Source organism: Microbulbifer jejuensis (assembly GCF_047289955.1).
Lineage (GTDB): Bacteria > Pseudomonadota > Gammaproteobacteria > Pseudomonadales > Cellvibrionaceae > Microbulbifer.
This window is the reverse complement of record NZ_JBLBUB010000027.1, coordinates 1-56,115: the sequence shown is the minus strand read 5'-3', so window position 1 is coordinate 56,115 and position 56,115 is coordinate 1. Positions and strand designations below refer to the sequence as shown.

Here is a 56,115-nt window from a genome sequence, read left to right as displayed (position 1 = left end):
CACTAGTGGGTACTTTTAGGTGCAGTCCACTCAGTTTTTGCCGATACAATCAGCCGAAGGATGCACAGCAAGACTGCCGGTACGGTGCCTCTGGCGTGTGTATCTCCCGCTGCCGCACATGAGCGGTGACTCCCTAGCAGGTTGTTGAAAAAGTAATTTGCAGCAGTCTGCTAACCTGAACAGGGATGTTCGGGCTGCAAATCAAGCATTTAAGTGCTTGATTTGTCGTGGAGGGTTTGCGGACATGCGCTGCAAACCCGGGTTGAGAGAGGCCATAGAAGGCCTTTCTCAACAGCTTGCTAGATGGCTGAGGAACACTGATGCTCGACCACCTGCTTATTCTCACCGCGGTCATGCTGGTTTCGGGTATTCTCGGTGGACTGGTGAATTACTATCAGATGTTGTTTACCGAAGAGGACCCCGCCGGCCTTGCCCGCTGCCTGATTTTAGGCCTTTGTGGCGCGCTCTTAGTGCCTATTTTCCTCAAGTTTACCCAGAGTGATCTGCTCATTGAGATTCAGGGCGATCCGTCGCGCCTATTGCTCTTTACCGGCTACTGTCTGCTGGCCGCTATTGCCTCGCGCATGTTTGTATTTAATGCTGCGCGCCGGCAATTACGCGATGCCAGTATCGCGCGGGCACGGGTGGAACATCTGGAGCAGGAGTTGCGCACCATGCAACTGGAGATGATGCCGCTGCTGGAGTATGAGATAGAGGGGGACCCGGAGCGGGGCCCGGCACTCGACTTCAATCAGATTCGCAAGCTGGACGATAATGCCCTGCAGGTACTCAGCCAGCTCAACGGAGGCGAATGTGTATTCCGTTCACTGTCCGGCATGGTAAAAGACAGTGGCATGGAGACCAATTCCATTGCCCGCGCCCTGAATAGTTTGTTGGTTCTGGAAATGGTGGGTAAGATCCACAGTCACCTGGGCATCCGCTGGTATATCACCGGCAAGGGGCGCCAGGTGGTACACCGCCGCCGCACCCAGACGGCCTGATCCCAGCCGTATCCTCCCTTTTTCAATCCCGCCGACTCGGACTAGTCATTCAATTTGATCGTTCCCGCCTCGCTTCCCGGCCTGTTGATCAATTATCATTCGCTAAATTAGGCAGACAGTGGCGAATACAGGATTGGAGTTGCGATGAAATTTACCGGTACTGACAGCTATGTAGCTACCGAAGACCTGCAGATGGCAGTCAATGCGGCAGTCACCCTTCAGCGTCCTCTGTTGATCAAGGGAGAGCCGGGCACTGGCAAGACACTGCTGGCAGAGCAGGTAGCCCAGAGCCTCGGACTGAGGCTGATCCAGTGGCATATTAAGTCCACTACCAAGGCGCAGCAGGGGCTGTATGAATACGATGCCGTGTCGCGCCTGCGCGATTCCCAATTGGGGGTGGACAAGGTTCACGATATCGGCAACTACATCAAGCGTGGCAAGTTGTGGGAGGCCTTTGCCGCTAAAGAGCGCGTGGTACTACTGATTGATGAGATCGACAAGGCGGATATTGAATTCCCCAACGACCTGTTGGTGGAGCTGGATCGTATGGAGTTCTTTGTCTATGAAACCGGCGAAACCATCAAGGCCGAGCAGCGACCCATCGTAATGATCACTTCCAACAATGAAAAAGAACTGCCGGATGCCTTCCTGCGCCGCTGTTTTTTCCACTACATCAGCTTTCCCGATCGCGACACCATGCACAGAATTGTCGATGTGCACTATCCGGAAATCAAAGGTCGGTTGGTGGCAGAGGCCATGGATATTTTCTTTCAGTTGCGCGATGTGCCGGGTCTGAAGAAAAAGCCCTCCACTTCAGAATTGATTGACTGGCTCAAGTTGCTGATGGCAGATGAGATTCCCGAGGAAGTGTTGAAAAGCTGCGACAGTAGCCATGCGATTCCGCCACTCTATGGTGCCCTGCTGAAAAATGAGCAGGATGTCCATATGCTTGAGCGCCTGGCGTTTATGGCGCGTCGAGAAAACCGATGATGGTGCAATGCCCTGAGATGAAACCGAAAAAAGATAAATTGCCATCACCGACCCCATCCAAAAGGGGAGATCAGATTCAAAATGTTAACCGTGCTGATTGCGAATTATTATGCTGATTGGCTTTTTCCTGAATTTGCGCCGCTATAAACTGGCCGTATCCATCACTGAACTGCTGACACTGCTGGAGGCACTCCAGCAGCGCCTGGTGTTTGCGAACATGGACGATTTTTATTACCTCGCCCGTGTCTGCCTGGTGAAAGATGAAAAGTACTTCGATAAGTTTGATCGCGCTTTTGAGTCTTATTTCAAGGGCCTGGAAACCCTTGATGATATCGTCGAGCAAATGATCCCTGAGGATTGGCTACGGGCTGAATTCCTCAAGCAGCTCACGGAAGAGGAAAAAGAAAAAGTCCAGAGCCTGGGCGGGTTGGAAAAATTGCTGGAAGAATTCAAAAAGCGCCTGCAAGAGCAGCAGAAGCGTCACAGTGGTGGCAGCCGCTGGATTGGCACCGGCGGTACCAGCCCCTTCGGCAATAGTGGTTACCACCCCGGCGGAATCCGGGTCGGCGGTACAGGGCGCAACCGCTCGGCATCCAAAGTGTGGCAGAAGCGCCAGTTCAAGAACCTGGATGACAGCATTGGTCTGGGCACCCGCAATATCCAGGTGGCCCTGCGCAGGCTGCGCAAATTTGCCCGTACCGGTGCCGCCGAGGAACTGGATCTGGACAACACCATCTCCTCTACCGCGCGCAATGCGGGCCTGCTGGATATTAAGATGGTAGCCGAGCGCCACAACGCGATAAAGGTGCTGATCTTTTTCGATGTGGGCGGCTCCATGGACCCCTATGTACAGGTATGTGAATCGCTGTTCTCCGCCTGTCGCTCCGAGTTCAAGCACCTGGAGTATTTTTACTTCCACAATTTTGTCTATGAGCATGTGTGGAAAGAAAACCAGCGCCGCTTCAGTGAAAATACCTCATTGCTTGAAGTACTGCGCACCTACGGCAAGGATTACAAGGTTATTTTTGTCGGGGATGCGTCCATGGCACCCTACGAAATTACCGGCCGCTATGGCAGTGTCGAGCATATGAACGAGGAACCCGGTGCGAACTGGATGGAACGCATTACCGATACCTACAGTAATTTAATCTGGCTAAATCCGGTGGACGAGGCGTACTGGCACTACACGCCCAGTATCGGCATAACACAGCGCCTGGTGGATGGACATATGTACCCGATGACCCTGGAGGGGCTGGATAGGGCGATTGCCTGCCTGGTGAAAGGGCGCTAAGCTTCCGGATATTCTTCCTTTATTAATGCGGGCCAGACAGCAGTAGTTGACCACTGAAAATATCTAATCTCCCTATTTATCATTGCCACTAAAATGTTTTGGCGGCACGCCGTCGTGATCGGCGGTGATACTCAGTTCCCCCTTGGTGGTTTCCCCCACTGTGACGCGGACCTCTTCCGCACCGTGCATCCAATCCACCAGTTTCTCGCGGATGAAATACAGGATAACCCCCGCAATCATTGCGGCTAGAGCCACGCCGCCAAAGGTAGCGAGAGAACCGGAAACCCCGACCAGTTTTCCGATTTCTGCAGCGCCTTTGTTGGCAATGCCGATAAATGCAAACCAGAGGCCCATCATCAGGGATAAATAGCGTAGCGGTGCCAGTTTGGTGACCACTGAAAGCCCAATTGGTGACAGGCACAGCTCGCCGATGGTGTGGAATATATAGGCAAAGACCAGCCACCAGATACTGGCTTTGACAGTCTCGGAATCGCCGATTTGCAGCGCTGCACCGCACATGGACAAAAAGCCAATACTGAGAAAGACCAGGCCCAGGCTGAATTTCGCCGGTGAGCTGGGTTCCCGATCTCCCATACCCACCCAGATACTGGCCATCAAAGGCGCCAGGATAATAATAAACAGGGGGTTGACCATCTGTAGCCAACTGGCGGGGATTTCCCAGCCAAACACGTTCAGATTGGTGCGGTATTTGGCAAATAGATTCATGGAACCGGCAGCCTGTTCAAAGCCGGCCCAGAAAATGATGATAAAAACCCCCAGCACCAGAATCACCTTGATACGGTCTCGCTCCTCCTGGGTGAGAGGGCGGCGTCGATCAACTCTCTCCTCTTGTTTCTGGCCGAGATGGGCGGAGGGTTCGATGCCGATTGCTCCTAGATAGCGTTTGGCCTGAGTCAATTGCAGTATCAGTCCCGCCAGCATGCCGAGGCCCGCAACGAAAAAGGCCAACTGGTAATCCACTTTCTCTCCGATCCAGCCCACGACGAGATAACCGAGAATGGAGCCCAGGTTGATGCCCATATAGAAAATGGTAAAGGCGGTGTCGCGGCGGTGGTCTCCCTCTTCGTAGAGATCCCCGACCATGGTGGAGATATTTGGCTTGAAGAAACCATTGCCGATAATCAGCAGGGCCAGTCCCAGCCAAAGCATATAAATCTCGCTGCCTTTCGGCAGCCAAGCGTGGGGAAAGCCCAGGGAGAATTGCCCTAGCATCATCAGAGTGCCGCCAAACATAATGCAGCGACGCTGGCCCCAGCGGTTGTCCGCCATCCAACCGCCGATAACGGGTGTCAGGTACACCAGCATCGCATACCAGCCCAGGTAACTGAGCGCCCTGGATTGCAGTTCGGCATCTGTGAGCTGTTCCCAGCCGAATACTGCGGCGGTGGCAGTGGAGGTCAGGTAAAAGACGAAAATACCGCGCATGCCGTAGTAGCTGAGTCGTTCCCACATTTCGGTGCCAAATAGCAGGAACAGGCCCTTGGGGTGACCAAACAGCCGGCCGGCGCTGACGGGGGGCTTGGGTTTGAACTCTTGCATAGTACCGCTCGCAAGGTGTGACCCGAAGGCGCGATGCTGCCTTTGGAAATAGCCTGTATCCGCTCCAGTATAGTTAAGCGCCACCAGGGGGTTTTTAATCCTGCCTGAAAGTGGGGGTATAATCCCGCGTTTGCCAATGCTGTATGAATCATGAGTCACACCGAAGCGGAAAAAACACTGGGGGCACTGCAGGCCCGCATCTCCGTCTGTATGGGGCGAGACCGCCACTCACTGCGTCGGGCTGTTAAGAATGTGCGCCGGCATCAGAAGGAGGGCAAGCCGGTGGACCGCTTACTGGTCCAACTGGAGCAACAGTTGCAGGCGTCCGAGGCGCTGGCAGAGGTGCGCCGGCGCAAACTGCCCGAGGTGCAGTGGCCGGAAGCATTGCCAGTGGTGGCGCGGCGCGAGGAAATTGCCGAGCTGATCGAAAAGCATCCGGTCGTGGTGGTCGCCGGTGAGACGGGTTCTGGTAAAACCACTCAGTTGCCAAAAATCTGTCTGTCCCTGGGGCGCGGTATATACGGCCAGATTGGCCACACCCAACCGCGCAGGATTGCCGCGCGCACCGTGGCCAATCGTATTGCCGAAGAACTGCAGCAACCGCTGGGGGAGTCTGTTGGCTACCAGGTGCGCTTTACCGATCACAGCACTGAGCATACCCATGTAAAGCTGATGACCGACGGTATTTTGCTGGCGGAAATCCAGCGCGACCCCTTGCTGAGTCAATACGATACGCTGATTATCGATGAAGCCCACGAGCGCAGCCTGAATATCGACTTCCTGCTGGGTTATTTGAAAACGATTCTGCCCAAACGCCCGGACCTCAAATTGATTATTACCTCTGCTACCATCGACCTGGAAAAATTCTCCCGACATTTTGATGGTGCACCGATTATTGAAGTTTCCGGGCGTACCTATCCGGTGGAAATGCACTATCGCCCCGCGACCGACAGCGATGTGGATCTTAACGAGCAAGTGGTTGCCGTGGTGGAGGCGCTGCTGCACGAGGAGAAATCCAGCCATCGGCGCGGCGGCGACTTTCTGGTATTTATGAGTGGCGAGCGGGAAATCCGCGAGTGTGCCAAAGCCCTGCGGGATGCACAGATCGCGCAGCTGGAGGTACTGCCCCTATACGCCCGCCTGAGCCTGGCTGAGCAGGCCAGGGTTTTTCACGGGCACAAAGGCCGCCGGGTGGTGCTTGCCACCAATGTGGCGGAGACCTCTATTACCGTGCCGGGCATTCGCTATGTAATCGACCCGGGCACTGCGCGTATCAGTCGCTACAGCTATCGCAGCAAGATCCAGCGCCTGCCGGTGGAGGCAGTTTCCCAGGCCAGTGCCAACCAGCGCGCCGGTCGCTGTGGCCGTGTGAGCGCCGGTGTCTGTGTGCGCCTGTATGAGGCGCGTGATTTCGAACAGCGCCCGGAATTTACCGACGCGGAAATCCTGCGCACCAATCTGGCCGCAGTGATCTTACAGATGCTGCAACTGCGCATCGGGGATATCCGCGAGTTCCCCTTTGTCGATCCGCCGGACCCGCGTCTGATCAACGACGGCTACAAGCTGCTGCAGGAGTTACAGGCGGTGGATGCCCAGGGCAGGGTGACCAGGCTTGGTCGCATCCTGTCACGACTGCCGCTGGACCCGCGCCTGAGTCGTATACTGTTGGCCGGGGTGGAAAATGGCAGCGCGCGCGAAGTGCTGATTATTGTCGCCGCCCTGGCCGTGCAGGACCCGCGCGAACGCCCGGCGGAGAAGCGCCAGGCCGCCGATGAGAAGCACCGACAGTGGCAACATGCGCAATCAGACTTTCTCTCTTTCGTGCAACTGTGGGATGCGTTTGAGGCCCAGCGCCAGGCACTCAGCCAGAATCAGCTGCGCAAGTGGTCCCAGAAGAATTTCCTGTCCTGGCTGCGCATGCGCGAGTGGAGGGACATCCATCACCAGTTGCGGGTGGCTTGCCGGGAACTGGAAGTGAAAGAAAATAAAGAACCGGCGGAGTATGAGGCGGTGCACCGGGCCATAGTGACGGGCCTGCTTGGCAATATTGGTGTGCGGGATGAAAACAAAGAATTCAACGGCTGTCGCAATCGCCGCTACCATATTTTCCCCGGCTCCGGCCAATTCAAAAAACCACCGCGCTGGATAGTGGCCGCCCAGCTGTTGGAGACCAGCCGCCTGTTTGCTCATACGGTGGCGAAAATAGAGCCGGACTGGGTGTTGGCTGCAGCGCAGTATCTGGTTAAGCGCACGTATTTCGAGCCCCATTACGATGCCCGCTCCGGCCAGGTGATGGCCTTTGAAAAGGTCTCCCTTTACGGCTTGGTCCTGGTGGAAAAGCGCCGTATCCCCTACGCCAAGCTGGACCCAAAAACGGCCCGTGCAGTCTTTATTCGCCAGGCATTGGTGGAGCAGCGCTACCGCGGCAAGGGTCGCTTCTACGCGCACTACACCGATCTGCTGCAAGCCCTGGAGGGGCTGGAAGCCAAATCCCGCCGCCGGGATATTTTGGTGGATGATACGGTGATCTACCGCTTTTTCGATGAGCGTATACCGGCAGATATTGTCAACCTGGCCGGATTCGAACACTGGCGTAAGAAGGTCGAATCCAGTGACCCACAGTTGCTGCTGATTCCCCGCGGCCTCCTGATGCAGCAGAGTGCAGAGCATGTGGGCGAGGCGCAATTCCCCGATGAACTGCAGGCAGGCGGTATTGTATATCCGCTCAGCTATCACTTCGAGCCGGGCAGTGTGGATGACGGTGTGAGTATCCAGGTACCGGTGGCCGCTCTGCACCAAGTGCCGGCAGCGCGCCTGACCTGGCTGGTGCCCGGTATCCTGCGTGACAAATGCATCGCTTTGGTGAAAGCCCTGCCCAAACAGTGGCGCAAGTCATTTGTACCGGTACCGGCGGCCGTAGACCAAGCGTTGCCGAGACTGCGTGCGGATAACACACCCCTGTGGCAGGCGCTGGCGCTGGCGCTGCAGCGGCAGACCGCCCGGCAACTGCCCGACAGCGCCTGGGAGTCGGCCGAATACGCCCTGGAGGATTATTACCGCTTCAATATTCAGGTTCTGGATGAGTCGGGCAAACTGCTCGATCAGGATCGCGATCTCCTGGTGCTGCAGGCGCGCTATCGCGATCGGGTACAGCGGGGGCTGGCGAGTGCGGGTGATCGCTTTGAGCGCGATGGACTCACCCGCTGGGATTTCGGCGAGCTGCCGGAAACCCATATCCTCAATCAGGGCGGTCTCAAAGTGCGCGCTTACCCGGCCTTACAGGAGGCGGGAGACAGTGTGTCCCTGAAGCTACTGGATAACCCCGATGAAGCGCGGCGGGTGAGCCGCGCGGGTATCTGCCGCTTAGCCCTGTTGCACCTGCCCGAAAAGGTGAAATACCTGCGTAAGGAGCTACTGCGTGGCCAGGAGTTGGGGCTTTCGAGCGCCGACCTGGGTCGGCGCGAGGAGGTGGCGGACGATATTCTTATAGCCGCTGTGCGTGAAGTCTTTTGGCCCAAGGAGCAGTGGCCGCGCACCCAGGCCGAATTCCTGTCCGCCCTGCAGGAAGATGGTGATCTGGTTGGAGTGGCGCGGGAGTTCGGAGACCTGCTGGTCAAGGCCCTGGCCCTGCTGGTGCCGCTGCGCAAGCAGATCAAGCAGCAGAAAAATCTGGCGGTGGCCATGGCGGTGGGTGATATCCAGCAGCAACTGGCGGGCCTCTTCTACCGCGGTTTCCTGTTTGATACCCCCCGGGCATGGTTGCGCCAGTATGGCCGCTATCTGAAAGCCGTTGGTCTGCGCCTGGAGAAGGCCGGTCTGGACCCCAATCGTGATCGCAAGTTGCAGGTTGAGTACCACCGGGCCGCCGAGCCCTATGGCAATCAGGAGGAAAAGCATTCGAGAAGAGCATTGGCGGCCGTGGCCCCATTGGTAGAATACCGCTGGATGTTGGAGGAGTTTCGGGTTTCCCTGTTTGCCCAAAGCCTGAAAACACTGATGCCCGTGTCAGCAAAGCGTCTTCACAGGGCCTGGATGGAAATTGAGCGAAGTGGCTTGGCTGATGCCGACTATTGGTAAACGGTCACGAAAAAAAGCGGCCAATCGTGTAATATTCTGCCGACCGGCCCGACAGAAACACTGAAAACAGACGAAGCGCTTGGCAGGGCGAAGTAAATTGGCGGTTTTCGGGCTGGCCTTGTCGCCTAACTTTTTTCTTCACAGCACTATACTAACGCGGGAGAAAAGAGAGTCTTAAGTGCTTTTTTATTACTCTGGGTATTAGCTAGGAGATTCGTTATGAACAAGAAGCATCTTTCCCCGGTAGCGGCTGCCGTTGGCGCGGCGTTTATTGCCTCGGCAGCGATGAGTGTCTCTGCTGCCAGCAGTACTGCCAATCCGTTTGCCGCCCAGGATCTGACCTCCGGTTACAATCTGGCTCTCGCTGACCAACACGGCGATAAAAAGAAGGAAGGCAAGTGCGGCGAAGGCAAGTGCGGCGAAGGTAAAAAGAAGGAAGGTAAGTGCGGCGAGGGCAAGTGCGGCGAAGGTAAAAAGAAGGAAGGTAAGTGCGGCGAAGGCAAGTGCGGCGAAGGTAAAAAGAAGAAGGAAGGGAAGTGTGGTGAGGGTAAGTGTGGCGGCTAATTAGACTTCCTGTCTGTCCTGGGTAGAACCGCGGTTGCGTTTTACCCCGGCATTCATTCCCTTGATCCGGCAATCAAAGCGGTTTCCCATGCGCTATTTGATTGTCGGCCCTGAAATACGGGTGCTATTTTTTGGCACAGTGTGTATTTCAGGGGCTCGCCGCCGCTCCTGGCCGATGGTGGCACCACTCTGTGCCGCATTGACCCCGCAGGGTATTGAGTGGTTGGGTTAACAAGCAAACATCAATGCGAGGCAAAACGTGGTGCCCAAGTATCCAGTTGAAGGAGCCGGTCTCGGATTGCGTCGCTCGATGATGGGCGAGAAATTGCAATCCGATGCGGTAGATTTCCTTGAAGTGGCGCCGGAGAATTGGATTGGTGTCGGTGGGCGCTACGGCCGGTGGTTTCGTGAATACACCGAACGCTTTCCTTTTATGCTGCATGGCCTGTCTCTGTCGATTGGGGCATCTGAGCCTCTGGATATGGAGCTGGTTGGATCAGTCAAGCAATTTATCCGTGAACACGATATCCGCTGTTACAGCGAGCATCTCAGCTATTGTTCCGATCAGGGCCACCTTTACGACCTGCTGCCGATACCTTTTACCTCGGAAGCGGTGATGCACGTCGCCGAGCGCATTCGTATCGTGCAGGATGTGCTGGGGGAGCGGATCGCGATGGAAAACGTTTCCTATTATGCAGCCCCTGGACAGGAGATGAGCGAACTGGCTTTTCTCAAGGCAGTACTGGCAGAGGCAGACTGCGATCTTCTGCTGGATGTAAACAATATCTACGTTAACGCCATCAACCACCGTTACGATTCCTTGGAGTTTCTGCGGGGACTTCCCACAAAAAGAGTGCGTTATATCCATGTTGCAGGTCACTATGATGAGGCGGACGATCTAAAAGTGGATACCCACGGTGCTCCGGTGATTGACCCCGTATGGCAACTGCTGGACAAGGCCTATGAGATCCACGGTGTGATGCCAACTCTGCTGGAGCGCGATTTCAATATTCCGCCCCTGCCGGAATTGCTTGAAGAAGTCGGACAGATCAAGGCGATTCAGGCCAGTCACCTGGTAGAAGAAAATTATGTCCTCAGTAGCCGATAAGCCCTGTGGGTTCCAGAGTCTGCAGAGGGATTTTGCCGCTCATTTGCGCGCCCCGGATGTAAATACCCCGCCCGCGAACATTGAGGCGCGGAGGCTGGCTATTTACCGGGACCTGATTTACAGCAACATCGAATCCTTTATTTCGAGTGGTTTCCCGATACTGCGCAGTTTGTACAGTGATACCCACTGGCACAACATGGTGCGCGATTTTATTCGCCAGCATGCGGCAACCAGCCCCTACTTTCTGCAGATTAGTGAAGAGTTCCTCTCCTACCTGCAACATGAACGGGGCCAGCGGGAAGAAGACCCGCCTTTTTTGTTGGAGCTGGCCCACTACGAGTGGGTGGAGTTGGCACTTGATGTCAGTGTCGCAGAAATACCGACCGGCTTGCGCCAAGCCGGCGATGTGCTCGAATCTGTGCTGGTGGTATCGCCACTGGTGTGGAGTCTCAGCTATCGATATCCCGTACACCGTATCGGGCCGGACTTTCAGCCCCAGGAGCCTTCGGAAACCCCGACCTTTTTGTTGGTGTATCGCGGGCGCGATGATGAAGTCCATTTTATGGAGGTCAATGCAGTAACGGCACGCCTGTTGCAGCTGGCCTCTGAGGAAGATGCCATGGGCGCACAACTGCTCACGCAGATTGCCGGAGAATTGCCCCAAGTGGACAGTGGCTCCCTACGCACGTTTGGTGTCGCGCTATTGCAGAAACTGCTGGACAATGGTGTTATCGCCGGCTTGAGAGCCTAGTGCTTGCCTGAAACTGGGTTATCTTTGATGAATCCCGGCAGCTGTGCCCCCGAGGGTGGCTTATGCTGCGCGGGGGCATTAGAATTCCTGGCCTGCGTGTTTGATAGAAGAGGAGCGAGGTTTTGCTGGGACGTACAGCATTTTCGGCCTGGTTGATCGCTGCATTCCTGTCGATTTCTCCAGTGGCCGTATTGGCACAAAAAGATCCATTTGGAGCCGTATCAGCGGAAACCGGTACCGATGAACAGCCGGGATCTACCGGGCAGACTAACGCCGGCGACAACAGTGGATCACTGGAAGAAGAATACGGTTTTGATCCCGCGGATGAGTATGGCGATGCGGATGGTGCGGACTTTTCCCTGCGCGATCCCTGGGAGGGATTCAACCGTGCCATATTTGTTTTCAATGATGGGGCTGATCGCTACGTGTTGAAGCCCGCTGCGGTAAGTTATCGACAGATAACCCCGATATTTATGCAACACGGCATCAGCAATTTCTTCAGCAATCTGAGAGAGGTGACCAATACCTTCAATGGTTTGCTTCAGGGCAAGTTGGGCCAGGCAGGTAACGATGCGGGTCGTTTCCTGGTTAACAGCACGGTCGGTATTGTCGGTATCCTGGACGTAGCACAGTATATGGGGCTGGAAGAGGGCGATGGTGAAGACTTCGGTCAGACACTGGCGGTGTGGGGCGTGCCCTCGGGGCCCTACCTGGTCTTGCCGCTACTGGGGCCTTCCACGGTGAGGGATACACCGGCCAGGGTGGTGGATCACTATACTAATCCTATTACGTACGTGGATCACGACCCCACCCGTTACACACTCAGGGCGACTGATATCATCCAGGATCGTGCCAGTCTGCTGGAAGCGGAATCCCTGCTACAGGGCGATCGCTATGTCTTACTGCGCGACGCCTATCTACAGCGCCGGGATTTCCTGATCGTGGATGGCGAGATCGACGTGGACAGCGAAGCCGAAGCTGCCGAAGCGATTGACCAGGCTGAAGTCGAGGAGTCCAGTGACTACTGATCACCCCGTAGTGACACCTGCCCCCCCCAGGGCCACTTATGGCCAGCCCAAATAGCCTGTTAATGACTGAAGACGAGCACGCCCGCGATTTTTTGCGCGGGGTGCTCTCCAAGCATGGGTTTCACGTTACCCTGGCCTCCACCGGACACGGGGGTATGGAGCAGTTTTCCCCGGGCCTTTTTCAGCTGGTAGTGGTGGATCTCCAATTAACGGATGTCAGTGGGCTGGAGATACTGCGTAAGGTCAAGCGACAATCGCCGGAAACGGCGGTTATCATGATCTCCGACAGCTTAGAAGTAAACGAAGTGTTGCACACCATTCGCCTCGGCGCCTGTGACTACTTCCTGAAACCTATTGAGCAGGAAACCCTGATGGACCGGGCTATCTGCCGCATCTCCGAGGCAGAAAATCTCGCCCAGCAGAACCGGGAGTACCGGCAGGCGCTGGAGTGTCGCAATCGGGAGTTGTCTGATCATATTGAGTTGCTGAGGCGCGACCAGGAAGCGGGACGCCTGTTGCAGCAACACCTGCTACCACGCACGCCCTATCGCTACCCTGGTGGCGTTGAGGCTGCCTATTTTCTGGTTCCCTCCCTGTACCTCAGTGGCGACTTTGTCGATTACGGTCTTTTTGGTGAACGCTTTGTGGCCTTCTATTTGGTGGACGTCTCCGGGCATGGTGTCTCATCGGCACTGGTCACCGCGCTGATCAAGCACAGCATTATGCACTGCCTGCGGGAGCGGCCGCTGTTTACCCATCCCGAATTCCTCAATGCGGACTTGCTTGAAATGCTTGACCTGATAAACCGTGAGCTTTTATCCACACCCATGGATAAGCATGCCAGCATGTTTGTCGGCGTGATTGATACGGCGGAAAATCAGTTGCTCTATTCTGTAGCGGGACAAATCCCCATGCCAGCCCTTGTCACTGCCGGTGATGCCGAATGGCTGGCCGGAAAGGGGCGGCCTTTGGGAATCTTCGAACGGGGTGACTGGCAGGTAATGTGCGTTGAACTCCCGTCCAACTGGCAACTGGTAGCCTGTTCCGATGGAGTGCTGGAGCTGCTCCAGGGAAACCTGTTGGAAAAAGAGGCGCGGCTTTTGCAGCTGATTGCGGAAAGTGGGGGCGAACTGGAACAATTGCGCAAAAGCCTGAAAGTGGATACTTATGGTGCCCTGCCAGACGATATGACTATCCTCACGATGGGGCACAAATAGGAACAGTATTTAATCTGACCAATCAGTCAAGATTCATACCCTGATGCTCTTGTCAGTGCGCGCGGTCGGGAGTAAGCTCTGCTCACTTTATACACAAATTGGCGTGAAGTGGCAGAACCGCCGAGGGCGATTGTGTTCTCTGCCAGGGAATTTTTGCTATCCGCCTGCACATCGGCTTTATTGTGCTTGCGGGTGAACCGGGGGTTGTTATGCAGTCCGGGCAAATTATGGTTGGAACCCACGAGGGTGTTTACATTATCAAGCTGGTCGGCGATGTTCGGCTCGACCTCTGTACCACCTTCGATAGTTTTACCGAAGACATGATCGGGCAGGATGATTTTGCCGGAGTTGCTTTTGACCTACACGAAGCACAGGGAATCGACAGCACCACCCTGGGTTTGATCGCCAAGATTGCGATGCATGTGCTGGAACACGGCTGCAAGAAGCCCCTGGTGTTTTGTTCGGACCAGGGTATCCGGCATCTGTTTGATGCAATGGGATTCGATGCGCTGGTAGAAATCAGTGATGAGCGGCAAAAATTCCCCGGACAAACCACACTCTTGGTGCCCAAGGCGCCGGATGAGTGCGGAGCACGGGAGAAGGTATTGGAGGCTCATCGTATATTGATGAGTATGAACGAAAAAAATGCGGAGACATTTCGCGATCTGGTACACACCCTCGAATGGGAGTGTGAGCTACCGGGAAAGTCTTCTTCGCAACCGTAGTGATCACTCGGCGGCAGAGCGAATCTTGCCGGTGCCTACTTTCCAATCAGGCTTCCTTCATATCCCGCGCTTCGGCTCGGGCTTTGGTAAACAGCCCGTGGGGCAAATAGATCAGCTCGGACACCCGGCGAATCAGGTACTCTTCGAAGGCTTCGATCACATTGTCGGAAAAGGCCACCTGCCACATTTGAAGCACCAGAAGATACTTGTCCTGCACGCTGAACTGATCGTTTACCGCCTGGGTGAATTCAAATAGCGAGGTAGCCTGATCTCTCTGTGCTATGGCTTCATCGATGATTACGCTCGCGCTGTCGGCATCCAGTGCGTAATGCTGGCGCAACAGCTGGGTGAGGGTGTCGCGCTCACGTTGTTCCAGCTCTTGATCAACAGTGGCCACCTCAACCAGAAGTGCGGCACTGATCATGCGCATGTCGATTGCACTGCGCGTTTCTACATCGGCACTGCTGCCAATCTGTTTAAACAACTTACGGATTTGTTGCAGCATCGGTTTTCTGGTGTCCTATTACTTGGCTCTGCAACAGCATTTCAAGGCGCTGCTGATCTTTGGCAAAATTGCGGATACCTTCGGCGAGCTTCTCTGTCGCCATGGCGTCACTGTTTAGCTGGTAGCGGAATTCCGCCTCGCTCAGTCTCCGGGCGGGGCGCGATTGGGGCTTGATATTGGTGGGCAGCCCGCTTTCAAGCTTCTCTGTATTTTCCTCCAGTGCCTGCAGCAACTGGGGACTGATGGTCAGGCGGTCGCAACCGGCCAGGGCTTCAATCTCCCCGCTATTGCGGAAGCTGGCGCCCATCACGATGGTATCGTAGTCGCGGGACTTGTAGTAGTGGTAAATATTGCGCACTGAGACAACTCCGGGGTCCTCTTCCCCACAGTATGCCTTGGGTTCCCCGTTGGCCAGATGCCAGTCGAGTATGCGGCCGACAAAGGGGGATATCAGGCTGATATCTGCCTCGGCGCAGGCGATAGCCTGGCACAGGCTAAACAACAGCGTCAGGTTGCAGCGGATATCCTCGCGTTCCAGTATTTCCGCTGCGGTTATACCCTCCCAGGTGGCGGCGACTTTTATCAATACCCGTTCTCGCGGCACACCCACACGTTCGTAAAGGGCGACCAGGTGGCGCGCGTAGTCGATGGTGGCGCGGCTATCAAAGGAGAGGCGCGCATCCACTTCTGTCGAAACCACGCCCGGAACCAACTGTAAGATCTCCGCTCCGATATCGACGGCCAGCTTAATGGCGGCCAGCCGTGCAGTTTCAGCCGGGTTTTTGTATCCCTGGTGGCGTTGCACCCAGTCCAGAGACTCACCGATAAGCCCCTTGTACTGCGGAAGCTGGGCAGCCTTGTACAGCAGGGAGGGATTGGTGGTGGCGTCATGGGGCCGATACCGACGAATGGCCTCAATGTCGCCGGTATCGGCCACAACCTGACTGCGCTTTTTGAGCTGTTCCAGTTTATTCATCGCATTTCCCTTGTTTGTTGGCCGGCTTGCTCCTGCAAAAGTGCCGGCTGTTGGCCGCAAAGACTATATGGCATGAGTGACCAGTGCCAAAGCTTCAGACACGATTTCCGGTCCAGCTCCTTTCCTGTGGGCATTTTCGCTGATGTGGCGCCGAAAGCGTTTTGCGCCCGGCAGGCCCTGAAAGAGTCCGAGCATATGGCGGGTAATATAGTTGAGTCGCTGGCCGCGGCCGAGTTCCCGTTCGATATAGGGCAGAATCTGCTCGACGACTTGGGTTGCATCCGGCCCCTCTTTTTCGCCAAACAGCTGATTGTCTACTTGCGCCAATAGGGAGGGATTTTGGTAGGCGGCGCGCCCCAGCATCACACCATCAACGTGTTGTAAATGGTGCTGGCATGCTTCCAGAGAATGGATACCACCGTTGATGACAACCTGCAAATCCGGGTAGTCCTTTTTCAGTTGGTAGACTAAATCGTAATTGAGTGGGGGTATTTCCCGGTTCTCCTTGGGGCTGAGACCTTGTAGCCAGGCTTTGCGGGCATGCACGATAAAGGTGTTGATGCCCACCGCTGCCTGGGCTTCCACAAAGCGGGCCAGGCCCGCGTAGTCTTCCATGTCGTCTATCCCGATACGGTGCTTTACTGTCACGGGAATTGTGACGGCTGCGCGCATGGCGGCGAGCCCGGCCGCAACCGTATCCGGGTCTGCCATAAGGCAGGCGCCAAACCGGCCAGACTGGACCCGGTTGCTGGGACAACCACAATTGAGATTGATTTCGGAATAACCCCACCCCTCGGCGATACGGGCACATTCCGCCAGTGCCTGTGGGTCGCTGCCACCCAGTTGCAGGGCCAGGGGCTGTTCGACGGCATCAAACTGTAGATGTCGCTCCCGGTCACCGTGCAGTATTGCACCGGTGGTGACCATTTCGGTATAGAGACGCGCGTGTTTGCTCAGGAGGCGCCACAGATAGCGGCAATGGCGGTCACTCCAGTCCAAAAGTGGCGCAGTACAAAAGCGGTGCGAGTTGTATTCAGGCATAACTAATTGATTTTAAAGGGGTATATCAAATTCTAAGCCGATGTTTCAAAGTTGCAAAAGGCGCCTAAAAACCCCATTTTAACCTGTTTTTACACCCACAGTGGTACAATAATGGTACAAGAAAAAGCTTGTACCAGTGAGAAATCAATGGCCACGATTCGGGCACGCAAGAATGCGAAAGGGGAAGTGCGTTATACGGCGCAAATCCGCATTTTTAAGAACTCTAAGTTAGTTTACACAGAGGCGGAAACATTCGGCAAAAAGGCACTGGCAAAGGCGTGGGTTGATAGACGAGAACTGGAACTTAGCGACCCGGACCAGTGGCGCAAACATCAGCAGCGCGGCATCACGGTAGGCCATGTACTGCAAACCTACCTGGATGACTTTATTGAGGTTGGTAGTTTTGGGCGCAGCAAATTGGCCACGATAAAAATGCTGATACGGCGCCCGGATATTGCCGACTTGGATGCCGTACATTTACGCCGTAAAGAGGTTTTGGAATATTTGCGCAGACGATTAAAAGAAGCGAAACCTCAAACGGTTAAAAACGACATTATGTGGTTGTCGGTTGCTTTTCGTACCATCGCCGCAAGTCGGGAGTGGCCCATTGCTGCTGATGAAGTGGCTACTGCGTTTGATGTGGCTGTGCGCACACGCATGGTGACCCGTGCAGAGAAACGTGACCGCAGGCCGACGCTGGCAGAGTTGGAGACGATAATCGATTATTGCCGTTCCAGCCGAAAATTGACAATTCCCATAGATGAGTTGGTACTGTTTGCTATTTTCTCTGCGCGAAGGATGGAAGAGATTACTGGGCTGCTTTGGGATGATCTGGATGATGAGCGTCGGCAGATTCTGGTGCGAGATGCCAAAGATCCTGTTCGCCCGGTGTCATTCTGGGCACACTTGCCGGATGAAGCGCTAGCCGTGATTCAGCGCCAGCCACGTGTTGATAAATGTATATTCCCCTATCAATCGAAATCAATTGGCGGTCGGTTTGGGGTAATTAACAAAGTGCTGGAAATCAAAGATTTGCGCTTTCACGATTTGCGCCATGAAGCAGCGAGCTATTGGTTTGAGCGCGGCTTTCCGATCCAGCGGGTAGCACAGATCACTGGCCATCGTTCCTGGTCTACACTTCAGCGTTATACGCACCTCTATGAATTTGGTGAGGTGGATAAGTACGCTGGCTGGAGATACCGGCCCACTCTCAAGAGTTGTTTAAACGCTGCCAGTCATTCATAGCTTGCTTGCGGCAACCATCAATATGTTGTGCTAAGTCATTAGCACTGATCAACCATTCACTTTTCTGCGATCCTCCACGATAAGCGGGCACGGGGAGTTGGTGTAAACGTGCGCGTTCCATTGCTTTGCGTGGCAACATTCCGAAATATTTCTCACAGCATTTCTTAAGAGGGATATCCACACTACCGAACTCAGCCATTAGTAAAAATACTGTATTCACTTTTTGGTTTCCTCTCCGTTGAGAGCTTCCAGTCTGAACTTCTTTAGCGCTGTCTTAGGTTCTGTCATGTCGGCTCTCCTATCCTTTGGTCTTCAGCCAAACAAAATCCATGGCCGTCACGAGTGATTTCTCCTGCCTGCTCCAGGGCATCGAAAACGGGTTTTACGAATCTATTACCGCCGCGCACGGCGTTGTTGATGCGCCTCAGCACGGGGCGGGTGCCGAATTCACCGGCGCAAATACGGTCGGCTAGCTCAATCTGTTCCTGGCTGAGATCGGCGTTTACAAGCCGTTTACCGACCGTTGACAAGCGTTTAGCTGGCATTGAGGGCCGTTTACAAACCGTTGACAACTGTTGGGGGTGTGTTGAGGAATCTTGCTCTTCCGTTGACAACCGTTTACCTACTGTTAACAGCTGTTTAGCGTCAGATGGCAACCGTTTCGGCTCCATTGGCGACCGTTTACCGACCGTTAACAAATGTGTTAACAGCCGTTTACAAGTTGTTAACGGCCGTTTACAAGCCGTTGACAACGGTTGAGCATCCGTTGACAGCCGTTTACAAACCGTTGAGGCAGCGTTAAACGCTAGTAACGCTACCAGCCCTACCACATCTGTGATGATTGCCAGGGCGAGGAATCCGGCGTGCTGTAATCGCACGGGGTCTGTATTGAGCATGCTGGCCAGGCTGTTAAATGCACCGTGTGTGCTGGCGCCTGGTTGGGCTTTGGATAAGTTTTCGATCAACTGGCTGCGCTGGCCTTCCAAGGCGCGCAATTGGGCGGCGGTATCAATGGCGCGCTGGCGGTAACCGTTGGCGGCGTCTGTGGCGATCAGGCCGTTGAGGCTGTTGATCTGCTCTTTAATACTGTTGAGCTGCTGTTCAAGCGCTTGGTATTCGAGGCTGCCCTGGGTGCTGCGTTGCTGCTGTTCTTCACTGTGTGTGGCGAGAAAACCAACGGTGGCGACAATACTGATCACCACCAGTAATGGCCAGAGTACGAGGAGGACATGGCCACTGAGCTGTCCCTGGGAGCGCAGCCAGAGGCCCAGAGGCGCAAAACTAAACTTACACAGCTCCAGAGCAACGGCGGTAAGTCCGGCCACTACCTGGCTGCCGGTAGTGCTGGGTATAGCGATCCACAGCTGCACAGTAAAGGCGAGGCTGGTGCCGCAGAAAATGAGTGCGGCGATGCCGGTGAGGGATTGCCAAAGCCTCACAACTCAGCCCTCACCCCTGACCGCAGCTTCTGTCATAGCCTTGTAAATCTCTTTGGCGGTAGTCCAGGGTACGGTGATTTCCTGTAGATATTCGCCGGAGCCCTGGCAGTATTCACAGTCATCGCGATGGCCTTCAAGTAAGCACTGGCCGCAAGCTTCCTCTCGGAAGAAGGTGTGCTCACCAATGCATTGCGATTTCATCGTATTGGTGATCAGTGGGCGACCGTTGCGAATATCTATGGGCACGGTTAAATGTTTCATGCGAATTCCTTTTATTGGGTGCCGGCCTTCCACCGGACTCGAGATCACCAATCCTAGTTGGGGAAGAAAAATAGACTGTCAATCAAGAGAAGAAAAAACAGTCTAATTTTCGCCAGTGATTCTAAAATCAAATTTCATTCATTTTCTTGTACCAAGTTGATTAAAATATTAAATACTGTCACCCACAAAGCCCACACTAGGCGGGCTGAGGGAGTTATTTAGGGGTGTGATTATTCGTCTTTCCTTTCCTTTAACTTGCCGTCAACGATGGTATAAACGGTTACCTCTTCGGTTTCTTTGTCGAAGATTTGTACCCAGTTAGCAAAGGAATTTTCTTTGGGAATTTGCTCAACTTTTTCTTTTGCTTTCTCGAGGGTTTCGAATGACTCCAATAAATCTTTTGCGCCACCTATCATCAGGTTGTAGCTACCGCAAAAAACTGCGTATCGCCTCATTGAATATTGCTCCTTTTAAAAAGGGGCCCAGTACCTGCGACCCAAGCAGTGGGGTACAGCCATCAGCTAATTACGCAGCAAAACTGCCGATATAGGTGTTGATTTTGGCGGGCTTGAATACATTGGCCAATTTTTCCTGTAACTCCTTGCCCATATCCTCTTGGGTCGCTTCCAGGCGCTTAATGCGGGCAGTGAGTGTGGGTGCGTCACCACCTGTAAGAATGGACAGGCGTAGGTCGAAGCTGCGAGAGTCCAGGCCGTTGTAGGGGGTGCATTCAAATCTAAAGCCCGCTGGTAAGCCTTCATCACTGCGGGCTTCGATTTTTTCCAAAGCACTACGGCTTGTATTGAAGTCCTGAGTCTCGTGCTCTTCTTTTCTGGAGGATTCGATGGTAAGGCGGCGTATTGCAGCAACGGCTTTACTGTTCGGGATTGTCTCGCCGTCACTGGAATAGCAGGTAATGTTGTCCGTATGGTCCTCCATAAACTCTGCCATGTACTTCTGTTTGCAGCGGTCGCCGTTCAGTTGCAGCAAGGCTTTAAGCTCTGCGGTTTGGATAAGGCTGAGTTTTGCGATGAAGTCAGCATGGCCGGGCTCTAATACGCTGCCCAGGTTGAAAACAGATCGTGCTGTCATACGCTGTGGGTCGACGAAACAAGCAGATTCAGCTCCGCCGAACTCCAGACAATAAGAAGTGAAATCCTCTAGTGCGACAGTTTCCATCAGGCCACGGTAGCGGTTGCGGCCTGGGAGATACTTTTCCAGGCTGTGAATTTTGAATCCTTCTGGAGCGGCCATGATTGGCATATCCAAGTTAGCGCTGCCGATGGTGGCTGCCAACTCTGCGGTGGTTTGAGATTCCTTGATCTCCTTGATTGCGCTTTGATCCATGAGCATTTGCAATTTTCCTTTAGTGGTCTTGGTAAGTGATTACTGAAAGCCGATTGCCTTCCGGGTTACGACTTTCGGATCTGGGTTACATCGTTATTAATGCCTCCTTTTGTGTCGAACATCTGGTTCTGTTTTTCAGGAAAGAAAGACAAGGCGCCTTTGGTGCCAACGTACATAGGAGTAGAGGTGGCGTTGTCCTCGGAGATAGAGCCGTGGTTGGTTGGCTTTTTGTATTTCAGGGTGTGCTCGATTTGCACTTGGTGGCTGTTCTTGATTTTTCCCACCTTGAGGGTGATTTGAACTTCGCCCTTGCGGTCATAATCCGTGACCGCAGAGGCAACATCGCTCAGGATATGGGCGAGTTTTTCCTCAAAGACGCCGCCATCAAGTTCTGAAATAAACCGGTTTACATTAGTAGCCATGGGATGCTCCAAGTATTTAAAAGAGGGCCCCATACAGGCAGCCCATACGGTTACAGCTGACTGAATGCGCCAGGGGCGCGGTGGAAATTCTTTAGCTCCTGTTCTTTGCTGCGGCTTCACCGGCCAGGGCAAAATAGGCAGCGCCGTCTTCATAGTCGTCTGGTACAAACACCCCACAGCTTGCACGGGATTGCTTCAGTAGCACCATAAACTGCCATCCCTGCTCTTCCGTGAGATCAAACCCGTAGAGGGCATTAAAAGCGGCAACGGTTTTGGCCATGGAGCGCTCGCCGTCTTCGCTATCTCGCTGCACGGCACGGTCGCGCATATGCTGAGCGGCTTTTTCCAGAAAGGCTGGGGCGCTGTAGATGGCGCTCACAGGAATCCCTCCTGGTTGCGTATGCGAGTGGTTTTAACGGTTGGGCGGCGCTGGAAGCGGGTACGCAGTTGTTCCTGGGCCTCAGGGCCAACGCCGCTAATGATTGAGGCGACCAGAGTGAACTGAATCAGGCCGTGTTTAATGGCTTTAGCGACGGCATCGGTACTGTTACGGGCGTGCAATTTAAAGAAGCATTCAGTCAACAGGTTGGCGACATTGGCGATAGAGCAGTGCATAGCGGCGGCGGTTTCAGCATTGCTAAGGCCGCGAGCGCGGTGTGTAAGGGCTTCAGCCTGGCGGGGGGCCAGCTTCCTGTACTTGCTGCTAGGAGTGGTTGAGCTGGTGCCGTGCATGGCAGTTCTCCAAAAGGGTCTAATCAACTCTACACACAGTGTTTATATAAGTAAACACTAAATGTTTAGTTAATTTTCAAAACCGGCGGCTATTTCTTTGAGAAACTTAACAAGGTGATGTTTGGCTGGGGAGGGCAACAGCTCTATCTGGTGCTGTAAAGAGCCTGGGCGAGGAGGGAGTGACAGCAAGGTATTGCCGTCTAGTGCGAGGACTAGAGCAATTTTCCTCAATAAAACAGGAGAAATGGTTTTAGCTTTCCCTTGCTCAATTCGTTGCAGCTGGGTCAGCGGAATATAAAGCTTAGTAGACAGCTCTTGTTGAGTCAGCCCGAGAAGTTCACGGTGTTGCTTAATTATCGAGCCAAGCTGGTGCATCGGAGAACTCGGCAAAATATAAGGAGTTTTGGCACTAAATCTTTCAAAAGTGTATAAATTTTACTCTTCCTTAACCTGGATTAAACCCGTATGGTGATGAGGTTCACGACATGAATGTTGTGTACTACACATGATGTGTTTTGGGAGGGCATGATGCTTATCGAGTTGCTGGACGAGGAACAAAAGATAATAAGTGCTGAAGCGAGAGATATTGCGCGAGCGAGTTTGATAGCAGTCATTCCAGAACAATGTCGGCACTGTATCAAACGGCCTTGCTCAGGAATATGGGCTAATGATGACAACTCTTGTTGGTATCAAGTAAATCTGGCTGAGTCTGGAAGGTAGACAATATGTATAGGGATGTACGTGAGTTTAGCGGGCAAGGGTTCGCACTATAAAATCCACTGATACAACCTGGGTTTTACCGCTGGCCATGGTTGCAGAATAAGCAAGCGCAATCGCCTGAGCTTTTCTGGCTGCGGGAATGCCTTCAAGCTTTTGAGCGTCTATTTCCCCTTCGACAGCAACAATACAGTCCTGCAGCACCTCTAAGTTCACACCATCGGATGCAGTGGCTGGGGTTTTTGTCGATTCCTCCAAAAGATCCAGTTTACCGCGGGGTAGGTCGAGCTGGTTCTCAATATCTCGGGCAATGCGGTCGCCTATAGGTTTGCTTGCCGCGCGTCCAATCAGATAGTAAAGCTGTTGCTCAGAGCGCTCTAATACTCTTGCAAACTCTGCTCGACTTTTATAGTTGGAGGCTATCCGGCGCAAATTTGCCCGTCGAATATCGTTAATGTCCATCTTTGTACAAATCTCTGGCTCTCCTCTAACTCTATCAAACCTTTAGCAGGCAAAAATTATCCCTGTATGTTTTGCCGTGCGCCAAGAAATCATTAAAAAATAAATAATATTTGCCATAAACTAAACATTGAATGTATAGTTTTGTCATGAGCATACATCACTACCTTCGTTCTCTGTCCTTGGTCGAGCGTGAAGCTTTAGCGGCTCAAGTGGGGACTACTGGCGCCTACCTAAACCGCATTGCGTATGGGAACGGCAAACAGCCACCTGGTCCCAAGCTGGCCCGTAAGTTGGCTGTAGTCCTCAAGGGAAAGCTAACTCTGGAAGAAATCCGCCCGGACATCTGGGGCGAAGGCCCCTTACCTGTCACCAATAGCAGTATGGAGGCAAGGCAAGACTTGGTTAATCAATAACCAACCATGGTCATTCATACAGGAGAGAGGGGTGGACAAGCAGGAGTTACAGAACGCGGTCGCGGAGTTCCACAAATCGGAGCAGGGACAGGCGCTGCTGGGTGAGCTGTTTTGGCAGCGCCTGAAATGTCTCAATGAAGTAGACCAGCGGCTTCAAGCATGTCAGCGGCTTTTTCCACTGAGGGTCGCAAAACATCAAGCGGTAGAGACTGAGCTTGTGGGAGGAGTTTATTAACAGCCTCCTCAAAACTATCCCCGGAGAAGATGAAATTTTTATTAGGGATGCCCAGCCCATCAGTGACACAGGCTGTGAACTTGGGAATGCTGGTAAGGCTGTCAGCTTGAATTACCTCGCGAACTTCTATGTGAACGGTTCCGGACGAGCCGCGTTGCAGCCTAAGACGATGAACTTTAAACAAAGTGTTTTTGCTAGACATTAAATCGAACATAACTAATTCCTTATTGTTATTGGTGTTGGAGGTTCCAGCATACCGGGGATGGCGACACCTGCCCAGTGGTGTGACAGCCGGGAGAGTTCGGCAGCTTTTTGATAGACAGATCTCGATCAATCGCGACCTCCACTCTAATACAGAGGATTCCCTCAGTTGACGGAGATCGTGGAAAAGGAGAGAAGAGATGAATAGTGCTAATCAATTGCCGGTTATTGCCGGCGTCGAAATTACCACTGATGCTGAAGGGCGCTTCAATCTGAATGCGCTACACAGAGCTAGTCAGTCGGGTGAACACAAGAGTCCGAGTCAGTGGCTAAGGCGGGATGAGGCGAAAGCCTTAATCGCGGAACTTGAATCCCAAAGTGTAAATTTACACTTTGGCCCAATCAATAAAATTCGGGGCGGCAATGCACCGGGCACCTTCGCCCATGAACTGCTGGCCGTGGAATATGCTGGCTGGATTAGTCCCGCTTTCCGTCTTCAGGTCAATCAAACCTTCATTGACTACCGCACAGGCAAACATGAACCAGCCCCTGGCGCAACAGGCGACCGCTGGATATTCGACCTTGCCGTGGACACCCTGCGCCCCGACGACACATCCAAGCTGTCCATGCTCAAGAAATTCGGTGAGAAGCGCGGCCAGGATATGCAGTTCCTGCCGGACTACTCCGAGAGCAAAGGGGTACACCACTCCCTGTCAGAGCTGCTCAGACGCCATGACTCAAGCCTGTCAGCCCGCAAAGCCAATCAGATTCTGGTGAACCTGGGCTATCTGGAAGTGCGATCCCGCAAATCCAAAACCAAGGGCACCAAGCAGTTCAAGTGCGTTACCGAGAAGGGCGCACGCTACGGCTGCAACTTGGTAAGTCCCAGCAACCCCAGTGAAACACAGGCCCATTGGTACGACATCCAGTTCAAGCAGTTGCTGGGCCAACTGGAATCGGCAGTCGCGTAATGAGTAATAAATAGGTGTGAGCATGAAAAAGGCGCCAATACGGAAGGGATCATTTCCCCGGTTGACAGGAATCGGAGAACGGTCCTATGCTTATCCCGCTCCCGCAAAATCGGGGGCCGGGATTGATACCCCGTATGTCGAAGGCGCCGGGAAGACGCCTCTAGCTGTATGCGTCTTTTTTTGTGCGCGAAACCTCCTTGTTATGGTGGGGTATTCGGGGGGCCTTCGGGCCCGCCGTTTCCTTCGAGCGGTAGTATCAACCCGTTTACCCCGCCACCATTTCGAGATTGATACCTCTACGGTGGCGGACAATCCGCAATCGAAGGAGGCTATCATGCCTAACCACGCCCCAGTTGTGCCCGCTGCTCGGGCAGATCAACTCGTTACCCAATCCCTTGACCTTGCCGGTATCAGCCTGGAATCCGTAGAAAAGTTGCGCGCGCTGTTCCGCACCATTGCCTACATCCCCGATAACAATCCCACCACACAGGAACTGGCCGCTCTGGGCGCTCAACTTGCGGACGAGTGGGCCAATAACATTGATTGCGAGCGTGAGGATCTGGAGCGACTCGCCGCCTCCACTCTAATGAATTGAGGTAATGAATTAATCAACTAGTCATTGCTGAGCCGCAGAAGCGGACGGAGGCGATAATGGAAGACTCCGATCTTTTTGTCCTGTATTGCGTGAATGAACGCGCACAACAAACGGGCCTTCCGCCTTGTGAGTTGGCGCGGGCTTTACTTCAAATCCCACCTGAACAAATCAAGGCGGCGGCGGATGCTGACCGCACCTATCGAAAGTCTGTTGCGTTAAATGGGGGTGAAAAATGATTAAGCGAGGGCCGCGTCCAGAATCGCATTACCTGGTGATTGCCAATGCAGTTGCCACGGATCGCCGGTTGTCATTTGGTGCAGCCGGCCTCTTGATTCATCTCCTGTCAAAACCGGACAACTGGTCCGTATCTGTGGCTGCGTTGTCGAGAGAGGCACAGGAGGGCAGAGATAAGATTTACGGGTTGCTTAATGAACTGATCAAACTGCGTTATGCCCGTCGCACCTCGGTACGTGATGACAACGGGAAAATGTTGGGTACGGATTATGAAATCTTTGATGCACCACTTCCTGAGAATCCGGAAGTGGATGGCGCGGATTATCCACTTCCTGAAAACCCGGATACGGTTTTTCCGGATACGGATTCGCCGTATACGGATTTTCCGACACTACAAAGTAAAGAATATACAAAGAAACCATCTAACAAAGTAACCAGTGTTAATGCTCAAAAGCGTGCACCTGAAAAACCTGGGGCGATTGATTCGGCGTTCGATCGATTCTGGTCAGCAGGGTTACCCAAGGTGGGCAAGCAAAAAGCCCATGCCGCCTTCTTGGCCAACCTGAAAAAATCCAAACGGGATGCGGAGTCGTTTGCTGAGTTGCTTGCCGAGGATATCGAACATCGCCTGCTGGCCAACCAATTCGGATTTGACAGGTTGCACCCGACCACCTACCTGAACCAACGCCGCTGGGAGGACGAACGACCAGAGATCATTCCGTTTGACCGGATTGTCGAGTCTTACCACCGCAGCTTGCCCAACAACGTGCCGGTGACAGCCCTGAGCGACCGAAGACGGGAGTTCCTGACCTACCTGTGGACGCAACGTGCTAACCGCGATCTGGATTGGTTTGATGAATTCTTCGCCTTCTGCGCCAGTCAGCAGTGGCTGAACGGTGTTCACTGGGCCGACCTGGAGTGGTTGACCGATCCGAATCACTACCCGCGCATCACCGAAAACGCAAAGGGGGCAGCGGCATGATGGCCAAGCGTCTGAACCGGGACGAGCAGAACACCTTGATCGCTGCAGAGCAGATGGTTCTTGGTGGACTCCTGATCAACCCCTCCGCCATCGAGGAGGTGTTCGAGATTGTAGGCCGATCAGATTTTATGACTCCGGCACACCGTACTATCGCTACAGCCATCAAATCCCTGGCAGAGAACTCCCAGCCAGTGGACGCGTTTACTGTGGGTGAGGAGCTGAACCGCACCAAAAAACTGGGGTCTGCTGGAGGCGTTGCTTACCTGGCTGAACTGTGTGAACAGACTCCTGGGGCATCGAATGTGCGGACCTACGCTCACATTGCTGCTGATCATGCCCATCGCCGTAAGTTGCTGGCTGCTTTCGATGATTTCAGCAAAGCCGTTTACACCGCGCCAATCCGGTCTGTGACGGAGATTATCGGCGAGTGCCAGTCCAGCCTGTCCGACCTGGAGCGTGCCCGAGATACCGGTACAGGCCCTCAAGATCTGGATGGGGCAGCCAGGGAGGTTCTGCAGGACTGGAACCGCCTGGAGACTGGCGAGCAGATCGAGCGGGTACACACCGGCTGGGATTGCATAGACCGCCGTTGGAAAGGGCTGCGTGGTGGTGAGTTGGTAATCCTTGCTGGGACCACTGGTACAGGAAAGACCGTATTTGCCATGCAGGTGGCTGCGCACAATGCCCTCAACGGTAACCGTGCCTTGGTTTTTTCTTTGGAAATGAGCCGCCGGGAACTTTACCGCCGGCTGGTGGGCATGGTTGGCCGCATCCCCATAGGGCTCGCCGACTCCGACAACTCCGATGACCGCAAAGGTTTTTACGCACAGCACAGTCAGGGTATGACTCACGCCGTAAGCCAACTCAAGGGCATCGACATGGGGGTGGACGACCAGGGTGCGCTGCATATCAACCAGATTGCCAGCCGTGCCCGCCGTGAGCATCGCAAGAGCCCGTTGTCACTGATCGTGGTGGATTACCTGCAACAGGTGCGTGGTGATGGATTGAGCCGGGAGCGGGAAGTGGCTGGTGTCTCTGCCGGGCTCAAGGCATTGGCGAAGGAGTTGGATATACCGGTGTTGGCACTGTGCCAGTTCAACCGCGAAGCAGCCAAAGGTGGCCGGCCCAATATGTCCCAGCTACGCGATTCCGGCTCTATTGAACAGGACGCCGATATCGTGGCGCTGCTGTACCGGGAAGATAAAGACAATTTCGATTCCCTAAACCCTGGACTGGTGGAAGTGATCACTGCCAAGCACCGCCGTGGTGAGCCGGGCATCGACAACCTTAAGGCCAAGCTCAACCAGTTCCGCATGGATGTATGGACGGCGGAGGTACTCCAGGCTGAGCCACCGAATAGATTCCGGCAATTCACTGGTTAATCAAGAAAGCGGAGGGGGGAATATGCGCACTCTGGAATTCACCTTGCCCCAGGCCACGCCATCCAATAACCAGTTGTTGCGGATGCACTGGAGGAAACGCAGGGGTGTGAAAAAGCAGTTGGCCATGGAAGTAGCGGCAGCCCTGGTGAGAAGTGGCCAGCGCCGGCCCAACGAGCCTCTGGCGCAGGTGTATATCGAGATTGAGCGCGGTTCTGCCGGTGAGCTGGACGATGACAACCTGCAGGGTGGCACAAAGCTGCTGATCGATGTGCTGGAGAAGCCCAGCCGGACCAATCCCCACGGCCTGGGCTTGATTGAGAACGACAACAACCAGTGCGTGGTTAAGCGCCGAGTCACCCAGGCACCAGCCAAGCGTGGACAGAGCTACACCCGGGTACTGATTGCGGAGGTGCTGGAATGAGCCAGGTTGAGCTTCTGAGAAGATTCCGGCAATTCGTTAGTTGATCGTGATAGGGGGAAAGATGGTCAATGAAATCAGCATTCGTGAGCGCTTGTGGGAGTGGTCCAGGGCCTACCCTGAACGTGCGGGGGACTCGGTGAACTGGCCCCGTATGGCAGCATTTGGTCGAAGGATGAAATCTGGGCATAGTGAGAGCCCGGTACCGATAGATTACGAGAGAGCAGCCCTTACGGATGCGGCAGTATTGGCTTACCTGAATGTGATAGCCAGGCGCCAGGACAAGGAGAAGGCTGCGCTGGAGAGGAGGGTTTTTTGGTTGAGGTATTACTACCGGTGGGAAATGCGAGAGACCTGCATAAGGGTGAAGCGATCCAAAGCCTGGGTGGAGAATATGTGTAACTTAATCGAGGGAACGGCAGAGGCACTTTATCTGGCGGATAATGCCGCATAACTGTATTTAAATACAAGCTGTATGTATTGACAGCCTAGGCGTGAAGATACTATATTCAGCTAAGCTGTCGCGAAGTATGTGCAGCGGGACCATACCCCCCTTTGAAAGCCCCGTCTGGTTAGTCCGGCGGGGCTTTTTTATGGCTGTAGTTTGGGTATGGGCTATTCGTAATGTAATTGGGATAAGGTGTTGATCAACGCCAAACCCGATGTATACTGTAATAAGATAAATGCCAGTAAGGCAAGATTTGGATAGAGGCAGGGCGTTTTTGTAGAGACTGCTAGATCTGCTTCCGGCCCACGCTCTTCGACCCATAGAAGGTGTAGTCACGGTCAATAAAGACCGGTTAAAGCCTTGTGACACACTTTTAACAAGCGCACATTGGTTGCCGTGTAGAGGGGTATTTGATAATTATGGAGTTGGTTAGGTATTTTTTTGATAATTTTTACACCAAAAATCAATTGCTCGATAAAGCTAATGTTGACGAAGGGAGGCTTCTGGAGCTTCAGAATCTGGAAGTAATGCCTAGAGCCTCGTATAGTCTTGAGATTAGTATTCAATGCGACTCCTTCTTTGGGGCATACGAGGCAAGTGAAAATTCAGAATTTTATTCTAAAGGTTATTTGTCTTGGGTAAATATTTTGCTCTCTTTGGAAAAAGTTGAGGATGCCAAGAAAATATTCAAAGACAGATACTGCCAACAACTGGAGTCTTTGAGAGAAGACGGAATTTATTCAAACAGCCCAAAATTAAACAGTGAGTTAGAGCTGACACTTGATAGTGAGTGGAAATATTTTCTTGATGGTACTTATGGCTTATGTACAAAAAATGGCCTTCCAGAGCAGATAGCCTCAAAAGAAATTGCTATACTCATCGCCAGTGATTTTTTAGACTGCGATTTAATTGAGGATCAGAGCAGAAAAAAGCTGATAAAAATAATAGATCTTCTCGACGACGTAAGTTCATATTTTGCGCCACATGAACGGGAAAGTAGCTCAAGACAAAAGTATATTAATGAGCTACGACTAAGGTACGACTTAACGAGTTAATCTGGTAAAGAGAGCCCCTAATCCGTGCCTTTACTCGGGAAGCAGTAATCAGAATAATGGTGATCACGGCGATCACTATATAGATGTTATCCACCATATAATTTTTGTGAAGAGCTATAGGAAATGATTAAGGTTGTATTAATAGTAGTTTTAGCTGCAAGTATTGTGGGTTTTGCGGTTAAAGTTTTGGCCCGCACAGGCAAGGACTCAGAGGTGCCGACTGTATGGGATAAGGTGATTGACGTGTCATCAAAAATATCTGTCAATCCAGATAAGGCTAAAGAATATATACTTCTTGGAAAAAATGATGATGATATTCGAGGTGAAGATTCAGTCTTTTATAATCAGGCGCGAAATGATTTTGGAAATAACTTTATACAGTGGATTCAAGAAGATATTGAAGACCAGATGATACCTTGTGCAGTGTTTAAAACGGTTATGGCAGGGCTTGGCTATATGGGCCACCTTGATTGGAAGAATATATACAATATCGAGGAGTTTATTTTTTCTTTAGATAAAGTGTTATCGAAATTATCTCTCAAAAAAATATCTCTGGAAGAAAAGCAAGAGATAACCACAGAAATACAGAAATCTAAAGATGATCAGAACTACATTGCTCATACTAATGTATCTAAACTAGAAGAAGCTGTTGAAGCTCGGGGGTACAAAATATTGTGGTTCGACGAGGATGGAGATTCCTACGCATTCTTTATAGTCAAGCCTGCCATATTTAGTTCCTTGCAATCAGTACAGCTTGATACACATCACAAGTTTAGACAGGTACAGTTTTAGTGTTTACGGTATAATAAGGTATTTCCCACAATTCCAGCGAAGATGTACAAAACTCTCTGCAAGCTGGATAGTTTCATGGGCCGATATTTTCATCATCTTTAAGTATTTAGATTAAAACCGAAGCATTCCCAAGCCCGCCCCGTGCGGGCTTTTTTGTATCTGGTAATCCCATGTTTGAAAACGCCTACTTCACGAAAGCGGAGCTGTCCTGCCGTTGTTGCGGGAAACTCCACTTCTCGGATGGCACGTTGCGCCGATTGATCAGGGTGAGGGGAAGGTTTGCCAAGCCGATGGTGATCACCTCCGGTTATCGCTGCCGGGACCACTGCGCCAGGATCGGTTCCACCATGACACACACTACCGGACAGGCTGTTGATGTATCAGTTACTGGTGGGCGTGCCTATGAGCTTCTGGGGATCGCTATAGAGGAAGGGTTCACTGGCATTGGCATAAAACAGAAGGGCTCACACAAGGGTCGATTCCTGCATCTGGATGATCTTGAGCCTATACCGGGTGAGCGTACCCGACCCACAGTTTGGAGCTACTGAGGCGGGCGTAGCTTGTTGTTATACGTTGGTTCCAATTAGTGGCGATCCTTCGTCTGACTTACATATCAGTCTGAACAGATAGGTGCAGATGAGGTTTTGCAGATTATGTGACCAAATGCGAATGGGGATTTTTTCTTTGTGGCTGTTATTTTGAAAGATGAGGAGGTTGTGCTAATAAAAAAATAAATACAAAGAATTACAAAGGAGTATGTCGTCACTATAGCAATAAAAGTTAATATCAGTCATGACATCCGTACCAATGAAGTTGTTGGTGGCTAAAAGGGTGCATGACTATAAGATAATTTATTAATTAAGTGCCATTGAAGCTAAAGCCACTGAAAATCGGCTCGATTTTTCCCATGGATAACGAAAAAACAAAAAAAGCAAAATCCAGGTTCGGTGGATGCTTGTTCATGGTTAAAAAAGTGTTTATTATCTTCAAGCTTAATTGTCGTGATTTGATAATAGCTTTAAAGAAAATAATGTTTTTAAGTATATGTCAAATCTATCAATATTCTATATCATTAACTAATAACAGGACGTTGTTATGCTTAAAGAGACTGTATCAAATATAACTATAATTATCGCTCTAATAGGTAGTAGTGGCGCATACTCTCAAGGAGAGGTTGAGAGCGACGAACATAAAGGATCCTTCAATCTTCAAAATGAAGAACAAGCACTGGCCGCTGATTTGGAGCTCATTGCTAGCGCAAGAAATTGGACTATTGATGAGGCCAGAGCAGATCATGATGCTGCTGTTGCCGTAGGCGCAATTTCTCAAAAGCTCGCAAAAGCTCGACCAGATATCTTTATCGGATCCGAGTTATCGGAAAACCCTGGTAAAACGCCCTCAATATATGTGAAAGGTCTAGCACCAGATGAAGTCTACCAGCTTGTGGCGGGATCCAAAATTGAGATTAATATTATCGATCAGCAGCCTTTTTCGTTTTTGGAGATAGAGCACCGTGCACTGCAAGTTCAAAGTAACTTAGCTGAGCTTGGCTATAAAGATTTTTCTACTTCATTTGATTTTCGAAGCGCTGGGAAAATTGATGTTTTGGTTGCATGGCAAAGTGATAAGCCCAACATTCCCAGCCAAGTCGTACAAGAGTTGCCCGTAACTCTCCAGGACTTTGTCAATGTGAAGATCAGCACTAGTCCTGTAGGTGTTACCGAGCTGTCTTTTGGGGGTATGAGAGTCCTTGATGACAACGCGTTTGAGTGTACGTCAGGTTGGTCAGTACAAAACAATGCGGGGAGAACCGGTGTCACTACGGCGGGGCACTGCAATGGTATAAATCAAATTGATCATCCCCCGTTTGCCTTACATCCACTTGTCCATCAAATTCAACACCGAGGTGCCTGGGGCGATATTGAGTGGAAAACATCTACTTATTCAGAGCCTGCGCGGTTTTATGCCGATCAATATGATAATGTTCGAAACGTCACCGCTCTTGAAGCTCGTGCAAATATCAGTATCGGTGAATCCATCTGTATGTTTGGCCGCGCGAAAAACCAGAGAAATTGCAGTCTAGACGTTAACGCAACGTCTGTAAACTGTACGTTTAACGGCATTTCAACGCGACGCCTGGTACGTATGAATGGCGATGTAACTATCAATGGTGACAGCGGCGGAGGCTGGTCTTTCGGTAACAGGGCATATGGCTCTCACGTTGGCGATTGTGGCGGCCGTAATGTATTTAGTGTTGCTGATCTTTTTGACGAGGCTATAGGTGTAACCGTTCGAGTACAATAACACTGATTGAAACTGCTATAAAAATCCGTTGTTTAAATCGTTTGGATTAGTTCTGACATAATAAAGCTATTATTATGTTGGAACTAATCCGGCTTTGAAATTTTATTCTATTGGTGTCTCTATCAGACACCCAACCACCCAAGCCGGCCACTGAGCCGGTTTTTTTACGCCTGGAGAGCGTGATTCCATGAATGAACAGGAAGCCGGAAGTGCGACAGTGGGTGTTATGGGGATATCGTCATCTGTGGCCTATAGGTGCGATTTGGTAGGGGGCACGGACAAATAGTGGCCTCTATGGCTGCTTCCCTGGCTTTCACGATTGTATCAGATTCGTGTAACTTACTGATTATAATGAAAATTTATGAGAATTGGCGTCGAATTGATTTTTGGGCAGTAATCAGGATAATACTGGTCATGGTGTTTAGTATATAAATGTTATAAATCGAATCAAAGTTATGAGAAAAAACCAAGATAATATTAACGCATCCTATGTTTGGTCTGGTATTTCTATAGGCTTGGCCTTGGGTGTTATAGCGGGTTTAGCGTTTGGTCTGTACGTGGAAAATATCGGCGTCGGAGTAGGCTGTGGTGTAGCTATAGGTGGCGGGCTTGGAACATCCGTAGGCACTATTTTGGGTATGGATAAAAGCAAGAGAAGCTAGCCCAGTGCAAAATTTATAACAAGACCGGGTAGTATACCCGGGGCCTGCAGCCCTCCGTGGGACGGCTTACCTTGTGCACGGGTCGCTATGCTCCCATTTTCGCGCAAAACGCGCACAAGGTCAGCTGCCCCTGCTGCGGGCGTTACAACTCAAAAAGGAATCGTGCATGAAATTTATTGTTTTGGCTTTATCACTGTTTATGTCATTGGCAGTTACTGCAAATCCGGTACCTGACTTTCCGTTCGTTATTGTCACGGAGAAACTTGAGCAGGAAGTAAAGCCCGATGTGGTAAAAGTACGCTTTAGTATATTGGCTTATGAACAATCCTCTAATAGAGCTATGGAGCAATTAACAAAATTTTCAGCGCTGATGCTGGAGGCTCTTAAAAAGCACGGGGTACTCATTTCAAGTTTAGAGTCAACCCAAATTGATAAAAGTACAAAGCGAGCTAGAAAAGACGGAGCTTACAATTTGGAAGTTTTGGGTTACGAGGTACAGCAAGGCTTCAATCTGAGATTAACGAACCTCGATAAATACGCCGGCCTTATGAATGAACTGATCCGGCTAGATGGTGTTCAAAATATAGATGCATTCTTTGAGACGTCTAAAGAGGAAGAGTACAAAGAGAAAATGATAACTGAGCTTAGTGCAAAAGCTCGGAAAAAGGCCGATACTCTTGCTCAAGCCCAATCTAGAAAGGTGAAAAGTGTATACGGTATAACTACGGAGGGAAACTTTGGTCAGGCGTACGCTATATTTTCCTTAGAGTACAACCCCCAAGAATATGCGCTGGCTATGGCCGCAGATTCTTACGGTATGGACTTGGTTATGGCGGTACCGGAATATATTAAAGTGGGCCAACGGATTACCGCAATATATGAACTTAACTAGCTTACGTGATAAAAGTTGTAACAAAGCCATCAATTTAACCGCCTTACGCTGCGCTTCAGCCGGCAAATTATGGCGGCGTTATGAGTCCGGGGAAATTACGTGCTAAAGCGATTTAGAAAGAAGAAAAAATTTAGCATTTATCTAGGTAGTCTGGCGGTAGCCCCACGGTCTGATTTTAAACGTTATCTTGATGAGTGGGCGGCCTTTGGTCATGAGGATTTAGATTCGGCTCTGCGAAAGCAGCTGATGGAAATATTTGAGCTCCCTTTGGCAAGCTCGTTAGATCAGCCAAAAGAGACTGATTTGGGCTTAGATATTGTAATTCCCAAGTTCCAATCGGGAGATATGTGGGACATATCTTTGGGGGATCTTGGTTTTCCTTTGGCTTGGCGCCCTAAGGTTGAAGTAGCAGCAAGAATATACAGATTAGACACAGGAAAAACACTCCATACAGCCAGTGTTACCGCCAAGCTAAGCTGGAGACAGTATTTTTCGAAGTTGTTTACGTGGAGGACATTCTTACGATTCAAGCCTATGTTTGATTCATCGGATTTGAACGTTTTGCTTCAAAGAGCTTGCCTAGGCCTGCTGGAAAAACTGAGGAAGGTGGCATGACTCATAACAAATAAGAATATGTTGCGCTTGCTGCAACATTTTCACCTGAATAAACAAACCGGCCCCTGAGCCGGTTTTTTTACGCCTGGAGAAAGCTACCTCCCCAGGTTCCACAATTTGAAGCTACTGAGGGGAGGGAGTATGGAGGGGCTGACAGACAGGGTTGGAGATACCCAGGGAGACAAAGTGACCCTACAGCCCACCCGCATCCCAAAGCTACTGAGGCTGGCCAAAGGCCGCGATTGCGTCCGCTGTGGCAATAACGAGGGCACCACAGTGGCCGCCCACTACCAGGGACCACGGAGCCACAGCTATGGCAAAGGCCGGGGGATCAAGCCCCACGATGCCATGGCTGCACATCTTTGTTATCGCTGCCACGCTGAGGCGGATAGCAGTGGACTGGGTAACTGTCCCGAGGACCACAGCGCCCGCTTCCTGTTGCTGATTATCACTACTCAAATGAATTTGCTTATAGAGGGTCGCGTCACCGCACGAGACTATGCCCAGGCCTTCCTGCTGAAGCTGTGCCGCAATACGGCGGAACTCATGGAGTGTGGAGAGCCTGAGCTTCACGACATCGCCTGTCGTCTGGCCGGGTGCTGGGACTCCGGCGAAATCGCTATCGCCTCCCAGGGGGCCATGGTGAGCAGCTTTGTGGGGGTGGGCTCATAGCCTGCAAAGTCAGCGGGCAGGGTCAGCTACTGTACCCGTCAGTGCAGCGTACACATATTCATGAGCTAATCTGGCGCAGGACATACCAATTTTTTAACTTTACGAAGAGGAATCATTTTATGAGTACATATCCTAGAACGTTTTCTCATATCGGTATATCGGTGCCTGACATTGAAGCAGCAGTTAAATTTTATAGTGATGTAATGGGTTGGTACCATATTATGGAACCAACAGTGATTACAGAAGAGTCTGACACGCCAATTGGGCAAATGTGCATCGATGTTTTTGGCCTTGGTTGGGGGTCGTTTAAAATTGCCCACATGTCTACGGGAGACAAAATCGGTGTTGAAATGTTTGAGTTCAAGAACAATGAATCACCGAAAGAGTTTGAGTACTGGAAAACAAGCACTTTTCACTTTTGTGTGCAAGATCCTGATATAGAGCGATTGGTTGCAAAAATTGTGGAGCACGGTGGTAAGCAACGGATGCCTATTCGCGAATACTATCCTGGAGAGAAGCCCTATAGAATGTGCTACGTTGAAGATCCCTTTGGTCTGATCTTCGAAGTGTATTCACACAGCTATGAATTGACTTATTCTCAGGGCGCGTATTAGAGCGTTTAACAAATAAGGATATGTTGCGATTGCTGAAATATTTGGCACCCAAATAGACAAACCGGCCACTGAGCCGGTTTTTTTACGCCTGGAGAAAGCTACTTCCCCAGGTTTCACAATCTGGAGCTACTGATGCTAGGTGCAACTTCTGCGATATCCGGTCTGATTGGTAAGGCGATCGACAAGGCGTTTCCTGACAAATCTGAGGCCAACAGGCTCAAAGCTGAAATTGACAGCCAATTGATAGCGATGGAACTTAAGGAGCTGGAATCGGCAACCAGTGTGATTACCGCAGAAGCTGGCGGAGAGAGCTGGCTTCAGCGTTGCTGGCGCCCTATTGCCATGCTGACCTTTGTCATCCTCGTGGTGGCGCATTGGCTGGGGTGGACCGCACCAAACCTCAGCGAGGAGCAAACACTGGCACTGCTGGAGATCGTAAAGATCGGCCTGGGTGGTTATGTGGTGGGCCGCAGTGCTGAAAAAGCCATCAAGACATGGAAACAGTCATGACCGTTCACGACCTGATGCGAGAGTTGGCTGAGAAGGCCGGCCACGCCACCACGGTAACCGCGGGTGCTATCGGTAGTGTTTACAGTCTGTTTATCCAAAATCCCATTGGCTTTATCTGTGCTTTGGTGGCCATCGCTTCCTTTGTGGTGAACTGGTACTACAGCCACCGGCGCTTGAAGTTGCAGGAAAAGCAGACGGAGAGGCGGTGATGCCAGCAAGGGCTAAGCGCTACTGTTCGCGCTGCAGGCAGGCGCACACAGGGAAATGTCCGCAGGCTCACAATGGCTGGGGAAGATGGCAAAAGAAAAAAGATTCAGATACCCATCGCGAGTGCGGTGGGTTAAAAATAAATATTGGGATATGATGCAACAGCCTGAGTTCAGGCTGATTATTTAAAGGGAAATTTATGATATTAAAATATAATCCATTAGCAGTGATTGCAACTAATTTTTTTTCAATTATTGCTCTGATGCTCTTTTTCACTGGGCAGGTAAGCGCTGAAATCCAGACTTGTAAGATATTGCGTACCTCCGATTCTCGGCCACCCATACGATGGAATTATCAAGAAAACCCTAAATACGACAAAAAAAATTCAACTTACAATTCGGAAAGCTGTAATGTGCCTGAAGGCAGTATAATTAAATCATTAAAAATAGGATATGGTTTTGAGAGAAACACGGAGGCATTACCAAACGGAATGCTGCAAGGGTGGTATGGTTTAGAAGTAAAAGGAACTTCTCCAGATTTACCTTCAAGTATTATTGGATTTTCGCGAGAGTCAGGTGTATTTGTAGGCTTCCCTAACGATCTAATAGGGATAGAAGAGAATTCTCATGTTGTCCCTGGGTTTGAAGGCATAGATCTGCATAATTTAAAGCTTGATATCTCTTCTAATTTGAGACGTATGAGTAATTTCAGTTGTAGCTTTGATGTGATTGGATGCCTAGGTTTCTTACATGCAACCTATACACTTTCCATTGATTACGAACTTGCTAACCCTATTATCCCATTGCCGCCTGCATGGGTTGTTGCAGTAGCATCAGGCAGCAGTATTACTGTTCGATGGGAAGATGTTGGTGATGTTGCCTATAAAATAGCCGTAAAATATAACAACGAAGATTGGACTGACTACAGCTATTCCCCATCACCAGAGACATCTTCTGTAATGTCGTGGGACAATCAGATTTCCGGCGATAGAATATATAGAATTATTGCGTGTAATAATGCAGGTTGTTCAGAACCTTCAATGATATCAAACAAAATAACAATTGAGGCAGAAGTATTTAAGCTGGAAACCCCCAGTACGCCTATTACAACTGTTTCTGGTTCTCATATTTATGTTGATTGGGGGGCAGTATCTGGTGCTGATAGATATGCAGTTTCAATTAAATTTAATAATCAGGATTGGACAGATTTTACATACTTCACAAGTGGCAGTACTCCACGGATGTCGTGGAATAACCTTGGTTCTGGCTCATATCAATATCGTGTCAAAGCTTGTAAGAATGGTATTTGTTATGATTCTTCTCAATCGTCAAATATAGTTCTTAACTAACCTCTGTTGGCTGGTAAAAGCAACGCTAGTAGAAGCGTTGCTTTTTGTTTTTGGAACAAGGAAAAAGTTGATGAAAGTCAGTGTCGCTCTGGATACCTCGCAGTTTGACCGTGCATCCAGAGTGTTACAGCGGCAGTTGCCCTATGCCGGTGCGCAGGCACTGAACAATGTGGCATTTCGAATTCGCGGGGAAGCACGCGCGGTGATGGGGCGGGTATTTGTGAACCCGACCCGCTTGACCTTGAACGCTGTACTGGTGGACAAGGCCACCAAGCATACCGGTGTTGCCAGAGTGTATATCCGTGATCAGGCCACCAAAGGCACCGCACCCAGTAAGTACCTTGCTCCCGCGGTATTCGGCACCAGTCGCAATGAGAAGCGCTTTGAGCGGGCGCTGCGCTATGCTGGTCTACTGCCTGCGGGTATGTATATTGTTCCGGGGGAAGGCGCCAAGCTCAATAAACACGGCAATATCACTGCGGGCACCTACAGCAAGATCCTGTCCCAGGTGCGGGCCAGTTCGGATTCCATGCAGAACGCCACCGGTAGCCGCCGCAGTAAAGCTAAGAGAGGGATCACCAAAGGTTACTTTGTCGGCAAGATTGAAGGCACCTGGGGCGTATGGCAACGGGTGGGGTATAAGCGCCGCCGTTCTGTGAGGCCCATTCTGATCTTTGTAAAGAAGAAACCCAATTACCGCAAGCGCTTTCCGTTTTTCAAGATCGCCGAGGGCATAGCGCAGCGGCATCTGTTACCCGAGCTGGGCAAGGCGATGGACCGGGCACTGGCCAATGCCCGCCAACGGTGATTCCAAAGTTTATTCAAGGTTGATCCTAACGTTGATCCCGGTGCCAACGGGTCCTCCTGAGAAACCGTGCGCACGGGGAATTCGGACCCTGCTTTTTTAACAGCAACCTGAAATTTCATAGGGGGTTATACCTTGGCTGAGTCTATCTGTCTTGATGATCAGGCAACCCAGTCGGGGTTTGCACGGCTGGTGGGCACCTCTCAGCCGGCCATTGCCAAGCATGTGCAGGCCGGTGTACTGCCGCAAGGCGCGACTTATGGCGTCTGGCTGCAAGCTTACTGTGAGCGGTTGCGTACTGAAGCCGCTGGTCGCCTGGCCAGTGATGCCCGCAACCGTCGCGACCTGGCCCAGGCCCTGGAGTCTGAGGCCAACGCACAGTTAAAAATGCGTGAGTTGTACCACCAGGATCAATTAATTGTCGATATTGAGTCTGTCCGCAAGGCGATGACCGAATGGGCCAGCGTCGGGAAGAATGAATTTCTGGGCGCGGTGGATAGCATTGTTATCGCCATCGAGAGTCAGTATGCCATTACCGTTGATCGTGAACCCCTACAGCCAAACATTGACGCTGCCCTCCGAGCTATTGGTGGTTACGAGGTCGAACCTGCAACGGTTGGTGAAGGAGATACGGAAAACCTGGATACCGCTGCCTAAAATCCCGCTGATTGATTGGCTGCCAGACAATATAAAGTTGCCGTCAGAAGACAGCGACAACGCCGGTTATTACCGGGTGGAGTATGTACCCTATTTCTGGGGCGTGATGCATGCCCTGGATAGCTCGGTGTCGTGGATGGTGGTGATGCAAAAGGCGGCGCAGATCGGCTGGACCGTGTTGCTGGCTGCGGATATCTGTAAATGTGCCGTTACGGATCCGGCCAGAATCCTGATGCTGTTCCCCAAGGATGAGAAGGGGCGGCTGTTTATGGATGAAAAGCTGGTGCTGATTATTGAGGGATCACCGGCAGTGAGCCGGGTGATTGATGTCACCACCAGTCGCAAAGGGGGCAGCCGGGTCACGCGCAAGAAATTCCCCGGCGGCGAAGTGCGCACGGTGGGCTCCAATTCTATTTCCAATGTGAAATCCACCACCGCCCGGCGCGGCTATGTGGAGGAGCCGGACGATACCAATAAGGATGTTGGCGATCAGGGCGATGCCATTCGCCATCTGCGCGAACGCTTAAAGCGCATGCGCAATAAAAAATTGATTATTGGCGGCACCCCCGCTGTTGCGGACTTATCCCAAATAGAGCATTACACCCGGCTTGGCACGATGCGTGTACTGCCGGTGACCTGTCACGAGTGTGGTGATGCTCATGTGCTGGATTGGGAGAATGTCAGCTGGCTTCAAAAAGAGGGAGGCACCCCGCACCCGGTATTCGGCCTGCACCAGCCGGAGACCGCAGTCTATACCTGCCCCCACTGTGGCAGTGCCTGGGACGATTACCGCCGCCAGGCAAACATCCTGCAGACCTGCAAAACCGCGCGGGAAAGTGGCGATGGGTTTGCGGGCTGGGTCAAGACCCAGTGCAGCGAAGGTTTCGAGCCGAATGACATGGAGCCCATAGAGACGTTCCACGAGTTATCGGAACTCTATGTCTGTATCCCCGGTACCGGTCTGGCAGAGGTTGTGCGGGATTATTTGGAAGCGGAGCATGAGGCCGAGAGTGGTGATGAATCGGCACGGATTGTTTTCCAGAACAATAAACTGGGCCGGCCTTATCAATACGCCGCCAACCAATTACTCGATCACGAAAAACTCTGCGAAGCCGCCGAGGATTACCCGGAACTCTCCTGTCCTGCAGGTGGCCTGCTGGTAACCGTCGGCATTGATGTTCAGCACGACCGCCTGGCCATCCTTATTCGTGTATTTGGTCGCAACGAAGAAAGCTGGCAACTGTACTGGGGCGAGATCGACGGTGATACCGCCGATAAGCGTGACGATTGCTGGGGTGCCCTGGACAAACTGGTATTCCAGAGTTTCAAGCACGAACGTTTCGGCGAGATTCGCGCGGCGGCGGTGAGTATTGATGCCTCTGATGGCAGCACCAGCAATGCGGTGTATCACTGGGTCAGAACACGCGATAAGAAATACCGCGGTGTGCTGGTAATGGCGATCAAGGGCGACAGCCATGATTTTGGCAGCAAGGAAATTTTTACCCAACCCCGACCGGTGGATTATAAAAACCCCAAGCGGCGCACCAAGGCGGACCGTCACGGGGTGCGTATTTATATCGTTGGCACCCACAAGGCCAAGGATCTGATCGCCAAACGGCTACTGGGTACCAGCGCCTATATGCACAGTTGCAAGCAGGTTCGGCAGGACTATTGGGCGCAGGTCACGGCGGAAGTGAAAGCGCCCAGTAAAAAGCACCGCGGCAAACTGGTATGGCAACCGCGCCCGGGCAAGCGCAACGAGGGCCTGGATACCGAGGTCTACGCCCTGCACGCCGCCCATGCTATGAATATGCACAAAAAAACGGAAGCGAAATGGTCGGCCATTGAAGCCCGCCTTGGCCAGCGCACCCTGTTTAGCGAACCGGAAATCAATCACTCATCCGAACAGCCCAAGCCCGCCGTGAAAAAAGCCCGGCGGCCAGCGCAGCCTGTTGGTTCCCTACTGGATAGTTAAATGTCTCAATCTGCTCAAGCTATGGTCGACCTGTATATTCAGGCCGAAATAGACGTGCTCGCCGGAAAAACCACCGTCATTAACGGGCGACAGTTTACTACAGAAAACCTGCAGGAGATCCGCGCCGGACGCCAGGAATGGGAGCGGCGTCTGCTGCAGGAACAGTCACAGGCTGCCGGCAAACGCCGCGGGCTCGCCTACGCGAACTTTTGCTAATGAATACCTTGGATTCTGTTATCGGGTTTTTCTCGCCCGAGGCCGGCCTGCGCCGGGTGCAGGCGCGACGGGCCCTGCGGATTGCCGCTGCCTATGAGGCCGCGAAGCCCAGTCGCCTGCGTAAAAACCCTATAGATAACCGCAGTGGGGATCTGGTTGTCGAGGGGGATGTGGAAACCCTGCGCGGCCAGGCCCGGCACCTGGAGCAAAACCATGATTTTGCTTTCGGCATTCTCACCACCCTGGTCAATAACGTGGTGGGCCCGCGGGGCATCGATGTGGAGTTCCAGCCCAAAACCTGGGATGGGGAAATCCACTATGACCTCGCCGCCCGGATGAACGGGCTGTATCGGGAGTGGGCGCAGCATCCGGAGTGTACCCGGCAGTTTAGCTGGGCCAAAACCCAGCGGCTGCTGTGCAATACCTGGTTGCGCGATGGTGAAACCCTGCTGCGTCATTTGCAGGGCAGTGTGCCGGGCTTGAAGCACCGGACAGCAATCCCCTACAGCATCGAATGCCTGGAGCCAGATTTTCTCCCGGTCGATTACAACGATCCCGGCAAACGCATTGTGCAGGGGGTGGAGAAATCGGCCTGGGGTGAGGCCAACGCCTACTGGCTTTGTGACGAGCATCCCGGCGCCTCGCTGAACTGGCGCATGAAACGCCGCCGTCACAATGCCGCGAATATTGAGCACCTGAAATTTGTGCGCCGCCTGCACCAGACCCGCGGAGTCTCCATCTTTGCCGCGGTAATGAACCGCCTCAACGATATTAAAGATTACGAAGAGAATGAGCGCGTCGCGGCCAAGATTGCCTCCGCCATGGTGGGCTTTATCCAGAAGGGCAGTCCCGATACCTATGACCATAACGAAGACTGGGATGAGAATGGTAATCGCACCCTCGATATCCGCGCCGGTGCCATTTACGACGATCTGCGACCCGGCGAATCCGTCGGCACGCTCCAGAGCAATCGCCCCAGCGGTCTGCTAACGCCATTTTTAGAAACCATGCAGCGCATGGCCGCCGCCGGCACCCAGGCCAGCTTCAGCAGTATCAGCAAAAACTACAACGGCACCTACAGTGCCCAACGCCAGGAATTGGTAGAGCAGTGGTCTGCCTACGAAACCCTGAGCCTGGAGTTCTGTGATGAAATTGTCGAGCCGGCCGTGCGTCGCTGGGTGCAGATGGGGTTGCTTGCCGATGCGCTGACGGTGCCCGCGGAGGTGGATCCCGCAAGTCTGTTGCATCTCGACTTTATTACCCCCGTGATGCCCTGGATTGATCCAGGCCGCGAAGCCAGTGCCGATGAAACCCTGTTGGAAAACGTGCTCGCCAGCCCCCAGCAGACCATTCGCCGCCGTGGCAAGAAACCGGAGGATGTGCTCAAGCAGACTGCAGCCTGGCAAAAAAAATTGGAAGACAACGGTATTACCACTCCGACCAAGCGCGCCGCCGTTCCTGCGCAACAAACCGAACCCGAATCTGAATAGGAGGCCGCTATGCCTAAAAAATCCTGGTACAGCATAACCGCTGCTGCCGACAGCGAAGCCGATATCTATGTGTATGACTATATCGGCTATTACGGCGTTACTGCCAAAGACTTTGCACGAGATCTCAAATCTCTGGGTAAGGTCAACAAAATTAATCTTCATCTGAACTCCCCCGGTGGTGATGTTTTTGAAGGCACCGCTATTTACAACCTGCTCAAGGACCACAGTGCTGAGATAGAGACTTGGATCGAGGGGATCGCCGCCAGTATGGGCAGTGTGATTGCGCTTGCCGGGGATACCGTCCATATCGCCGAGAATGCCTATTTTATGGTGCATAACCCTAGTGCGGCTGCGCGAGGGGATGAACGGGCGCTGGAAAAAATAAAAGGACTTCTCGTAAAAGTGAAAAAAACCATGGTCGGCCTGTATACCGCACGCTCGGGCCTGTCTGACGAAGAGGTAAGCCAGATCATGGATGACGAGACCTGGTATGCCGGCGCCGAAGCGGTAGAGGCGGGGTTCGCCACCGATACCACTGCCGCCACGGAGATGGCCGCCAGCTTTAGCGCTGAGCTATTCAATCAATTTAACAACACACCTGAACCGGTTCGCGCACTAATGGCGCAGGGCTCAAGTGAGGTTCGATTCCCGTCTGCGGTTGCAGACAACCCACCCAAAACCAAGGAGGCGCAAGCCATGCCCAAGACCACCCCCGCACAGCCGGGTGCAACCGCCGACAATGGGGTCACACCGGAAGTAAAAGCCAAGATTGCCGCTGATGCACAAGCACAGTTTGTTGCCAATGAGCAAAAGCGCAAAGACGATATCAAGGCCGTTTTTAAGGGCTTTGAAGCCCACAGCACAGTAATGCAGTCCTGTCTGGATGATATGGATTGCACGGTCGCCCAGGCCAAAGACAAACTGCTCCAGGCCCTGGGCAAGCAAACTGCAGCCCCGGTACAGAGCTACAGCTTGGTGGTGCAGGAAGGCGAAGGGATCAAACGCATGAAGGCCGATGCAGAAAATGCCATTGGTATGCGCGCCCTTGGCGAAACCCGCAGGGAAGGCAATGGCCTGGCCGACCACACCTTGATGGAAATCGCCCGCCTATTGATGCAGGCCCGCGGTGTGAATCTGGCTGGTATGGATAGAATGGCGATTGTCGCGGCAGCTTTTACCCACACGTCCAATGACTTCGCCAATATTTTGGGTAACACCGCCAACAAGGCCATGCTGAAAGGCTACGAAGAAGCGGCCGAGGTATTCCCGCAGTTTACCGCCACCGGTAATCTCAGCGACTTTAAGATTGCCACCCGCACCGATCTCGGTTCTTTTCCGACCCTGACGAAGGTGGCGGAAAGTGCAGAGTTTAAATACGTCACCATGGGGGAGCGTGCCGAGACTGCGGTGCTGGCCACCTACGGCAAGTTGTTCAGCATCACCCGCCAGGCCATTATCAACGACGACCTGGGTGTGTTCACCCGCATTCCCATGAAGATGGGCCGCGCTGCCGTGCGCACCGTCGGCGATCTGGTATTCGGTATTTTCCTGAACAACCCCGCCATGGCCGACGGCAAGGGCCTGTTTCACAGTGCGCATAACAATATCGCCAGTGCCGGCGGTATCCATACCGCCAGTATCGACGCCGCGCGGGTCAAGATGGCCAAACAGAAAGATGGTGATGCCGTGCTTAATTTACGGCCCAAGTTCCTGCTCTGCGATGTGGCCGACGAAGGACAGGCCCGGGTGGCGCTGGAATCCGAGTTCGAGGTGGGGGCAACCGATAAATCCAACACGGTACCCAACAGTGTGCGCAATATCGCCAGTGTGATTTCCGATGCACGTCTGCATAACCACAATGCCTGGTATCTCACGGCCGATCCTACTCAGCACGACACCATTGAAGTGCTCTATCTGGATGGCCAGCAGGCGCCGGTGCTGGAACAGCAGAACGGCTGGAATATCGACGGAGTCGAGTTCAAGGTGCGTCTGGACGCTGCCGCCAAGGCATGGGATGCCAAAGGTATGGTGAAAACCCCGAAAGCCTGAAGCCCTGACTGATTAATCAACGATTCCACACAGGCCGCTGCTGCGGCCTTTTTTAGTTCCAGTTTTTCAATAACCCAAACGGAGAGTAATCAAGATGGCCAAGAATTTTGTGCAAGAAGGCAAGGTATTGGATTACACCAATACCGGTGCCGCCATTACCGCCGGCAGTGTGGTGGTGATGGGGGCAGTCCTGGGTGTGGCACTGGTGGACATTGCCAGTGGCGAAACCGGTGCGGTGCAGATTGGGGGGGTTTTTACGGTGCCGAAAGTTTCCGCGGCCGGGATTGCCCAGGGCGAGACACTGACCTGGGTTGTTGCTGCAGGGGCCTTTGACAGTAAAACAGCGACTGCGGCCAATGGGGATATTGTCGGCGCGACCGCCTTTGCCGCGGAAGCTGCGGGTGGTGGTGCTACTAGTCTCGCGGTGAAGTTTACCGGGGTACCGGGCACCGTCAGTGAAGCCGCCGGCGGATAACGGAAAGGACGATCTTCTATGGATCTGGAACAGAGAGTAGCGGAACGCAATTTTCAGCGCTGGGGCAAGCCCGCCAGTTATACCGAGGGTAGCGGCAGTGATCCTGTCATGTGCCGGGTGATTCGGGATCAGGGGGTTGATGAATTTGCCGATGATCGGGTACGGGTGCCGCGTATTGAGTTCAGTCTGCTGGTCAGCGAGGTGGGCAGTCATAAGCCGGGCGCGCTGATTACAGTGAACGGGGTGGAGTGCCAGGTGTGCCATCTGATCGAAGACGACGGCACTGTGCGTCGCGTGGTTGTGGAGAACTGATATGGGCCAGCGTATTGCCATCCGTGACGCAGTCAATGTCGCACTGCAAACCCTGCAAGGCTACACCCTGATTGCTCCCGGCACCACGGATGAGATTCCCGAGAGCAGTCTTCCCGCACTGGTGGTGGGCTTTGCCACTGAAGCCATCCTACACGAGCTGTACGGCGGGAGTGAGCGACAGTTGGAAATCACTGTGTCTGCGGTGGTGAAGAGCCGCGGCGATGTGTATGCCGCGCTGGACCAGGCTGCTGCCGATATTGAATCCGCACTCGCAGACAATGAACTTGGCGGTGCCGAGCGCTTTCTGCTCAGCCAGACCCAGTTCGCCCTGGATGCCGAGCAGCCCCTGGGCGAAGTGCGGCTGATTTACGCCGCCAGCTATTCCACTGGCGCATAAACCACAATGGAGACTATCCCTATGGCCAGTAAAGCCAAACAGCACGTGCGCATTGTCAAACCCTGTGTGGCCGCCGGCCAGCCGGCCCCGATGGGTGAAGTACTGGAGTTGGTCATTGGCGAAGCCAACCAGCTGATCGGTACCGGCCGTGCCCAGGCGGTGCCCACAACACAAAAGGGCCGGGAAGGTAATAAAAAGGTCGGACCCGACAGCGCCGCTCCCACTGTTGCAGCGCTAACCGATTCACCCAACAACGGAGAGAAAAACCATGGCACAAGGCTATAAAACCCAGTTCCACCGCAGCGCCGATGGTACTACCTATACCCAGGTCGCCGGTCTTCTGGATATTGACCCAGGTGAGGAGTCGCGCGGTTCTGATGACGTGACCCCCATTGATGGCACCAGCGGTTATATGGACTTCGATCCGGTGGGCCTGAGGGATGCCGGCGAAGTGTCCTGCACCTTTATCTGGAACCCAGGCGATACTGGCCAGCAGGCACTGCGCGCCGACTTCGATCTGGATAACAACATCTATTACAAGGTGGTATATCCGGAGGGCACTGAGGTGGTGTTTGTGGGCCATATCACCGGCTGGGGACAGGCAAGCCCCAAGGATAGCAAGATCACCCGTACGGTGAAATTCAAGCTTTCCGGTAAGCCTGCGGTGACGCCGGGGGGATGATCTCCAATTCCCTTTGGGTGGACCAACCCTATTCTAGCTGTGTTTTGCCTAACCTTTGGGATCTGTTGAAGTATGATCAGTTTCATCCACGGCTGAATTCATTACAGCCACGCATAAGGTGCCAGGACGGCAGGGGCCTCTGAGTACATATGTGGCACGCTGATCACAACCAGATACTCCAAATGTCCTATTACCTAATTCATGAATTGTTATTGATTCCGCATCACAATTTAAATCAAAGGTAGCTCTCTTCGATATAGACTCTTTCATTACTGAAGAGCAACCACCTAATACCAGCAATATAGCGGATAAAAAAAATATTTTTTTCACGTAGTGAGAGCCTCGTATTTCTTGTGCTGTATTCGTCTTATTACCGCCATATTACCACGAGACTATTGCTATTCCAATTTTCACAAAACCCGCCTCCGCGGGTTTTTTTATACCTGGAGATTGAACCATGAGCCTATTTCCCCCGGGAAAGCGGGAGACGATTTGTTTTGGTGATACCACCTTTGATCTGTATGAACTGAGCGGCTATGAGCGCTGTGAATATCTGGCAAAAACCACCGGCCATCTCGGAGTGACAGAAGAGGGGGAATTACAGAAGACGGTAATTACCAAGATAGGCCAACTGTGGGACGCGCGGCGCCAGGAACTCAGTAATAGGCTGTTGCTGGTGGCCTATGCCCTGCGTCCCGGGCGCGAGGAATCCCTGGAGGAGCTGCACCAGGAACTGTGCAAATCGGTGGTACCGGAACAGATTGATATCCTGTATATCCCCGCTGCCAAGTTGTCCAGGCTCTACTTCGAGGTTGATGCCTTATACCAAGAGAGTAGCCCCGCGCAAACCGAAGTCAGCGAGGCCCCCGAAAAAAAAGAGTAGTGCCGGGCTTCCAGTTCGCCCGGCAGCTCGCGCGCGAGTTCAAGCGTCCCGATTACTTCAATATGTTGCGCAGTATGAGTGTCACGGAACTGGACCACTGGTATGAATATTACCGGGAGCATCCCCTGGAGTCCGAACTCCAGCAGTGGCAGCTGGCCCATATCGCCGCCGGCAGTTTTGGCGGTAAGCCTGCCGATTACCTGCCGCAACCCCACAAGCCGAAAACTGTGCAACAACAAATCGCCATCTGGCAATCCATGGCCTGAGCAATGACAAGACAAGCATCCATGGCCACCATGGTGGCCAATCTAGAGCTCCGCTCCACCCAATACAAGCGCGAGATGGTCCAGGTCAGTGCGCGCAACAAGGCATTGGCGCGGGATATCAAAAACACCGCTACTAGCGGCGATATTTTTTCCCGCTCCATGCGTGGCGCGGCCCAGGGTGTGGCCTCTATTGATGGCCCTCTGGGTGGCGTGTCCGGTCGGGTCGGTGCCCTGAATGGGTTTTTGCACAGCGGTGCCGGGGCCTGGGCCCTGTTCGGTGCCGGTGTGGCCGGTGTGACGGCCGTACTGTACAAGAGCATCCGTGCCGGCGAGGAGATGGAGCGGCAGCAGCTCAAGATTGAGGCGCTGCTTAAAGCCACCGGCGGTGTCTCGGGCCGCACTGCGCAACAACTGGACGAACAGGCGCGCTCGGTAGCGCGGGCGACCCTGGCCAGCGTTAGGGGTATCCGCGATGCCCAGGGGGTATTGCTGACGTTCAGGACGGTGCAGGGAGAAACTTTCGACCGCGCCATTGCCCTGTCACAGGATCTTGCCGCGGTGATGGGCGGCGACGCCAAGAGTGCGGCACTGCAATTGGGTAAGGCACTCGAAGAGCCCAGTGTCGGCCTCACCATGCTGCGCCGCTCGGGGGTCAGTTTTACCGAAGCGGAAAAGGCCCAGATCAAGGCCATGACGGAGGCGGGCCGAGTTGCGGAGGCTCAACGCCTGATTCTGGACAAACTGGCGCGGCAGGTGGGCGGTGCCGGTGCCGGCGAAGCTGGCGGCCTGACTGGTGCGGTGGATTCTTTGGGACAATCCTGGCAGGAATTTCTGGAGAAATTTAACCAGACCACCGGTGCTACCGGTCTCGCCACCCGCGCTATTCAGGGGCTTGCAGGCTCTCTCGACGACTCGCGCGGTGTGGCCGAGGATACGGAGGCCGCAGTGACTGCACTGGCCATTTTATTGGGCGGGCGCTTCGCCGGTGCCATCGGCAGGCAGGCGACGCAGATGGCGTTGTTAAATACGAACACCTACAAGGCCACGGTGCAGACCAATGCCCTGGGGCAGGTGATCGGGCGGACTACCATCACCACCCGCGCTGCCGCCGTGGCCGCCACCGGATTAAAAAACGCCTTCGCGTTTCTGGGTGGTCCTGTGGGCGTCATCACCATTGCGGTGGCTTCACTGGTCGCCTGGAATGCCGCCCAACCCACCACTGAACAAAAAGCGGAAAGTCTCACCGGCAGGATTGATGAACTGACCCGCAGTTGGAAAGAATTAACCAAAGCGCAGCGTATTAACCGGGAACAAAAGGTGCTTGTTGATCGGGATGACCTTGCCGTACAACTTGCGCAACTTAAAAAACAGCGCGACTTTTTGCGCGACGGCGGCCTGAAGGAGGGCTCCCGCTTTGGTTATCAGGCACCACTGGGCAATGATCATTCACGCGTACGCGAATTGAACGACCAGATCGATACGCTAAAGCAGAACATCGACAGCGCCAACCAAAAGCTCGCCAATCTGGGTAAACCCGATCAACAACGCTTCAGGGAAGAAGCCGAGGCGGCCTTCAAGGCGGCGCTGGAGCGGGAGGCGGTGGAGCGGGCGCGGGCCGAGAACGCATTACAACAGGCACAGGAGACCGGCGCCGCGCAGCTGGCGCAACTGGACAGCTTCCTTGCCGACCAGCGCGGCAAGATTGATCTGGACCACGAAACGCGCCTGCAGCAAATTGCCGCCCTGCAGATCGCCGAGGAAGAGCTGCGCCGGCGGGGCTTTGACTCCATTGAAACACTGCGGGAGGAATATACCGCGCGGGAGGCAGCTCGCTATCAGGCTGCGTTGCAGGCGCTGCAGGCCGGACCCGATGGTGGCGGGGCCAATCAGCCTGGCCCTGACGGCCTCACCGATACTGAACGCCAGCATATCGCTGCGCGTCTGCAAACCCTGCAGCTGTCCTGGCTTACGGAAATGGAGCAACTGCAGGTACAGCAGGACGAGGAGATGGCCCTACTCGACCAGGCCTATGCCAGCAAACTGATCCAGCGCGATGAGTACGAGCGTTCGCTATTTCAACTGGAGCAGAAGCATACGAAGGCGCGGGAGAAGCTGGAGCAGGTCAGCAGCAAAAACCGCTGGAAAGCATTCTCCGGTGCCATGGATATGATGCTGGGGGTTTCCAACACCGGCAGTAAAAAGCTCTTCAAAATCCAGAAAACACTGAGCCTGGCCAAAGCTGTCGCCACCTTGCCCAGTGCGGTGATTGAATCCTTCAATAATTCCGGTGGTTATCCCTGGGGCATCCCCGCTGCAGTTGCCATGGCTGCAGCCGGCGCCGCACAGATAGCGCAGATCAAGAGCACAAACTTCAGCGGCGGCGGAACTGCGGCCAGTGTCAGCGGTGGCGGCGCCACAACCCTGCCCAGTTCCACCGGTGCCACCGCCGCGCGCTTGGATACCTTTGCTAGCAATGATGCGCCGCAACAGCCGCGCACCCAGGTAATTATCCAGATTCAGGGTGATGTCGTCGGCGACAGCAGTGAACGATTTATAGAGGATCTTCGAACTGGGATTAGCAGTGGGGATCTGGTGATCATCGACAAAAATAGTCGGCAGGCGCAGGAACTGAGGGACTAGCCATGTTCATTGAATTTACCCCCACGCGCCTGCACCCCACCGGCCCGGGCAAGCTGGAAGCCATCCTGAAACAGTACGAGAGCGGCGCACCGAAGGTGGAAGGCAAGGAACACAAGGCTCTGTCCGGGGTGACCGAAACCACGGTGTACCGCATTGAGCGCGTATACCAGTGCCGCACGGCCCCCATCACCCTGAGCCCTGCCGGACTAATGGTGTGGGATACGTTTGCGGCCAGTTGTGGTGCCGGTGAATTTTTTACTTTCGATCCCTTTGGCACCGAGGCCACGCCGGACGCCCCCAGGACGGTGCAACTCAAGTTCCGTACCTTCAAACAGCAGCGCCAGCCCGCCTGGCGTTTTGTGTTTAGTTTTACCATTGTGGAAATCCTGGCCTGATGCGTAACAACTCAGAAACCTTCGACCTGGAAAACCAGTCCCCCCAGCGTGCGCTGCGCCTGGTGGTGGAGATCGGCTATGACCTGCCACTGTATATTACCTCGCATCGGGATATTCCCGGTCTGCCCGCCAATGCGATTCTCGGTGCCTTAAAAAAATGTTCGGCCACCAGTCAGCGCCTGTTGCCGGAACAGGGCAGAGCGGAGATCGGCACCATCCAGTTTGAGGTGGTGGATATCGCCGGCCAGCTCTCCTATGTGCTGCGCGACGAACTGGAACAGGGCAATGGCATCAAGGGCCGCACTGTGCGCCTGTATCAGGGTTTTGCCGGGCTGGACTGGTCCGACTTCCGCCTGGAGCAAACCCAGATCGCCGAGGAATCCATTGCCTACAGCGAAGGGGTGTACCGGGTGCGCTGCCGGGATATCCAGCGCGAGATGCGCCGGGAACTGTTTGTACCCAACAGCACCCGCCTGGCTGCAGATTTTTCCAAGACCCAGACCACCCTGCAGGTATTCGATACCAGCCATTTTGAACCCAACCCCCATACCGCCGCCTATGGCGACGCGCCCAGTCAATCCGTTTACTACCTGAAAATCCAATACCAGGACGGCTTTGAAATTGTGCGTGCCAGCGGTAAAACCGCCAACCGTTTTACCGGCTGTGCCCGCGGCCTGTTCGGCACCTATGCCCGCGATCATGTGATCCCCACCGACAACGATGACGAGCGCGGGATTGCAGTGGAGGAATTTATCTACCTGGAAGGGCCGGGCCCGCAACTGGCCTATGCCCTGCTCACTGGCCTGGTGCTCGGTACCAATCATACCTTGCCCGACAACTGGCACCTGGGTATCGACCCTGCGCTGGTGGTGCGGGACGAGTTTGAACATATCGGCGCGGACTGGTATCAGCCCGGTAATCATAGCAAGGGTAAAATACTCAGATTTGATGGTTTGAAAAAATCCGACGGTAAAAAGTTTATCGAGACCGAGATTAATTTATTGCTCGGTGCCTTTATGCCCGTCAATGCCGCCGGACAACTGGGCCTGCGTCGTATGGCCGGGGTGCTGGCCAATGCCGCCACTGTGGCTGCCCTTGCCACGGACGATGTCACCCGGGCCGGTGAACTGAAATACAATCTGGCCGGCGTGCGCAATCTATTTGCGATTCAGTGGAGCTGGTTCGAGCAACCGGGTTTTGACGGCAAATTCCTGCGTGCAAACGAGTTACTCGATGCCGATTCCATTGCCACCCACGGCAAAGCCAAACCCCACACCCTGAAATTCCGCGGCCTGCACAATACCCGCCACACCTACACCACCATTAAAAACACCTTCGACGCCCTGCGTGATCGCTTTGCCGGCCCGCCTTTAACTTTGCGTTTGGGGCTGCTGCCCAGCAACAATGACCTGGAGGTGGGGGATATCGTCAGGGTCACCCTGCCGCAGCTGCGGGATCATTCACAGGAGGTGGCCGACGGTATTCTGGATCGCGCCATGGAAATCCAGCGGATCAGTGTGGATCAGGTTTCCGGTGCGGTATCGGTGGACTTGTTTGGCAGCTACCAGCCCGCCGGCAGGATCGACGATCAGCCCGACAGCACTGGTGCGGAACTGCCGGACAGCTGGTATAGCGCCGAAGGCACCGCCATGACCGCCGCCGGTCTCAATATCGACAGTAGTGGTTTTTTAACTGCGGACGGTAGCCTCGCCGGCAACCCAAATAGTCGAGCAGTGTTTTATTATCCGGGGGATTTAACCATTCCCGCCGGTCGCACCTTGAGCGTCAGTGGCAATTCGGAACTGCGGGTGCGCGGGGTACTGCAGATCGACGGCACCCTGCGTGGTGTGCCCAGTAATAGTGGGCGGGGTTTTTTGGGCTCCTGTCGCGGCGGCTCCGGGCGGGTGGTTGGCAAGCGTGTGCCTGGTCATATTTTTGAGGAAAGCCGCGGGGTTGTGATCACCGGGCGCAATGCGGTGATGCCGCCACTCAATATTACCAACGAGGGCGGGGATCTGCAGGGCATACCCCATGACCTGCGTGGTACTGGTGGCGCCCGCGGTGGCAATTCCTTCCGCTATTTGCGTGGTGACCTCAGCTACGAGCCGGCAGGATTTGGCGGTATTGGTGGCAGCGGCGGTGCCGGCCTGGCGGTGATCGCCCGCGGTATCGCGTTGGGTGTGTCCGGGAAAATCGACAGCTCCGGTGGTGATGGCGGCCCCGGTCGCGGTGTGGAGCCAAGGCCCATCCCCGGTGGCAGCGGCGGTGGCGGCGCCCCCGGCGGTGTGGTGCTGCTGGTAGACGGTACTCAAAATCCAATGCCGGTACTCAGCAACAATAAACTCATTGCCTGCTATGGCCACAGTCCCGACGCCCCCGGCAGTGCCGGGCTGGGGGATCACTGTCTCGGCACCAGTGCCGTGCGACTGCTGTTTGTGCCCAAATCCCGCACGCCTTATGACGACTACGAGGACCCGGCGCTAGACCCCAGTGTGCAACAGGCCATGGATGCCGCTGCCGAGGCCCAGGCCGATGCGAATATTGCCCTGGCGGACCTGGATACTATCGCCGCGGACGGCATACTGCATCAGAGCGAAAAGCTGCAGATTATCCGCGAGTACGCGCAATTACTGGCTCAGCAGGCGGGGCTGGAAAACCAGGCCGACGGCGCCGGCCTGACCACGGAAAAAGCCGATTACACCGGCAACCTGGCCGCGCTCACCAGTTACCTCGGTGGCCTCACACCCGCCTGGAACAATACCAGTGCAGATACCCCCATCAGCCGCACCCTTTGGAACATCAACTGGCAGGCGGCGTACCATGCCCGCAACACCCTGCTCAACGCCATTGCGCAGCAGGCCCGCGAAGCCGGTATGCTCGGCGCCGCACTGCAATTTAAATGGGACCGCAGACCCCTGGGGTTGAGCTGGCCTGTCAGTACAAACTATGCCGGTGGCACCAAATACACCTTTAACGCCAGTGCCGGGCGCGGCTATCTGCATGTGCTGGCCAATGATGCCGAGGGCGGTGCCCGGGTTGGCCTCAATGGCCGCGAAGTCGGCGTAATGCGTGGCGACGATGGGGTTACCCTATGGTACAGCTTTCCAATCACGCTGGTGGCGGGTGCCAATGAGCTTTCCGTGTGGGCCAGTTCCAGTGACGGCGGCACCTACGGCGGTTTGGTGGTCACCCTCGGTGGCAGCGGCGATCCCCAAGCACTGCTGGATGCCTCTGTGGCCGACGCCAGGGCCGCTGCCGCCGAAGCCGCCGCTGCTGATGCCCAGGCCGATGCCACCGAGGCACTGGCCGACTTAAATACAATTGCCGCAGACGGCAAGCTGCACCCCGGGGAAAAACCCCAGGTTATCCGCGAGTACCATCAACTGCTCGCAGAGCAGGCCGGCATTGAAACCCAGGCGAACCGTTACGGTATTACCAGCGAGAAAACCGCCTATAGCGGAGCCATTACCGCCCTGTCGGATTATCTCAGCGGTACCGGCTGGGACAATACCGCCACGGTCACCACCATCAATCGCAGCACCTGGAATAGCAAATGGCAGGCGGTGTACACCCAACGACAGGCACTGCTCAATAAAATCAACCAGATTGCCGGCTCCCAGGCCGACTGGGACAAAATCTATGGTGACAATAAACCGGAGGATAATGCCACCGTAGGTGCCACGCTTGAGGAGCGTGCGCAGTTTCGCACCAGAAGCCATACATTTATGGAGGATTTTTCCAGTGCGGAGTATCGCGAGTATTGGGTGAAACTTAACAGCACCGGCGGCGCTATGAGTTACTACTCTGGCGGCTCCAGCCAAGTCGGTGGCGGTGCGGCCCGCCTCAACGACTATGTGGCAATGC

61 protein-coding genes are annotated in these 56,115 nt (G+C 53.4%); 46 read left to right on the top strand and 15 right to left on the bottom strand.

The genetic code is table 11. From position 1 onward, the window contains the following. Positions 1–320 precede the first annotated feature (320 nt). The 3 genes from ACL7TT_RS16460 (at position 321) to ACL7TT_RS16450 (ending at position 3,282) form a co-directional block, all read left to right on the top strand. Positions 321–1,001, top strand: coding sequence for a YEATS-associated helix-containing protein (locus ACL7TT_RS16460; RefSeq protein ID WP_299947058.1), 681 nt, complete (start codon positions 321–323; stop codon positions 999–1,001). A gap of 144 nt (positions 1,002–1,145) precedes the next feature. Then, a complete protein-coding gene (locus ACL7TT_RS16455; protein ID WP_413397027.1) occupies positions 1,146–1,991 on the top strand; it encodes an AAA family ATPase in 846 nt (281 codons plus the stop codon). A gap of 109 nt (positions 1,992–2,100) precedes the next feature. After that, positions 2,101–3,282, top strand: coding sequence for a vWA domain-containing protein (locus ACL7TT_RS16450; RefSeq protein WP_413397025.1), 1,182 nt, complete (start codon positions 2,101–2,103; stop codon positions 3,280–3,282). Positions 3,283–3,354: 72 nt separating this feature from the next. On the opposite strand, the gene ACL7TT_RS16445 is transcribed toward ACL7TT_RS16450, so the two are convergent. Further along, on the bottom strand, positions 3,355–4,842 hold the full coding sequence (locus ACL7TT_RS16445; RefSeq protein WP_413397023.1) for a peptide MFS transporter: 1,488 nt from the start codon (positions 4,840–4,842) through the stop codon (positions 3,355–3,357). 150 nt (positions 4,843–4,992) lie between these two features. Here ACL7TT_RS16445 and hrpA point away from each other — a divergent pair, with 150 nt between their 5' ends. The 7 genes from hrpA to ACL7TT_RS16410 all read left to right on the top strand — a co-directional run bounded on the left by hrpA (position 4,993) and on the right by ACL7TT_RS16410 (position 14,312). After that, positions 4,993–8,919, top strand: coding sequence for an ATP-dependent RNA helicase HrpA (hrpA, locus tag ACL7TT_RS16440; protein WP_413397021.1), 3,927 nt, complete (start codon positions 4,993–4,995; stop codon positions 8,917–8,919). Between the two features lie 219 nt (positions 8,920–9,138). Next, entirely contained in the window at positions 9,139–9,483 is a 345-nt protein-coding gene (locus tag ACL7TT_RS16435; protein WP_413397020.1) for an HvfA family oxazolone/thioamide-modified RiPP metallophore, read from the top strand. 262 nt (positions 9,484–9,745) lie between these two features. Further along, positions 9,746–10,591, top strand: a complete 846-nt coding sequence (locus tag ACL7TT_RS16430) for an HvfB family MNIO-type RiPP peptide maturase (RefSeq protein WP_413397019.1) — start codon at positions 9,746–9,748, stop codon at positions 10,589–10,591. Next, a complete protein-coding gene (locus ACL7TT_RS16425; RefSeq protein ID WP_413397018.1) occupies positions 10,572–11,342 on the top strand; it encodes an HvfC family RiPP maturation protein in 771 nt (256 codons plus the stop codon). The genes ACL7TT_RS16430 and ACL7TT_RS16425 overlap by 20 nt, the downstream gene beginning before the upstream one ends. A gap of 122 nt (positions 11,343–11,464) precedes the next feature. After that, the gene (locus ACL7TT_RS16420; protein ID WP_299947042.1) at positions 11,465–12,370 is read left to right on the top strand and encodes an MlaA family lipoprotein; all 906 of its coding nucleotides are present in this window, start codon (positions 11,465–11,467) and stop codon (positions 12,368–12,370) included. A 38-nt stretch (positions 12,371–12,408) separates the two neighbouring features. Continuing rightward, the gene (locus tag ACL7TT_RS16415) at positions 12,409–13,587 is read left to right on the top strand and encodes a PP2C family protein-serine/threonine phosphatase (protein ID WP_413397017.1); all 1,179 of its coding nucleotides are present in this window, start codon (positions 12,409–12,411) and stop codon (positions 13,585–13,587) included. A 209-nt stretch (positions 13,588–13,796) separates the two neighbouring features. Next, positions 13,797–14,312: an STAS domain-containing protein gene (locus tag ACL7TT_RS16410; RefSeq protein ID WP_299947038.1), complete on the top strand. Its 516-nt coding sequence runs from the start codon at positions 13,797–13,799 to the stop codon at positions 14,310–14,312. Positions 14,313–14,358: 46 nt separating this feature from the next. Here the strand turns inward: ACL7TT_RS16410 and ACL7TT_RS16405 are convergent, their stop codons facing one another. The 3 genes from ACL7TT_RS16405 to dusA all read right to left on the bottom strand — a co-directional run bounded on the left by ACL7TT_RS16405 (position 14,359) and on the right by dusA (position 16,834). Next, positions 14,359–14,817 (bottom strand): tellurite resistance TerB family protein, encoded by a 459-nt coding sequence (locus tag ACL7TT_RS16405; protein WP_299947035.1) that lies wholly within the window; start codon positions 14,815–14,817, stop codon positions 14,359–14,361. Beyond that, positions 14,798–15,793, bottom strand: coding sequence for a transaldolase (gene tal / locus ACL7TT_RS16400; RefSeq protein WP_413397016.1), 996 nt, complete (start codon positions 15,791–15,793; stop codon positions 14,798–14,800). The genes ACL7TT_RS16405 and tal overlap by 20 nt, the downstream gene beginning before the upstream one ends. 63 nt (positions 15,794–15,856) lie before the next feature. Beyond that, positions 15,857–16,834, bottom strand: a complete 978-nt coding sequence (gene dusA, locus ACL7TT_RS16395) for a tRNA dihydrouridine(20/20a) synthase DusA (protein ID WP_413397015.1) — start codon at positions 16,832–16,834, stop codon at positions 15,857–15,859. A 111-nt stretch (positions 16,835–16,945) separates the two neighbouring features. Here dusA and ACL7TT_RS16390 point away from each other — a divergent pair, with 111 nt between their 5' ends. After that, positions 16,946–18,079, top strand: a complete 1,134-nt coding sequence (locus ACL7TT_RS16390; protein WP_413397014.1) for a tyrosine-type recombinase/integrase — start codon at positions 16,946–16,948, stop codon at positions 18,077–18,079. Here the strand turns inward: ACL7TT_RS16390 and ACL7TT_RS16385 are convergent. The 11 genes from ACL7TT_RS16385 to ACL7TT_RS16335 all read right to left on the bottom strand — a co-directional run bounded on the left by ACL7TT_RS16385 (position 18,045) and on the right by ACL7TT_RS16335 (position 24,321). Next, positions 18,045–18,299 (bottom strand): pyocin activator PrtN family protein, encoded by a 255-nt coding sequence (locus ACL7TT_RS16385; RefSeq protein ID WP_413397013.1) that lies wholly within the window; start codon positions 18,297–18,299, stop codon positions 18,045–18,047. The two genes, ACL7TT_RS16390 and ACL7TT_RS16385, sit on opposite strands and share 35 nt — an antisense overlap. Before the next feature lie 64 nt (positions 18,300–18,363). Further along, positions 18,364–19,518, bottom strand: coding sequence for a hypothetical protein (locus ACL7TT_RS16380; RefSeq protein WP_413397011.1), 1,155 nt, complete (start codon positions 19,516–19,518; stop codon positions 18,364–18,366). 3 nt (positions 19,519–19,521) lie between these two features. Continuing rightward, positions 19,522–19,779: a hypothetical protein gene (locus ACL7TT_RS16375; protein WP_413397009.1), complete on the bottom strand. Its 258-nt coding sequence runs from the start codon at positions 19,777–19,779 to the stop codon at positions 19,522–19,524. Between the two features lie 230 nt (positions 19,780–20,009). Continuing rightward, on the bottom strand, positions 20,010–20,234 hold the full coding sequence (locus ACL7TT_RS16370; RefSeq protein WP_413397008.1) for a hypothetical protein: 225 nt from the start codon (positions 20,232–20,234) through the stop codon (positions 20,010–20,012). 70 nt (positions 20,235–20,304) lie between these two features. Next, positions 20,305–21,132 (bottom strand): DUF2303 family protein, encoded by an 828-nt coding sequence (locus ACL7TT_RS16365; RefSeq protein ID WP_413397007.1) that lies wholly within the window; start codon positions 21,130–21,132, stop codon positions 20,305–20,307. Between the two features lie 59 nt (positions 21,133–21,191). Beyond that, entirely contained in the window at positions 21,192–21,701 is a 510-nt protein-coding gene (locus tag ACL7TT_RS16360; RefSeq protein WP_413397005.1) for a hypothetical protein, read from the bottom strand. Next, positions 21,640–21,927 carry a DUF6378 domain-containing protein gene (locus ACL7TT_RS16355; protein ID WP_413397003.1) on the bottom strand — a complete coding sequence of 96 codons (288 nt, stop codon included), beginning with the start codon at positions 21,925–21,927 and terminating at the stop codon, positions 21,640–21,642. Before ACL7TT_RS16355 ends, ACL7TT_RS16360 begins: the two co-directional genes overlap by 62 nt. Next, positions 21,924–22,280 carry a response regulator transcription factor gene (locus tag ACL7TT_RS16350; protein WP_413397001.1) on the bottom strand — a complete coding sequence of 119 codons (357 nt, stop codon included), beginning with the start codon at positions 22,278–22,280 and terminating at the stop codon, positions 21,924–21,926. Before ACL7TT_RS16350 ends, ACL7TT_RS16355 begins: the two co-directional genes overlap by 4 nt. A 69-nt stretch (positions 22,281–22,349) precedes the next feature. Then, positions 22,350–22,655 carry a helix-turn-helix domain-containing protein gene (locus tag ACL7TT_RS16345; protein WP_306040241.1) on the bottom strand — a complete coding sequence of 102 codons (306 nt, stop codon included), beginning with the start codon at positions 22,653–22,655 and terminating at the stop codon, positions 22,350–22,352. Between the two features lie 372 nt (positions 22,656–23,027). Continuing rightward, positions 23,028–23,459, bottom strand: coding sequence for a hypothetical protein (locus ACL7TT_RS16340; protein ID WP_306040239.1), 432 nt, complete (start codon positions 23,457–23,459; stop codon positions 23,028–23,030). Positions 23,460–24,003: 544 nt separating this feature from the next. Continuing rightward, complete coding sequence (locus ACL7TT_RS16335) at positions 24,004–24,321, bottom strand: hypothetical protein (RefSeq protein WP_413396999.1); 318 nt, start codon at positions 24,319–24,321, stop codon at positions 24,004–24,006. A 187-nt stretch (positions 24,322–24,508) separates the two neighbouring features. On the opposite strand from ACL7TT_RS16335, the gene ACL7TT_RS16330 reads away from it, so the two are divergent. The 35 genes from ACL7TT_RS16330 to ACL7TT_RS16160 all read left to right on the top strand — a co-directional run. After that, positions 24,509–25,279, top strand: coding sequence for a KilA-N domain-containing protein (locus tag ACL7TT_RS16330; RefSeq protein WP_413396997.1), 771 nt, complete (start codon positions 24,509–24,511; stop codon positions 25,277–25,279). A 334-nt stretch (positions 25,280–25,613) separates the two neighbouring features. Further along, the gene (locus tag ACL7TT_RS16325; protein ID WP_413396995.1) at positions 25,614–25,874 is read left to right on the top strand and encodes a hypothetical protein; all 261 of its coding nucleotides are present in this window, start codon (positions 25,614–25,616) and stop codon (positions 25,872–25,874) included. A gap of 56 nt (positions 25,875–25,930) precedes the next feature. Continuing rightward, entirely contained in the window at positions 25,931–26,110 is a 180-nt protein-coding gene (locus ACL7TT_RS16320; protein ID WP_413396992.1) for a hypothetical protein, read from the top strand. A 35-nt stretch (positions 26,111–26,145) separates the two neighbouring features. Further along, positions 26,146–27,090, top strand: a complete 945-nt coding sequence (locus ACL7TT_RS16315; protein ID WP_413396991.1) for a hypothetical protein — start codon at positions 26,146–26,148, stop codon at positions 27,088–27,090. After that, positions 27,087–28,472, top strand: a complete 1,386-nt coding sequence (locus tag ACL7TT_RS16310) for a replicative DNA helicase (protein WP_413396989.1) — start codon at positions 27,087–27,089, stop codon at positions 28,470–28,472. Before ACL7TT_RS16315 ends, ACL7TT_RS16310 begins: the two co-directional genes overlap by 4 nt. 22 nt (positions 28,473–28,494) lie before the next feature. Beyond that, positions 28,495–28,893, top strand: a complete 399-nt coding sequence (locus ACL7TT_RS16305; RefSeq protein ID WP_413396987.1) for a hypothetical protein — start codon at positions 28,495–28,497, stop codon at positions 28,891–28,893. A 61-nt stretch (positions 28,894–28,954) separates the two neighbouring features. Continuing rightward, positions 28,955–29,344, top strand: a complete 390-nt coding sequence (locus ACL7TT_RS16300) for a hypothetical protein (protein ID WP_413396986.1) — start codon at positions 28,955–28,957, stop codon at positions 29,342–29,344. 413 nt (positions 29,345–29,757) lie between these two features. Beyond that, a complete protein-coding gene (locus ACL7TT_RS16295) occupies positions 29,758–30,393 on the top strand; it encodes a DUF6058 family natural product biosynthesis protein (protein WP_299946666.1) in 636 nt (211 codons plus the stop codon). Positions 30,394–30,516: 123 nt separating this feature from the next. Beyond that, a complete protein-coding gene (locus ACL7TT_RS16290) occupies positions 30,517–31,185 on the top strand; it encodes a DUF6630 family protein (protein WP_413396984.1) in 669 nt (222 codons plus the stop codon). Between the two features lie 170 nt (positions 31,186–31,355). Further along, the gene (locus ACL7TT_RS16285; RefSeq protein WP_413396982.1) at positions 31,356–31,733 is read left to right on the top strand and encodes a D-Ala-D-Ala carboxypeptidase family metallohydrolase; all 378 of its coding nucleotides are present in this window, start codon (positions 31,356–31,358) and stop codon (positions 31,731–31,733) included. A gap of 547 nt (positions 31,734–32,280) precedes the next feature. After that, positions 32,281–33,489 carry a chymotrypsin family serine protease gene (locus ACL7TT_RS16280; RefSeq protein ID WP_413396980.1) on the top strand — a complete coding sequence of 403 codons (1,209 nt, stop codon included), beginning with the start codon at positions 32,281–32,283 and terminating at the stop codon, positions 33,487–33,489. A gap of 455 nt (positions 33,490–33,944) precedes the next feature. Next, positions 33,945–34,151, top strand: coding sequence for a hypothetical protein (locus ACL7TT_RS16275; protein WP_413396979.1), 207 nt, complete (start codon positions 33,945–33,947; stop codon positions 34,149–34,151). A gap of 166 nt (positions 34,152–34,317) precedes the next feature. Next, entirely contained in the window at positions 34,318–35,043 is a 726-nt protein-coding gene (locus ACL7TT_RS16270; protein ID WP_413396977.1) for an SIMPL domain-containing protein, read from the top strand. 99 nt (positions 35,044–35,142) lie between these two features. Then, the gene (locus tag ACL7TT_RS16265; protein WP_413396975.1) at positions 35,143–35,658 is read left to right on the top strand and encodes a hypothetical protein; all 516 of its coding nucleotides are present in this window, start codon (positions 35,143–35,145) and stop codon (positions 35,656–35,658) included. 141 nt (positions 35,659–35,799) lie between these two features. Further along, complete coding sequence (locus ACL7TT_RS16260) at positions 35,800–36,330, top strand: hypothetical protein (RefSeq protein WP_413396973.1); 531 nt, start codon at positions 35,800–35,802, stop codon at positions 36,328–36,330. Positions 36,331–36,449: 119 nt separating this feature from the next. Beyond that, on the top strand, positions 36,450–36,944 hold the full coding sequence (locus tag ACL7TT_RS16255) for a lactoylglutathione lyase family protein (RefSeq protein WP_299946948.1): 495 nt from the start codon (positions 36,450–36,452) through the stop codon (positions 36,942–36,944). A 132-nt stretch (positions 36,945–37,076) separates the two neighbouring features. Further along, positions 37,077–37,454 carry a 3TM-type holin gene (locus tag ACL7TT_RS16250; protein ID WP_413396971.1) on the top strand — a complete coding sequence of 126 codons (378 nt, stop codon included), beginning with the start codon at positions 37,077–37,079 and terminating at the stop codon, positions 37,452–37,454. Further along, entirely contained in the window at positions 37,451–37,663 is a 213-nt protein-coding gene (locus ACL7TT_RS16245; protein ID WP_413396969.1) for a phage holin family protein, read from the top strand. Before ACL7TT_RS16250 ends, ACL7TT_RS16245 begins: the two co-directional genes overlap by 4 nt. A 197-nt stretch (positions 37,664–37,860) precedes the next feature. Continuing rightward, positions 37,861–39,009 (top strand): hypothetical protein, encoded by a 1,149-nt coding sequence (locus ACL7TT_RS16240; protein ID WP_413396967.1) that lies wholly within the window; start codon positions 37,861–37,863, stop codon positions 39,007–39,009. Positions 39,010–39,079: 70 nt separating this feature from the next. After that, complete coding sequence (locus tag ACL7TT_RS16235) at positions 39,080–39,817, top strand: hypothetical protein (protein ID WP_413396965.1); 738 nt, start codon at positions 39,080–39,082, stop codon at positions 39,815–39,817. Between the two features lie 132 nt (positions 39,818–39,949). After that, positions 39,950–40,471, top strand: a complete 522-nt coding sequence (locus ACL7TT_RS16230) for a hypothetical protein (RefSeq protein WP_413396963.1) — start codon at positions 39,950–39,952, stop codon at positions 40,469–40,471. Continuing rightward, positions 40,434–42,446, top strand: coding sequence for a terminase gpA endonuclease subunit (locus tag ACL7TT_RS16225; protein ID WP_413396961.1), 2,013 nt, complete (start codon positions 40,434–40,436; stop codon positions 42,444–42,446). The genes ACL7TT_RS16230 and ACL7TT_RS16225 overlap by 38 nt, the downstream gene beginning before the upstream one ends. Next, positions 42,447–42,662 (top strand): primosomal replication protein PriB/PriC domain protein, encoded by a 216-nt coding sequence (locus tag ACL7TT_RS16220; RefSeq protein WP_413396959.1) that lies wholly within the window; start codon positions 42,447–42,449, stop codon positions 42,660–42,662. Beyond that, complete coding sequence (locus ACL7TT_RS16215; RefSeq protein WP_413396957.1) at positions 42,662–44,152, top strand: phage portal protein; 1,491 nt, start codon at positions 42,662–42,664, stop codon at positions 44,150–44,152. The genes ACL7TT_RS16220 and ACL7TT_RS16215 overlap by 1 nt, the downstream gene beginning before the upstream one ends. A gap of 9 nt (positions 44,153–44,161) precedes the next feature. Then, positions 44,162–46,201, top strand: a complete 2,040-nt coding sequence (locus ACL7TT_RS16210) for a ClpP-like prohead protease/major capsid protein fusion protein (RefSeq protein ID WP_413396956.1) — start codon at positions 44,162–44,164, stop codon at positions 46,199–46,201. Between the two features lie 94 nt (positions 46,202–46,295). Further along, complete coding sequence (locus tag ACL7TT_RS16205) at positions 46,296–46,676, top strand: capsid cement protein (protein ID WP_413396954.1); 381 nt, start codon at positions 46,296–46,298, stop codon at positions 46,674–46,676. 18 nt (positions 46,677–46,694) lie between these two features. Beyond that, positions 46,695–46,988 (top strand): head-tail joining protein, encoded by a 294-nt coding sequence (locus ACL7TT_RS16200; RefSeq protein WP_413396953.1) that lies wholly within the window; start codon positions 46,695–46,697, stop codon positions 46,986–46,988. A 1-nt stretch (position 46,989) separates the two neighbouring features. Next, on the top strand, positions 46,990–47,385 hold the full coding sequence (locus tag ACL7TT_RS16195) for a hypothetical protein (protein ID WP_413396952.1): 396 nt from the start codon (positions 46,990–46,992) through the stop codon (positions 47,383–47,385). 21 nt (positions 47,386–47,406) lie between these two features. Next, positions 47,407–47,670 (top strand): hypothetical protein, encoded by a 264-nt coding sequence (locus tag ACL7TT_RS16190; protein ID WP_413396951.1) that lies wholly within the window; start codon positions 47,407–47,409, stop codon positions 47,668–47,670. Further along, positions 47,654–48,067, top strand: coding sequence for a phage tail tube protein (locus ACL7TT_RS16185; protein WP_413396950.1), 414 nt, complete (start codon positions 47,654–47,656; stop codon positions 48,065–48,067). The genes ACL7TT_RS16190 and ACL7TT_RS16185 overlap by 17 nt, the downstream gene beginning before the upstream one ends. A 457-nt stretch (positions 48,068–48,524) precedes the next feature. Then, a complete protein-coding gene (locus ACL7TT_RS16180) occupies positions 48,525–48,950 on the top strand; it encodes a hypothetical protein (RefSeq protein ID WP_413396948.1) in 426 nt (141 codons plus the stop codon). After that, the gene (locus ACL7TT_RS16175) at positions 48,950–49,216 is read left to right on the top strand and encodes a phage tail assembly protein T (RefSeq protein WP_413396946.1); all 267 of its coding nucleotides are present in this window, start codon (positions 48,950–48,952) and stop codon (positions 49,214–49,216) included. Before ACL7TT_RS16180 ends, ACL7TT_RS16175 begins: the two co-directional genes overlap by 1 nt. Positions 49,217–49,219: 3 nt before the next feature. Then, on the top strand, positions 49,220–51,856 hold the full coding sequence (locus ACL7TT_RS16170; RefSeq protein ID WP_413396944.1) for a phage tail length tape measure family protein: 2,637 nt from the start codon (positions 49,220–49,222) through the stop codon (positions 51,854–51,856). Between the two features lie 2 nt (positions 51,857–51,858). Continuing rightward, on the top strand, positions 51,859–52,251 hold the full coding sequence (locus ACL7TT_RS16165) for a hypothetical protein (protein ID WP_413396942.1): 393 nt from the start codon (positions 51,859–51,861) through the stop codon (positions 52,249–52,251). Further along, positions 52,251–56,115: hypothetical protein (locus ACL7TT_RS16160; RefSeq protein WP_413396940.1), on the top strand; the 3,865-nt coding region annotated here is incomplete at its 3' end. The genes ACL7TT_RS16165 and ACL7TT_RS16160, both read left to right, overlap by 1 nt.

What these genes read in the sequence shown, in the direction of transcription:
- ACL7TT_RS16340 (WP_306040239.1), bottom strand. Translation starts at nt 23,459, where the DNA reads ATGGACATTAACGATATTCGACGGGCAAATTTGCGCCGGATAGCCTCC.
- ACL7TT_RS16365 (WP_413397007.1), bottom strand. Translation starts at nt 21,132, where the DNA reads ATGCTCATGGATCAAAGCGCAATCAAGGAGATCAAGGAATCTCAAACC.
- ACL7TT_RS16180 (WP_413396948.1), top strand. Translation starts at nt 48,525, where the DNA reads ATGAGCCTATTTCCCCCGGGAAAGCGGGAGACGATTTGTTTTGGTGAT.
- ACL7TT_RS16200 (WP_413396953.1), top strand. Translation starts at nt 46,695, where the DNA reads ATGGATCTGGAACAGAGAGTAGCGGAACGCAATTTTCAGCGCTGGGGC.
- dusA (WP_413397015.1), bottom strand. Translation starts at nt 16,834, where the DNA reads ATGCCTGAATACAACTCGCACCGCTTTTGTACTGCGCCACTTTTGGAC.
- ACL7TT_RS16220 (WP_413396959.1), top strand. Translation starts at nt 42,447, where the DNA reads ATGTCTCAATCTGCTCAAGCTATGGTCGACCTGTATATTCAGGCCGAA.
- ACL7TT_RS16240 (WP_413396967.1), top strand. Translation starts at nt 37,861, where the DNA reads ATGATATTAAAATATAATCCATTAGCAGTGATTGCAACTAATTTTTTT.
- ACL7TT_RS16245 (WP_413396969.1), top strand. Translation starts at nt 37,451, where the DNA reads ATGACCGTTCACGACCTGATGCGAGAGTTGGCTGAGAAGGCCGGCCAC.
- tal (WP_413397016.1), bottom strand. Translation starts at nt 15,793, where the DNA reads ATGAATAAACTGGAACAGCTCAAAAAGCGCAGTCAGGTTGTGGCCGAT.
- ACL7TT_RS16195 (WP_413396952.1), top strand. Translation starts at nt 46,990, where the DNA reads ATGGGCCAGCGTATTGCCATCCGTGACGCAGTCAATGTCGCACTGCAA.
- ACL7TT_RS16330 (WP_413396997.1), top strand. Translation starts at nt 24,509, where the DNA reads ATGAATAGTGCTAATCAATTGCCGGTTATTGCCGGCGTCGAAATTACC.
- ACL7TT_RS16360 (WP_413397005.1), bottom strand. Translation starts at nt 21,701, where the DNA reads ATGAAGACGGCGCTGCCTATTTTGCCCTGGCCGGTGAAGCCGCAGCAA.
- ACL7TT_RS16280 (WP_413396980.1), top strand. Translation starts at nt 32,281, where the DNA reads ATGCTTAAAGAGACTGTATCAAATATAACTATAATTATCGCTCTAATA.
- ACL7TT_RS16185 (WP_413396950.1), top strand. Translation starts at nt 47,654, where the DNA reads ATGGCACAAGGCTATAAAACCCAGTTCCACCGCAGCGCCGATGGTACT.
- ACL7TT_RS16375 (WP_413397009.1), bottom strand. Translation starts at nt 19,779, where the DNA reads ATGAAACATTTAACCGTGCCCATAGATATTCGCAACGGTCGCCCACTG.
- ACL7TT_RS16260 (WP_413396973.1), top strand. Translation starts at nt 35,800, where the DNA reads ATGGAGGGGCTGACAGACAGGGTTGGAGATACCCAGGGAGACAAAGTG.
- ACL7TT_RS16345 (WP_306040241.1), bottom strand. Translation starts at nt 22,655, where the DNA reads ATGCACCAGCTTGGCTCGATAATTAAGCAACACCGTGAACTTCTCGGG.
- ACL7TT_RS16455 (WP_413397027.1), top strand. Translation starts at nt 1,146, where the DNA reads ATGAAATTTACCGGTACTGACAGCTATGTAGCTACCGAAGACCTGCAG.
- ACL7TT_RS16415 (WP_413397017.1), top strand. Translation starts at nt 12,409, where the DNA reads ATGGCCAGCCCAAATAGCCTGTTAATGACTGAAGACGAGCACGCCCGC.
- ACL7TT_RS16305 (WP_413396987.1), top strand. Translation starts at nt 28,495, where the DNA reads ATGCGCACTCTGGAATTCACCTTGCCCCAGGCCACGCCATCCAATAAC.
- ACL7TT_RS16215 (WP_413396957.1), top strand. Translation starts at nt 42,662, where the DNA reads ATGAATACCTTGGATTCTGTTATCGGGTTTTTCTCGCCCGAGGCCGGC.
- ACL7TT_RS16435 (WP_413397020.1), top strand. Translation starts at nt 9,139, where the DNA reads ATGAACAAGAAGCATCTTTCCCCGGTAGCGGCTGCCGTTGGCGCGGCG.
- ACL7TT_RS16390 (WP_413397014.1), top strand. Translation starts at nt 16,946, where the DNA reads ATGGTACAAGAAAAAGCTTGTACCAGTGAGAAATCAATGGCCACGATT.
- ACL7TT_RS16410 (WP_299947038.1), top strand. Translation starts at nt 13,797, where the DNA reads ATGCAGTCCGGGCAAATTATGGTTGGAACCCACGAGGGTGTTTACATT.
- ACL7TT_RS16285 (WP_413396982.1), top strand. Translation starts at nt 31,356, where the DNA reads ATGTTTGAAAACGCCTACTTCACGAAAGCGGAGCTGTCCTGCCGTTGT.
- ACL7TT_RS16300 (WP_413396986.1), top strand. Translation starts at nt 28,955, where the DNA reads ATGGTCAATGAAATCAGCATTCGTGAGCGCTTGTGGGAGTGGTCCAGG.
- ACL7TT_RS16325 (WP_413396995.1), top strand. Translation starts at nt 25,614, where the DNA reads ATGCCTAACCACGCCCCAGTTGTGCCCGCTGCTCGGGCAGATCAACTC.
- ACL7TT_RS16460 (WP_299947058.1), top strand. Translation starts at nt 321, where the DNA reads ATGCTCGACCACCTGCTTATTCTCACCGCGGTCATGCTGGTTTCGGGT.
- ACL7TT_RS16205 (WP_413396954.1), top strand. Translation starts at nt 46,296, where the DNA reads ATGGCCAAGAATTTTGTGCAAGAAGGCAAGGTATTGGATTACACCAAT.
- ACL7TT_RS16255 (WP_299946948.1), top strand. Translation starts at nt 36,450, where the DNA reads ATGAGTACATATCCTAGAACGTTTTCTCATATCGGTATATCGGTGCCT.
- ACL7TT_RS16210 (WP_413396956.1), top strand. Translation starts at nt 44,162, where the DNA reads ATGCCTAAAAAATCCTGGTACAGCATAACCGCTGCTGCCGACAGCGAA.
- ACL7TT_RS16165 (WP_413396942.1), top strand. Translation starts at nt 51,859, where the DNA reads ATGTTCATTGAATTTACCCCCACGCGCCTGCACCCCACCGGCCCGGGC.
- ACL7TT_RS16290 (WP_413396984.1), top strand. Translation starts at nt 30,517, where the DNA reads ATGATTAAGGTTGTATTAATAGTAGTTTTAGCTGCAAGTATTGTGGGT.
- ACL7TT_RS16275 (WP_413396979.1), top strand. Translation starts at nt 33,945, where the DNA reads ATGAGAAAAAACCAAGATAATATTAACGCATCCTATGTTTGGTCTGGT.
- ACL7TT_RS16335 (WP_413396999.1), bottom strand. Translation starts at nt 24,321, where the DNA reads ATGTTCGATTTAATGTCTAGCAAAAACACTTTGTTTAAAGTTCATCGT.
- ACL7TT_RS16405 (WP_299947035.1), bottom strand. Translation starts at nt 14,817, where the DNA reads ATGCTGCAACAAATCCGTAAGTTGTTTAAACAGATTGGCAGCAGTGCC.
- ACL7TT_RS16425 (WP_413397018.1), top strand. Translation starts at nt 10,572, where the DNA reads ATGTCCTCAGTAGCCGATAAGCCCTGTGGGTTCCAGAGTCTGCAGAGG.
- ACL7TT_RS16270 (WP_413396977.1), top strand. Translation starts at nt 34,318, where the DNA reads ATGAAATTTATTGTTTTGGCTTTATCACTGTTTATGTCATTGGCAGTT.
- ACL7TT_RS16235 (WP_413396965.1), top strand. Translation starts at nt 39,080, where the DNA reads ATGAAAGTCAGTGTCGCTCTGGATACCTCGCAGTTTGACCGTGCATCC.
- ACL7TT_RS16445 (WP_413397023.1), bottom strand. Translation starts at nt 4,842, where the DNA reads ATGCAAGAGTTCAAACCCAAGCCCCCCGTCAGCGCCGGCCGGCTGTTT.
- ACL7TT_RS16320 (WP_413396992.1), top strand. Translation starts at nt 25,931, where the DNA reads ATGGAAGACTCCGATCTTTTTGTCCTGTATTGCGTGAATGAACGCGCA.
- ACL7TT_RS16450 (WP_413397025.1), top strand. Translation starts at nt 2,101, where the DNA reads ATGCTGATTGGCTTTTTCCTGAATTTGCGCCGCTATAAACTGGCCGTA.
- ACL7TT_RS16350 (WP_413397001.1), bottom strand. Translation starts at nt 22,280, where the DNA reads ATGCACGGCACCAGCTCAACCACTCCTAGCAGCAAGTACAGGAAGCTG.
- ACL7TT_RS16370 (WP_413397008.1), bottom strand. Translation starts at nt 20,234, where the DNA reads ATGAGGCGATACGCAGTTTTTTGCGGTAGCTACAACCTGATGATAGGT.
- ACL7TT_RS16190 (WP_413396951.1), top strand. Translation starts at nt 47,407, where the DNA reads ATGGCCAGTAAAGCCAAACAGCACGTGCGCATTGTCAAACCCTGTGTG.
- hrpA (WP_413397021.1), top strand. Translation starts at nt 4,993, where the DNA reads ATGAGTCACACCGAAGCGGAAAAAACACTGGGGGCACTGCAGGCCCGC.
- ACL7TT_RS16250 (WP_413396971.1), top strand. Translation starts at nt 37,077, where the DNA reads ATGCTAGGTGCAACTTCTGCGATATCCGGTCTGATTGGTAAGGCGATC.
- ACL7TT_RS16295 (WP_299946666.1), top strand. Translation starts at nt 29,758, where the DNA reads ATGGAGTTGGTTAGGTATTTTTTTGATAATTTTTACACCAAAAATCAA.
- ACL7TT_RS16170 (WP_413396944.1), top strand. Translation starts at nt 49,220, where the DNA reads ATGACAAGACAAGCATCCATGGCCACCATGGTGGCCAATCTAGAGCTC.
- ACL7TT_RS16310 (WP_413396989.1), top strand. Translation starts at nt 27,087, where the DNA reads ATGATGGCCAAGCGTCTGAACCGGGACGAGCAGAACACCTTGATCGCT.